52 protein-coding genes and 1 tRNA gene (2 of these 53 running past the window's edge) are annotated in these 56438 nt (G+C 72.7%); 28 read left to right on the top strand and 25 right to left on the bottom strand.

The window, feature by feature from the left end; genetic code table 11:
- On the bottom strand, positions 1-415 hold the 5' portion of the coding sequence (locus QSK26_RS33445; RefSeq protein WP_285779317.1) for a non-ribosomal peptide synthetase/type I polyketide synthase. Its footprint begins 12455 nt before the window's first position; only the first 415 of its 12870 coding nucleotides appear in the window; its start codon is at positions 413-415; its stop codon lies off the left edge, out of view.
- Between the two features lie 160 nt (positions 416-575).
- Between QSK26_RS33445 and QSK26_RS33450 the strand changes: the two genes are divergently transcribed.
- Positions 576-1547: an aminoglycoside phosphotransferase family protein gene (locus QSK26_RS33450; RefSeq protein ID WP_285779318.1), complete on the top strand. Its 972-nt coding sequence runs from the start codon at positions 576-578 to the stop codon at positions 1545-1547.
- Positions 1548-1658: 111 nt separating this feature from the next.
- Here the strand turns inward: QSK26_RS33450 and QSK26_RS33455 are convergent, their stop codons facing one another.
- Positions 1659-2747: a flavin-containing monooxygenase gene (locus QSK26_RS33455; protein WP_285779319.1), complete on the bottom strand. Its 1089-nt coding sequence runs from the start codon at positions 2745-2747 to the stop codon at positions 1659-1661.
- A gap of 368 nt (positions 2748-3115) precedes the next feature.
- Here QSK26_RS33455 and QSK26_RS33460 point away from each other — a divergent pair, with 368 nt between their 5' ends.
- The 3 genes from QSK26_RS33460 (at position 3116) to QSK26_RS33470 (ending at position 5246) form a co-directional block, all read left to right on the top strand.
- Positions 3116-4099 carry a GlxA family transcriptional regulator gene (locus QSK26_RS33460; RefSeq protein WP_285779320.1) on the top strand — a complete coding sequence of 328 codons (984 nt, stop codon included), beginning with the start codon at positions 3116-3118 and terminating at the stop codon, positions 4097-4099.
- A 28-nt stretch (positions 4100-4127) separates the two neighbouring features.
- The gene (locus QSK26_RS33465; protein WP_285779321.1) at positions 4128-4874 is read left to right on the top strand and encodes an HD domain-containing protein; all 747 of its coding nucleotides are present in this window, start codon (positions 4128-4130) and stop codon (positions 4872-4874) included.
- Between the two features lie 105 nt (positions 4875-4979).
- On the top strand, positions 4980-5246 hold the full coding sequence (locus QSK26_RS33470; RefSeq protein WP_285779322.1) for a DUF1876 domain-containing protein: 267 nt from the start codon (positions 4980-4982) through the stop codon (positions 5244-5246).
- A gap of 133 nt (positions 5247-5379) precedes the next feature.
- Here QSK26_RS33470 and selB read toward each other — a convergent pair whose 3' ends face one another.
- From selB to QSK26_RS33485, 3 genes are all read right to left on the bottom strand, one after another.
- Complete coding sequence (gene selB, locus QSK26_RS33475) at positions 5380-7113, bottom strand: selenocysteine-specific translation elongation factor (RefSeq protein WP_285779323.1); 1734 nt, start codon at positions 7111-7113, stop codon at positions 5380-5382.
- Positions 7104-8366: an L-seryl-tRNA(Sec) selenium transferase gene (selA, locus tag QSK26_RS33480; protein WP_285779324.1), complete on the bottom strand. Its 1263-nt coding sequence runs from the start codon at positions 8364-8366 to the stop codon at positions 7104-7106. Before selA ends, selB begins: the two co-directional genes overlap by 10 nt.
- A gap of 46 nt (positions 8367-8412) precedes the next feature.
- Positions 8413-8506, bottom strand: a tRNA-Sec gene (locus QSK26_RS33485).
- Positions 8507-8739: 233 nt separating this feature from the next.
- Between QSK26_RS33485 and QSK26_RS33490 the strand changes: the two genes are divergently transcribed.
- A complete protein-coding gene (locus tag QSK26_RS33490) occupies positions 8740-9174 on the top strand; it encodes a CBS domain-containing protein (protein WP_285779325.1) in 435 nt (144 codons plus the stop codon).
- Positions 9175-9551: 377 nt separating this feature from the next.
- Here QSK26_RS33490 and msrA read toward each other — a convergent pair whose 3' ends face one another.
- From msrA to QSK26_RS33505, 3 genes are read right to left on the bottom strand one after another with little or no spacing between them, the layout of a single operon-like run.
- Entirely contained in the window at positions 9552-10073 is a 522-nt protein-coding gene (gene msrA, locus QSK26_RS33495) for a peptide-methionine (S)-S-oxide reductase MsrA (RefSeq protein WP_285779326.1), read from the bottom strand.
- Positions 10070-10444 carry a peptide-methionine (R)-S-oxide reductase gene (locus QSK26_RS33500; RefSeq protein WP_285779327.1) on the bottom strand — a complete coding sequence of 125 codons (375 nt, stop codon included), beginning with the start codon at positions 10442-10444 and terminating at the stop codon, positions 10070-10072. Before QSK26_RS33500 ends, msrA begins: the two co-directional genes overlap by 4 nt.
- A gap of 49 nt (positions 10445-10493) precedes the next feature.
- On the bottom strand, positions 10494-10631 hold the full coding sequence (locus QSK26_RS33505) for an alpha/beta fold hydrolase (RefSeq protein ID WP_285779328.1): 138 nt from the start codon (positions 10629-10631) through the stop codon (positions 10494-10496).
- Positions 10632-10714: 83 nt separating this feature from the next.
- On the opposite strand from QSK26_RS33505, the gene QSK26_RS33510 reads away from it, so the two are divergent.
- Positions 10715-11236, top strand: coding sequence for a CGNR zinc finger domain-containing protein (locus QSK26_RS33510; protein WP_285779329.1), 522 nt, complete (start codon positions 10715-10717; stop codon positions 11234-11236).
- Between the two features lie 341 nt (positions 11237-11577).
- Positions 11578-13278 (top strand): MOSC and FAD-binding oxidoreductase domain-containing protein, encoded by a 1701-nt coding sequence (locus QSK26_RS33515; RefSeq protein WP_285779408.1) that lies wholly within the window; start codon positions 11578-11580, stop codon positions 13276-13278.
- A gap of 80 nt (positions 13279-13358) precedes the next feature.
- Here QSK26_RS33515 and QSK26_RS33520 read toward each other — a convergent pair whose 3' ends face one another.
- Positions 13359-13703, bottom strand: coding sequence for an ArsR/SmtB family transcription factor (locus tag QSK26_RS33520; RefSeq protein WP_285779330.1), 345 nt, complete (start codon positions 13701-13703; stop codon positions 13359-13361).
- A gap of 83 nt (positions 13704-13786) precedes the next feature.
- On the bottom strand, positions 13787-14398 hold the full coding sequence (locus tag QSK26_RS33525; RefSeq protein ID WP_285779331.1) for a GNAT family N-acetyltransferase: 612 nt from the start codon (positions 14396-14398) through the stop codon (positions 13787-13789).
- A 99-nt stretch (positions 14399-14497) separates the two neighbouring features.
- Between QSK26_RS33525 and QSK26_RS33530 the strand changes: the two genes are divergently transcribed.
- Complete coding sequence (locus QSK26_RS33530; protein WP_285779332.1) at positions 14498-15457, top strand: GntR family transcriptional regulator; 960 nt, start codon at positions 14498-14500, stop codon at positions 15455-15457.
- A gap of 46 nt (positions 15458-15503) precedes the next feature.
- Here the strand turns inward: QSK26_RS33530 and QSK26_RS33535 are convergent, their stop codons facing one another.
- Entirely contained in the window at positions 15504-15863 is a 360-nt protein-coding gene (locus tag QSK26_RS33535; RefSeq protein WP_285779409.1) for a nuclear transport factor 2 family protein, read from the bottom strand.
- 133 nt (positions 15864-15996) lie between these two features.
- Here QSK26_RS33535 and QSK26_RS33540 point away from each other — a divergent pair, with 133 nt between their 5' ends.
- The gene (locus QSK26_RS33540; protein ID WP_285779333.1) at positions 15997-18666 is read left to right on the top strand and encodes a helix-turn-helix transcriptional regulator; all 2670 of its coding nucleotides are present in this window, start codon (positions 15997-15999) and stop codon (positions 18664-18666) included.
- 123 nt (positions 18667-18789) lie between these two features.
- Here the strand turns inward: QSK26_RS33540 and QSK26_RS33545 are convergent, their stop codons facing one another.
- From QSK26_RS33545 to QSK26_RS33565, 5 genes are all read right to left on the bottom strand, one after another.
- Positions 18790-19776: an NAD-dependent epimerase/dehydratase family protein gene (locus QSK26_RS33545; RefSeq protein WP_285779334.1), complete on the bottom strand. Its 987-nt coding sequence runs from the start codon at positions 19774-19776 to the stop codon at positions 18790-18792.
- A gap of 127 nt (positions 19777-19903) precedes the next feature.
- A complete protein-coding gene (locus QSK26_RS33550) occupies positions 19904-20992 on the bottom strand; it encodes a winged helix DNA-binding domain-containing protein (protein WP_285779335.1) in 1089 nt (362 codons plus the stop codon).
- A gap of 19 nt (positions 20993-21011) precedes the next feature.
- The gene (locus QSK26_RS33555) at positions 21012-21962 is read right to left on the bottom strand and encodes a helix-turn-helix transcriptional regulator (RefSeq protein ID WP_285779336.1); all 951 of its coding nucleotides are present in this window, start codon (positions 21960-21962) and stop codon (positions 21012-21014) included.
- A 55-nt stretch (positions 21963-22017) separates the two neighbouring features.
- Positions 22018-23118 (bottom strand): epoxide hydrolase family protein, encoded by a 1101-nt coding sequence (locus tag QSK26_RS33560; RefSeq protein ID WP_285779337.1) that lies wholly within the window; start codon positions 23116-23118, stop codon positions 22018-22020.
- A gap of 69 nt (positions 23119-23187) precedes the next feature.
- The gene (locus tag QSK26_RS33565) at positions 23188-23583 is read right to left on the bottom strand and encodes a cupin domain-containing protein (protein WP_285779338.1); all 396 of its coding nucleotides are present in this window, start codon (positions 23581-23583) and stop codon (positions 23188-23190) included.
- A gap of 52 nt (positions 23584-23635) precedes the next feature.
- On the opposite strand from QSK26_RS33565, the gene QSK26_RS33570 reads away from it, so the two are divergent.
- Together QSK26_RS33570 and QSK26_RS33575 are read left to right on the top strand one after the other, a co-directional pair.
- Positions 23636-24628, top strand: coding sequence for a helix-turn-helix domain-containing protein (locus tag QSK26_RS33570; RefSeq protein ID WP_285779339.1), 993 nt, complete (start codon positions 23636-23638; stop codon positions 24626-24628).
- Positions 24629-24942: 314 nt separating this feature from the next.
- Positions 24943-26163: an aminotransferase-like domain-containing protein gene (locus tag QSK26_RS33575; RefSeq protein ID WP_285779340.1), complete on the top strand. Its 1221-nt coding sequence runs from the start codon at positions 24943-24945 to the stop codon at positions 26161-26163.
- A 140-nt stretch (positions 26164-26303) separates the two neighbouring features.
- Here the strand turns inward: QSK26_RS33575 and QSK26_RS33580 are convergent, their stop codons facing one another.
- On the bottom strand, positions 26304-27506 hold the full coding sequence (locus QSK26_RS33580) for an epoxide hydrolase family protein (protein ID WP_352244447.1): 1203 nt from the start codon (positions 27504-27506) through the stop codon (positions 26304-26306).
- 91 nt (positions 27507-27597) lie between these two features.
- The gene (locus QSK26_RS33585; RefSeq protein WP_285779341.1) at positions 27598-28200 is read right to left on the bottom strand and encodes a TetR/AcrR family transcriptional regulator; all 603 of its coding nucleotides are present in this window, start codon (positions 28198-28200) and stop codon (positions 27598-27600) included.
- A gap of 175 nt (positions 28201-28375) precedes the next feature.
- On the opposite strand from QSK26_RS33585, the gene QSK26_RS33590 reads away from it, so the two are divergent.
- Positions 28376-29821 carry an MFS transporter gene (locus QSK26_RS33590; RefSeq protein WP_285779342.1) on the top strand — a complete coding sequence of 482 codons (1446 nt, stop codon included), beginning with the start codon at positions 28376-28378 and terminating at the stop codon, positions 29819-29821.
- A 176-nt stretch (positions 29822-29997) separates the two neighbouring features.
- Here QSK26_RS33590 and QSK26_RS33595 read toward each other — a convergent pair whose 3' ends face one another.
- The 5 genes from QSK26_RS33595 to QSK26_RS33615 all read right to left on the bottom strand — a co-directional run bounded on the left by QSK26_RS33595 (position 29998) and on the right by QSK26_RS33615 (position 34890).
- Positions 29998-31425 carry an MFS transporter gene (locus QSK26_RS33595; protein WP_285779343.1) on the bottom strand — a complete coding sequence of 476 codons (1428 nt, stop codon included), beginning with the start codon at positions 31423-31425 and terminating at the stop codon, positions 29998-30000.
- 71 nt (positions 31426-31496) lie between these two features.
- Positions 31497-31856 carry a nuclear transport factor 2 family protein gene (locus QSK26_RS33600; protein ID WP_285779411.1) on the bottom strand — a complete coding sequence of 120 codons (360 nt, stop codon included), beginning with the start codon at positions 31854-31856 and terminating at the stop codon, positions 31497-31499.
- Positions 31857-32034: 178 nt separating this feature from the next.
- On the bottom strand, positions 32035-33219 hold the full coding sequence (locus QSK26_RS33605) for an MFS transporter (protein WP_285779344.1): 1185 nt from the start codon (positions 33217-33219) through the stop codon (positions 32035-32037).
- Positions 33220-33283: 64 nt separating this feature from the next.
- Positions 33284-34063 (bottom strand): GntR family transcriptional regulator, encoded by a 780-nt coding sequence (locus QSK26_RS33610; RefSeq protein WP_285779345.1) that lies wholly within the window; start codon positions 34061-34063, stop codon positions 33284-33286.
- Between the two features lie 287 nt (positions 34064-34350).
- Positions 34351-34890, bottom strand: a complete 540-nt coding sequence (locus QSK26_RS33615) for a hypothetical protein (RefSeq protein ID WP_285779346.1) — start codon at positions 34888-34890, stop codon at positions 34351-34353.
- A gap of 116 nt (positions 34891-35006) precedes the next feature.
- On the opposite strand from QSK26_RS33615, the gene QSK26_RS33620 reads away from it, so the two are divergent.
- The 6 genes from QSK26_RS33620 (at position 35007) to QSK26_RS33645 (ending at position 42230) form a co-directional block, all read left to right on the top strand.
- Positions 35007-36206: a cysteine--tRNA ligase gene (locus QSK26_RS33620; protein WP_285779347.1), complete on the top strand. Its 1200-nt coding sequence runs from the start codon at positions 35007-35009 to the stop codon at positions 36204-36206.
- 276 nt (positions 36207-36482) lie between these two features.
- Positions 36483-37538: a sugar ABC transporter substrate-binding protein gene (locus QSK26_RS33625; RefSeq protein ID WP_285779348.1), complete on the top strand. Its 1056-nt coding sequence runs from the start codon at positions 36483-36485 to the stop codon at positions 37536-37538.
- Positions 37539-37565: 27 nt separating this feature from the next.
- Entirely contained in the window at positions 37566-38651 is a 1086-nt protein-coding gene (locus QSK26_RS33630) for a mandelate racemase/muconate lactonizing enzyme family protein (protein ID WP_285779349.1), read from the top strand.
- On the top strand, positions 38648-39715 hold the full coding sequence (locus tag QSK26_RS33635) for an ABC transporter permease (RefSeq protein ID WP_285779350.1): 1068 nt from the start codon (positions 38648-38650) through the stop codon (positions 39713-39715). Before QSK26_RS33630 ends, QSK26_RS33635 begins: the two co-directional genes overlap by 4 nt.
- On the top strand, positions 39712-40710 hold the full coding sequence (locus QSK26_RS33640) for an ABC transporter permease (protein WP_285779351.1): 999 nt from the start codon (positions 39712-39714) through the stop codon (positions 40708-40710). Before QSK26_RS33635 ends, QSK26_RS33640 begins: the two co-directional genes overlap by 4 nt.
- Entirely contained in the window at positions 40707-42230 is a 1524-nt protein-coding gene (locus tag QSK26_RS33645) for a sugar ABC transporter ATP-binding protein (RefSeq protein ID WP_285779352.1), read from the top strand. The genes QSK26_RS33640 and QSK26_RS33645 overlap by 4 nt, the downstream gene beginning before the upstream one ends.
- Before the next feature lie 92 nt (positions 42231-42322).
- Here the strand turns inward: QSK26_RS33645 and QSK26_RS33650 are convergent, their stop codons facing one another.
- Positions 42323-44566 (bottom strand): MMPL family transporter, encoded by a 2244-nt coding sequence (locus QSK26_RS33650; protein ID WP_285779353.1) that lies wholly within the window; start codon positions 44564-44566, stop codon positions 42323-42325.
- 141 nt (positions 44567-44707) lie between these two features.
- On the opposite strand from QSK26_RS33650, the gene QSK26_RS33655 reads away from it, so the two are divergent.
- Positions 44708-44929 carry a hypothetical protein gene (locus tag QSK26_RS33655; protein ID WP_285779354.1) on the top strand — a complete coding sequence of 74 codons (222 nt, stop codon included), beginning with the start codon at positions 44708-44710 and terminating at the stop codon, positions 44927-44929.
- 195 nt (positions 44930-45124) lie between these two features.
- On the top strand, positions 45125-45817 hold the full coding sequence (locus tag QSK26_RS33660; RefSeq protein WP_285779355.1) for a hypothetical protein: 693 nt from the start codon (positions 45125-45127) through the stop codon (positions 45815-45817).
- A 299-nt stretch (positions 45818-46116) separates the two neighbouring features.
- Here the strand turns inward: QSK26_RS33660 and QSK26_RS33665 are convergent, their stop codons facing one another.
- Positions 46117-46389, bottom strand: a complete 273-nt coding sequence (locus QSK26_RS33665; protein ID WP_285779356.1) for a hypothetical protein — start codon at positions 46387-46389, stop codon at positions 46117-46119.
- 387 nt (positions 46390-46776) lie between these two features.
- On the opposite strand from QSK26_RS33665, the gene QSK26_RS33670 reads away from it, so the two are divergent.
- The 8 genes in view from QSK26_RS33670 to QSK26_RS33705 are tightly spaced (at most 10 nt apart) and all read left to right on the top strand, a layout consistent with a single transcriptional unit that may run on beyond the window.
- Entirely contained in the window at positions 46777-47832 is a 1056-nt protein-coding gene (locus tag QSK26_RS33670; RefSeq protein ID WP_285779357.1) for a LacI family DNA-binding transcriptional regulator, read from the top strand.
- A complete protein-coding gene (locus tag QSK26_RS33675) occupies positions 47826-48755 on the top strand; it encodes an ABC transporter permease (protein WP_285779358.1) in 930 nt (309 codons plus the stop codon). Before QSK26_RS33670 ends, QSK26_RS33675 begins: the two co-directional genes overlap by 7 nt.
- A complete protein-coding gene (locus tag QSK26_RS33680) occupies positions 48752-49579 on the top strand; it encodes an ABC transporter permease (RefSeq protein WP_285779359.1) in 828 nt (275 codons plus the stop codon). Before QSK26_RS33675 ends, QSK26_RS33680 begins: the two co-directional genes overlap by 4 nt.
- Positions 49580-49589: 10 nt before the next feature.
- Positions 49590-51101: an ABC transporter substrate-binding protein gene (locus tag QSK26_RS33685; protein ID WP_285779360.1), complete on the top strand. Its 1512-nt coding sequence runs from the start codon at positions 49590-49592 to the stop codon at positions 51099-51101.
- Positions 51098-52078 carry an ABC transporter ATP-binding protein gene (locus QSK26_RS33690; protein WP_285779361.1) on the top strand — a complete coding sequence of 327 codons (981 nt, stop codon included), beginning with the start codon at positions 51098-51100 and terminating at the stop codon, positions 52076-52078. The genes QSK26_RS33685 and QSK26_RS33690 overlap by 4 nt, the downstream gene beginning before the upstream one ends.
- Positions 52075-52872, top strand: a complete 798-nt coding sequence (locus QSK26_RS33695; protein WP_285779362.1) for an ATP-binding cassette domain-containing protein — start codon at positions 52075-52077, stop codon at positions 52870-52872. The genes QSK26_RS33690 and QSK26_RS33695 overlap by 4 nt, the downstream gene beginning before the upstream one ends.
- Entirely contained in the window at positions 52869-55031 is a 2163-nt protein-coding gene (locus QSK26_RS33700; RefSeq protein WP_285779363.1) for an amylo-alpha-1,6-glucosidase, read from the top strand. The genes QSK26_RS33695 and QSK26_RS33700 overlap by 4 nt, the downstream gene beginning before the upstream one ends.
- Positions 55028-56438: the 5' portion of an FAD-dependent oxidoreductase gene (locus QSK26_RS33705; protein ID WP_285779364.1), read on the top strand. It continues 194 nt past the right edge of the window; 1411 of the gene's 1605 nt are visible here — the first part of the coding sequence; its start codon is at positions 55028-55030; the stop codon falls past the right edge of the window. The genes QSK26_RS33700 and QSK26_RS33705 overlap by 4 nt, the downstream gene beginning before the upstream one ends.

Below are 56438 nucleotides of genomic sequence, written 5' to 3' on the forward strand. Positions count from 1 at the left end.
CGCTCCCGGCCGGGAGGCCCGCGTCGAGCAGGCCCCCGGCGACCCGCAGCGACGCGTCGCGTAACTCGCGGTAGGTGACGGTTCGTTCGCCGCCGTCACCGCGCACGTGCACGATGACCTGTTCCGGCGCGTCCTCGGCCGCCCCCAGCAGCACATCCGGCAACACCGTCTCGTCGCCCGGTCCGGTCATCGCCGCCCCGCCTTCCCCGCCGGCCCCGCTGTGCGCCCCGGCCGCGTCCCCGGTGCACCCGCGTACGGCTCCGGCGGCCGGCACTTCCCGGGTCGAACGCGCACCGGCCGACCGTACCGCGCCCGCCGGTCCCCCGGACACGTCGCCGGGCGGCCCGCGGGTCCGCCGCATCTTCCCGGGGTCGTCGTCGTTGATCGTCACCCCGCGCCGGTGACCTGCCGCCACTGCTCCTGGACGCCCCGGAGCCCGGCGGCGATCTTTGGTCCAGAGCGGGCGATCTGCACGGTCGCCCTGATGGATGGGAGGGTGATCGTCAGCGCCCGGGGGACGCCGGACGCGAAGTCGGTTCCGATCTGCGACCATACCTTTCGGGACTGATCGCCCCATGACCCCCGGCCTGCCGCACGCGGCCGGAAACGCGTTGCGGCGGAACGCGGTGGCGCGGAACGATCCCGGCATGAAGATGCACCCCGGCGAACTGACGGTGTCACCCGAGACGGTGCGCACGCTGGTGGCCGAGCAGTACCCCGAGTGGCGGGGCATGCCCGTGAGCCGCGTCGCCGCCCACGGGACGGTCAACGCCGTCTTCCGGATCGGCGACCGCCTCACGGCGCGGTTCCCGCTCCAGCCCGGGGACGCCGGCTCGGTGCGGCGCCGGCTGGCGTCCGAGGCGGAGGCGGCCCGCGAGCTGGCGGGCCGCACCCGGTTCCGCACGCCGGAGCCGGTCGCGCTCGGCGAGCCGGGGGCGGGATACCCCCTTCCGTGGTCGGTGCAGACCTGGCTGCCCGGCGCGGTGTCCACCGGCGAGGATCCCGGCGAATCGGTCGCGTTCGCCCACGACATCGCCGATCTCATCCACGATCTGCGCGCCGTGGACACGCGTGGCCGTACGTTCGCCGGGCAGGGCCGGGGAGGCGACCTTCGATCCCACGACGCGTGGATGGAGACCTGTTTCCGGCACAGCGCACACCTTCTGGACGTTCGCCGACTTCGCCGGACATGGGAGGACATGCGGAGCCTGCCCCGTGAAGCGGCCGACATGATGACCCACGGCGATCTCATCCCCGGCAACGTGCTCGTGTCCGCCGGGCGGCTGGCCGGGATCCTCGACGTCGGCGGCTTCGGACCGGCCGATCCCGCGCTGGATCTCGTCGGCGCCTGGCATCTGTTCGAGGCCGGGCCGCGGCAGGCGCTCCGCAGGGACCTCGGGTGCGACGACCTGGAATGGGCACGCGGCAGAGCGTGGGCCTTCGAGCAGGCGATGGGGCTCGTCTGGTACTACCGCGAGACCAACCCGGCCATGAGCCGGCTGGGCCGGCGCACCCTGGAACGCGTCCTGGACGCGTCGCCGACCTGAGCATCGCCCCTGGTTCGAGCGACCGGTCAGGCGACGCGCCCGGCGTCGAGGGGCCCACCTCCATCACCAGTTGAAAGGCCATGTCGTGGCACCCGGGAAAGGCGACTCAGCTCACGGTTTTCCCGACTTCGCGTCCTTGATGATCCCGATTGCCTGCCGTCGTAACTGACGCGCGATGTGATAGGCGTCCGCGGCGGTGCCGGCCAATGATCCGGACAGCAGGGAATACTGCCCCTGTAAACCGATGAACGCGAGTCCCGGGTGCGTGGTGGACATCCCGCACCGCTGTTTCGGCACGCCGGCCCGGTCAAGGGCGCCGAGCGGCCGGAGGTAGTCCATCGCCCACCGGTATCCGGTGGCCAGGATGACGGTGTCGACGTGCTCCGCCTGGCCGTCCGCCCAGTGCAGCCGGGTGCCTTCCGCACCGACGAACATCGGCCGGCGGTCCGGGCGCCCACTTTCGATCGCAGCCCGGTAACCGCCTACCTCGACCACCCCACCCACCCCGTTGGAGGTGCTGTGCACCGGAAACACACGGCTGGTCGGCAGCCGCCCGAGCCCGCCGAACACGGACCAGATGAAAGAGTCACCTGTGTTCGGCTTTTTGTTGAAGAAATTCAGCGGCTTACGGGTGGCCAAAGTGACCTGCGAATCCCGGGCGAGTTCGATGGCGATCTGCACCGCCGAGTTGGCCGCGCCCACCACGACGACCCGTTGCCCGGCGAAAGGCGCGGGATTGCGATAGTCGGCGGCGTGCAGAACCGTGCCGGTGTATTCCCCCAGCCCGGGGATATCAGGCTTGTACGGCTTGTCGAAACAGCCGCTCGCCGCGACCACGAAAGGGGCTGAATAACTCCGCCCGTCCTCGGTTTCGACCTGGTATCCGTCCTCCGTGGCCAGCACCGAGCCCACTCTCCTGCCGGTGAGGATCTCGCAGTCCAGCCGGCCGGCGTATTTCCTCAGATAGTCGACGACTTCGTCTCGGACGGGGAAATGGCTCGGGTCGCCGGGGAACGCCATCCCCGGCAGCGAGTTGATGCGGGCCGGGCTGAAGAGCGCCAGGCTGTCGTAGTACCGCGGCCAGGACCCGACCGCCTCCTTCCCCGCCTCCAGGATCACCGGCTTGAACCCCGACCGGCGCAGCGCGTACGCCGCCGCCAGCCCGGCCTGCCCGCCGCCGATCACCAGGACCGCGGTCAACCGCCGAAGTCGTCCACCAGGTCCGGGAGGCGTCGTTCCGGCGTGCTGGCCGCCGGTCGGTGATCTCTTCTCCGCGTTGATCGGGCGCGGCTCCTGCACGGCGTTTCCCCTCAGTTGGCGTGCGTGAACGGACATGGCACCCGGTGGGCGTCCTCCGCAGGGCGGAGGCGTGCCCCGCACGCGGCCCTCCCGGAAGGTCACGCCCGACCCGGTTCTCCAAGTCTGCAACCCCGGACTCGTTTCGCGGCGCCGGAAACCCATTGGGTCCGGTGACCGGTGTAACCCGGGCAGGCACGCGCCAGGGGAGGTCCGGATCTGTGGGTTCCCCGTCATTGCGGTCCGGCGGGCCGTACCGGAGGCTCGTTGTCGTGTCGGAGAATGGAGCCGACCGGCGCGACGTGGTGGTGCTGGTCGAAGACGGACTGGTGATGACGGACGCCGCGGGGCCGCTCGACGCGTTCACCGCGGCGAACGCGATGGGCGGCCGTTACGAGACGCGGACGGCGTCGCCCGGCGGCCGGGCGGTGCGCGCCACCAACGGTCTGCGGATGATCCCGGACCTCGCGGTCGAGGACCTCGGTCCCCCGGTGGACACGCTCCTCGTCGCCGGCGGGCCCGCACCCGGGCGGGGAGAGGGCTCGGCACTGGCCGGGACGGTCGCGCGGATGGCCCCCCGGGCCCGCCGCGTGGTGTCGGTGTGCGTCGGGGCGTTCGTCCTGGGCGAGGCCGGGCTCCTGGACGGCCGGCGGGCCACGACGCACTGGCAATGGTGTGACCTGCTCGCCGAACGTCACCCGGCGACCCGGGTCGTCCCGGACGCGATCTTCGTGCGGGACGGGCCGCTGGCGACCTCGGCCGGCATCACCGCGGGCATCGATCTCGCCCTGTCACTGGTGGAGGAGGACCACGGGGCGCGGCTCGCGCGCGACGTCGCCAGGTTCCTGGTGACGTTCCTCCAGCGCCCGGGCGGCCAGTCGCAGTTCAGCGTGTGGTCCCGGCTGCCGCCACCCGGCCGGGGCCCGCTGCGCATCGTCGTGGACGCGGTGTCGCTGGATCCGGCCGCCGACCACTCCGTACCCGCCATGGCCGCGCGGGCCCGGGTCAGCGAGCGGCACATCAGGCGCCTCTTCGTCGCCCAGCTCGGCGTCACACCGGCCGCCTATGTGGAACGCGTCCGGGTCCAGGCGGCGCAGATGCTGCTCGAATCCGGCGACCACGGCATGGACAGCGTCGCCCGCCGGTGCGGATTCGGCTCCGCCGAGTCCCTGCGGCGCGGCTTCCTGCGGCTGCTCGGGATCACGCCCGGCGCGTACCGGGCCAGGTTCACCACCACCCCGCACACGAGCACCTGAGACGTCTTCCTGTCCGAAGGAGAATTCCATGACATCTCCCCTGTCCCGTCGTGTCCTGCTGGGCGCCGGGCTCACCGGCGCGGCCGGCGCGGCGGTCGGCATGACCGGCGCCTCCGCGGCGACGCAGGACCTGTCCTTTCCCGGCACCCGTCTGGCGCGCCGGGCCCGGGAGGTGGTGACCGAGTCACAGCAGCCCTGTCTGCGCAACCACAGCCTCCGCAGCTTCCTGTTCGGGCGCGCCGCGGCGGCCCAGGCGGAAAGGCGGCCGGACGAGGATTACGACGCCGAGGTGATGTTCCTCATCTGCGTCCTGCACGACATGGGGCTCACCGAGCGGGCGGCCACCCACCAGCGGTTCGAGGTGGACGGAGCGGACTTCGCGGCGAGGTTCATGGAGGAGAACGGGGTGTCCGACCGCCGCGTGGACACCGTCTGGGACGGCATCGCGTTGCACACCTCCCTCGGCATCCACCAGTCCCCGGTGTTCTCCCGCCGTCGCGCCCCGGAGATCGTGATCGCCCAGACGGGCATCGGCATCGACCTGACCGGAAGTCCCGCCGACGTCCCGGCCGGGTACGCCGGGCGGGTGCACGCCGCCTATCCGCGGCACGGTGGCGCGCGCGCACTGACCGCGGCCATCGAGGCGCAGGGGCTCGCCGACCCGCGTAAGGCGCCGCCGATGACGCTGCCCGGCGAGATCCTGCACCAGCGGCACCCTTCCCTGCCGTACACGACCTGGGACATGTTCCTCGCCGAGGGCGGCTGGGGCGACTGAGGACGACGCGGCCGGGTCCGCCGCCGGTGCGGCCGTCGGAGGTCCGTGCTCCGCCGCGGGATCATGGCTCGGGTGGGTAGGGGGAACCTGGGGGGAGGGAAGGCCATGGAAGCCAAGGAATGGACCGTTCACATCTTCATCGCGGAAGGCGACGGCGACGACCGCACGTCCGCGCGCGCCGTCCTGTACGCCGGCGGTGACAAGCGGCACGAAAGCACCGGCTACGCGCGCCGCAACCCGACCGACCGCCCGGTGCCCGAGATCGGCGACGAGCTCGCGGCCGGGCGGGCGCTGATGGATCTCGCCGACAAGCTGATGGGTGACGCCGCGGAGGACGTCGCCCATGCCGGTGGGCCGGCGGCGAGCCGGTGACGCCGCCGAACATTCCGGTCGGTACCGGATCTGGGCCCGCTCTCCCCGGGGAGGGCGGGTCCGCTTTTCGCGTTCTCGCCGCGGTGAGCGCCGGTTCGGTCCTTCCGGGCGGCGGCCTGACAGCCGGTCGGCGTCAGCGGCGCGGGCGGCACACCCGCCGGTCGTCGGCGGTGCGCCGGGTGATGCCGTGGGCGTCGAGGCACTCCAGGAGCGGGATGGCGACGCGGCGGCTGGTGGCCAGGGCGGACCGCGCGTCGGAGGCGGTGAAGGGCGCGGGCAGCCGGGCCAGGATGTCCGCCGCCCTGTCCAGCGCGTCGGGCAGGAGGACCACGTGCTTCCCGACCGAGATCACCGCGCCGGAGCGGAGCGCGGCCGCCAGTGCCCTGCCCGTGAGGCCGAGCTCGGCCAGCCGGTCGGCGGTGGGGGCGTCGAAGGGACGCTCGGCGAGGTCGGCGGCCAGCCGCGTGACCGCCGTGACGACCGCGGGAGGCAGCGCCCCGCCGGCGGGCAGGATCCGCCCGCCCTCGACCACCAGGGGCGCCTCGACCAGCGCCTCGGCGAGCCGGCGATCGGGCAGTCCGAGCAGCTGGGCGGCGGCGTCCACGGTGATCCCGGGGTCGAGCGGGGGCCGTCGCGAGAGGTGGCCGGTGAGCCGGCGGCCAAGCTCGGACCAGTGCCCGGGGTCGGCGTACCAGTCCCCGGCCACGGGCGAGCCGCCGGGCGGGCATCCCATCATCGTCAGCTCGCGCCCCGTCAGCAGGCCGTGCCAGCGCAGCAGGGCCGCGAAGTCGGGCAGCTCCATCTCGTCGAGCGCGGCTGCCCGTCCCGCCGCGGCACCCCGGCGCCGCAGCGGGACGGGCCGCACGTCCAGCACCCGGAGCCCGGCGACGATCTCCCGCCTGCCGGGGTCGCGGACCAGTCCCCGGTCACCCGTCCGGAGCGGCAGGGGGCGGCTGAGAGTGAGCCTGGCGGTGTCCGCGCCCAGGAAACGCAGCCCGGCGGGGACGGCGGCGGACCCGATGTGCAGGACCGCCTCTCCCCGGCGGTTCAGGCCGGAACTCAGCCGTACGTCGATGACCTGGGCCGGCATCCAGGCGTCCGGCGTCGTCAACGCCATGCCGCGGGACAGGTCGGCCCGGTCGGCCCCCCGGAGGTTGACGGCGACGCGGGCGGTCGCGGCGACCCGGTCCGCCTTCTCGCCCAGTGTCTGCAGCCCGCGGATCCTGACCCGGCGACCGCCCGCGTCCAGTTCGTCGCCGATACGCAGGGTGCCGCCGGTCAGCGTTCCGGTGACGACGGTCCCGGCGCCGGTGACGGTGAAGACCCGGTCGATCCACAGCCGGATGTCCTCCCGCGGGTCCGCGTCGGGAAGCGCGGCGGCGAGCCGGGCCAGCGCGGCCTTCAGCTCGGGGAACCCCTGCCGGGTCCGGCCGCTGACGACGACGCTCTCGGCGCCCGCCAGGCCGGTCCCTTCCAGGTGACCGCGCACCTGGCTCAGGGCGTCCTCCGGATCCGCCAGGTCCGCTCGGGTGATCACCGCGAGGCCGTGCCGTACGCCCAGGGCGTCGAGTGCGGCCAGGTGCTCGGCCGACTGGGCCCGCCAGCCCTCGTCGGCGGCGACGACGAACATCACCGCCGGGCACGGCCCCACCCCGGCCAGCATGTTGGTGACAAACCGCTCGTGCCCGGGGACGTCCACGAACGCGATCCGCTCACCCGACGGGAGCGTGGTCCAGGCGAACCCGAGGTCGATGGTCATGCCGCGGCGGCGTTCCTCGGCCCAGCGGTCGGGTTCCATCCCGGTCAGCGCCCGGACCAGCGTGGACTTGCCGTGGTCCACATGCCCGGCGGTGGCGATCACCCGCACGCGTGCTCCACCGCCGCGGCGATGACCTCGTCCTGACCGGGCTCCACCGCGCGCAGGTCGAGCACCAGGCGCCCGTCGGTGATCCGGCCGATCACCGGAGGATCGTAGGAGCGCAGCAGCGGGGCCAGGTGCTCGTCCACGGCGATGCCCGCGCTGGGCAGTTCGACGCCCGGTGCGCCCCCGCCGCCGACCCTGGCGACGGTCGGCACCGCCTCCGCGTGGCCGTCCAGCCGTCGCGCGAGACGTTCCGCGCGTTCCCTGAGCTCGGCGACACTCGCATGGAGCGACCGGTGGATCGGCGGTCGCGGGCCGCGCAGGGTCGCTTCGAGCGCGGCCAGGGTGAGCTTGTCCACCCGCAGCGCGCGGGCGAGCGGGTGGCGGCGCAGCCGTTCCACGAGGTCTTCTTTGCCGAGCAGGAGTCCCGCCTGCGGGCCGCCGAGAAGTTTGTCGCCGCTGGCGGTGACCAGGGCAGCTCCCTGGCGCAGCGCGCCGGCCGCGTCCGGTTCGCCGGGGAGCAGCGGTTCCGAGCGCAGCAGCCCCGAGCCGATGTCGGCCACCACCGGCGGGCCGATCGTGGCGAGTTCCCCGACGGAGACCTCGGCGGTGAACCCTTCGATCCGGTAGTTGGACGGGTGCACCTTGAGGATGAAGCCGGTCTCCGGGCCACAGGCGTCCTGGTAGTCGCGCAGGGCGGTCCGGTTCGTGGTGCCGACCTCGCGGAGCCGGGAGCCGGCCGACTCCAGCAGCTCCGGCAGGCGGAACCCGTCCCCGATCTCCACCAGTTCGCCGCGGCTGACGACGATCTCCCTGCCCGGCGCGAGCACCGTGGCGGCGAGCACGAGCGCGGCCGCGTTGTTGTTGACGACGTGCACGGCCTGCGCCTCGGGGACCGCCTGCGCGAGCGCGGCGAGAGCCGTACGGCCCCGGCGGGCGCGCTGTCCGCCGGCGAGGTCGAACTCGACGTCGGTGTAGCCCGCGGCAGCCGTGACCGCGGTGACGGCGGCGGGTGAGAGCGGAGCCCGGCCCAGATTGGTGTGCGCGAGCACACCGGTGGCGTTGACGACGTGCCGCAGGCCGCCGGCGGTCGCCGGCAGGAAGGCGAGCGCCGCGTCCACGGCGCCGCCGGGCTCGGCGACGCCTTCACGGACGCGCTGCTGGGCGCTCGCCACCGCGGCCTTGACGATGGCGGGGCCGAGCGTCTCCCGGGCGGCGGCCAGCCGGGGGTCGGCCAGCATGACATCGGTCCGCGGCACGGAACTCCGTCGATCCACTCGCGACCACCCCCGGACTCGCCGATCAGCGGAGGCGGACGGGAATCGAACCCGCCGCGCCGAGATGCTCGGCGCCACTGGTTTTGAAGACCAGGAGGGCCACCAGGCGCCTGAACGCCTCCGAAACGGATCGTAGCCAGCGGGTTCCCGGCAAAAGGCAACGAAGGTACCTGCGACCGCAAAATTCCTCCGGGCGAGCCGATCCCACCCGCGGCGACGATCCCACCGCTTGACCACATGTATGCCTGAGGCCAGGTTTCGGGGCATACGGGTGGATAGGTGATGAATGGAGAGATCCGCTCGGCGCCGGGACCGCTCAGGGACCGGGCCGAGCTGATCGCGGAGGTGACGGAGGATGAGTACCGAAGGGATCGGTAAAACGGTCAGAGACGTGATGCACGAAGGGGCGCAGTGCGTCGGCGAGCATGAGAGCCTCACCGCGGCCGCACGGATGATGCGCGACCTCGGCGTCGGGTCGCTGCCGATCTGCGGGGACGACGACCGGCTCAAGGGGATCATCACCGACCGGGACATCGTGATCAGGTGTTGCGCCGAGGGCAAGGACCTCGATCGCTGCACGGCCGGGGAACTCGCCCAGGGCGTGGTGTGGACGGAGGCCGGCAGCAGCATCGAAGAGGCGCTGAACCAGATGGAGGAGCACCAGATCAAGCGCCTGCCGGTGCTGGAGAGCCGCCGGCTGGTCGGCATGATCAGCGAGGCCGACCTCGCCAAGGAACTACCCGACGGCAAGCTCGCCGAGTTCGTCCACCGCGTCTACGCCCACGCCTGAGCCGGCGACGCCACCGGCCGCCGGTGTCCCCGCGTCGTTCGGGTGCGCCATGCGCTGGACTCCGACGACTTTCAGGAGTTGAAGGGTCCCCGTCGCGGCCGTCCTGACCCGCTCCGCACCGCTGGACCCCTCCCGGGCCCGGCGGCTGTTCGGCTGGCAGGCCACCGCGCCCGGCCTGCTGGACGAACTGCGGTCCGGCTCCTACGCGAGCCCCACGGCGGAGGACGCGGCCTGACGGCGGCGTGCGCCTGGCATCCCGGCGTGAGACGCGGTCCGCTGGAATCCCGGTATGAGACGCGGTCCGCCTGGAATCCCGGCATGAGACGCGGGGAGCCCGCCGCACGCGCACGTCATCGTGCGCGTGCGGCGGGTGCCGGTCAGCTGGCGGTGGCGGCGTCCCGGCGGGGAAGCTTCCATCCGGGGCGGACGAAGTGGCAGGTGTAGCCGTTGGGGTAGTGCACCAGGTAGTCCTGGTGCTCGGGCTCGGCCTCCCAGAAGGGGCCGGCCGGCGTCACCTCGGTGACCACCTTGCCGGGCCACAGGCCCGAGGCGTCCACGTCGGCGATCGTGTCCTCGGCGACCTTGCGCTGCCCTTCGTCGAGGTAGAAGATCGCCGACCGGTAGCTGGTGCCGATGTCGTTGCCCTGGCGGTTCTTGGTCGTCGGGTCGTGGACCTGGAAGAAGAACTCCAGCAGGTCCCGGTAGGAGGTCTGCTCCGGGTCGAAGACGACCTCGATCGCCTCGGCGTGCGTGCCATGGTTGCGATAGGTCGCGTTCGGCACGTCACCGCCGCTGTATCCGACCCGGGTGGAGACCACACCGGGGATCTTGCGGATCAGGTCCTGCATCCCCCAGAAGCAGCCTCCGGCGAGGATCGCCTTCTCCGTCGTTCCGGTCATCTTCGCGCTCCTTCATCGGCGTTCTCGAAGTCGGTGCCGCCGGGCTCGGTGGTCTCGATGTTCTCGATGGTCTCGGCGCGGGACTCGGACAGCTCGCGGTAGACCCCGTAGCCCTGGCGCTCCAGCTCGTCGAGCGCGACGGAGCGCAGGGCCGCGGAGTCGATGCAGTGTCGCAGCCCGCGTGCCTCCTCCGGACCATCGTCGAAACCGTGACCGAGATGGCTGTCACCGTGCTTCGACCGCACCTCGATGCGGATCATGCCATGGCTGGTGTCGCTGTTCTCCACTAGATTGCCAGATGCGACGGGCGCGGTGAATCCGTATGCCGCGCATCCTTTCGCTCTGTCAACAGGACCCCACGGATCACTCAACCACCCCCGCCCGCGCTCTATTCCGGGTTGCCTCCCCGGTGGGCTGACTTCAGCCGTGGAGCGCGACCTGGCCGAGGAAGTCCCGGATCAGCCGGGCCACTTCGTCGAGTGCGCTCTCCAGGAGGAAGTGACCGCCTTCGAGCAGGTGGATCCGGGCGTCGGGAAGATCGTCGGCGAATGGCACCATGACTAACCCCCTAGCTCGCTTTCGATGGTTAGACTGAACCAGCAGGGGTTCTAACCTGTCAAGCACGCCAAAGGGGTTAGGTAATGTTCGAGACGACGACACGGGCGGACGAGGACGTGCTGCTCGACCTGCTCAACAGCACCCCGCTCGTCGACGGCGCCGCCCAGGACCACCTGGCCGGCACGGCCGAGGCTCGCGCCTGGCTGCGGCAACGCGGCGGCGCCGGGTCATCCCCGGAGCGCGACGCCGTACGGCGGATCAGGGACGCGTTGCAGGGAGTGCTCCGCGGCGACCTGCCCGCGGACGCCCTCGCGCCGTTCCTCGACGGCGTCGCCTGCCACCCGGCCGTGTCGGAGCGCGGCGTGGAGTGGTCGCTGGACGTGCCGGCCGAGCGGGTGCTGGGCGTGAAGGCCATCCTGACCTGGGATGCGCTGGCGAAGACGAAGCCCGGCCGGCTGAGGCCGTGCGAGAACGACGAGTGCCGGCTGTTCCTCCTCGACCGGAGCAAGACCAACAGGGCCCGCTGGTGCTCCATGGCGTTGTGCGGGAACAGGATGAAGGCGCGACGGCACTACCAGCGGACGCACCGGCCCCCGGCCGACTGACCCGGAGGCGGGCCACGCGCCACCTCTGTCGCCGCCAGGATCCCCAAGCCCCGGAGTTCGCAAAAACTAGCCGATTCCTTCATTACCTTCACAATCCGCCGGAAGGCAGGTCAACCGGCCAGTCGCTAGGGTTGAACCGGGCTGAGGAAGACGACGCCACGTCTTCGGCGCGTACCCGGCCGGCACCGCTTCCGTCCCGCGATGACCGGTCCGTTCCTCACCGGCGTGACACCGGGCTCGACGGCGGAGAATCCCGGGTCCGGGCGTCGCTCCGCCGCTTCCGAGCAGAGATCAGATACCGGCCACCGGGGGCGAGGATCACCATGGCGAGGTTGCTGTCAGTGAATGTCGGGATGCCGAAGGACGTGTCCTGGCAGGGGAAGACGGTGCACACCGGCGTGTGGAAGCACGCGGTCACCGGCCCGCGGATGGTCCGGCGGCTCAACATCGACGGCGACGGCCAGGGCGACCTTCGAGGTCACGGCGGCGAGCAGCGGGCCGTGCTCGTCTACCAGATCCAGTCCTACGACCACTGGCAGCGGCACTTCGGCCGGACCGACTTCGAGTACGGCCAGTTCGGCGAGAACTTCACCGTCGACGGCCTGCCCGACGACGAGGTGTGCATCGGCGACCGCTACCGGATCGGCGAGGCCGAGTTCGAGGTCACCCAGCCCCGCGTCACCTGTTACCGGGTCGGACTGCGCCTCGGCGAACCCGAGCTCCCCGCCCTCCTCGTCTCCCACCGTCGTCCCGGCTTCTATCTCCGCGTCCTCACCGAGGGCAGGGTGGCGGCGGGCGACGACATCGTCAGAACGAGGACCGGCCCCGAGGCGCTCAGCGTCGCCGACATCGACGCGCTGCTGTACCTCCCAGGCCACGACCCGGACAAGCTGCGCAAAGCCCTCGCCATCCCCGCCCTGAGCCCGGGATGGCGGCAGTCCTTCCGGGAGATGGCCGACGCCGCCGGCCGTACGGCCGCGCCCAGTCCGGAGGGCTGGCCCGGCTTCCGGCCGGTGCGGGTGACCCGGGTCGTCCGGGAGACCCCCTCGGTGCTGTCCGTCCACCTCGAAGCCGCCGACGGGAGCGCGCTGCCCGCCGCCCTGCCGGGCCAGTACCTGACCCTCCGGGTCGCCGGAGCGGGCGACCCTCCCCCGGTGCGGAGCTACTCCCTGTCCTCGCCGCCCGGCGCCGCCGCCTACCGCCTGAGCGTGAAACGCGAAGAAGCCGGACTCGTCAGCCGCTACCTGCACGCCACCCTGAAGGCCGGCTCCCGGCTGGAGGCCGCCGCTCCCCGGGGGGACTTCGTGCTCACTCCGGGCGCCGGCCCGGTGCTCCTCCTGTCGGCGGGCATCGGCGTCACCCCGGTCATGGCCATGCTGCACCGGCTCGCCGCCGAACGCACCGCACGGCCCGTCTGGTGGATCCACGTCGCGCGCAGCGGAAAGGAACACCCCTTCGCCCGCGAGGCGCACACCCTCCTGACCTCACTCCCCCACGCGCACGAGCACGTCTTCTACACGGCAGACACCGGGGACGCGGGCCACGGGGTCCACCACGGCCGGCCGACCGCCGAGGCGCTGGCCGCACTCGGCCTCCCCGCCGACGCCACGACCTATCTGTGCGGACCCGCGTCCTTCATGGCCGCCATGCGCGAGGCCCTCGTGCGCGCCGGGCTCTCCGGCGAACGCGTCCACACCGAGTTGTTCGGCGCGCTCGGCCCGGTCAATCCGGGGGTCACCGGCCGCCCCGCCGTGCCGCCGCACCCGCCCGCCGGTGAGCCGGGCACCGGACCGCTGATCACCTTCGCCCGCAGCGGCCTGTCGGTCCGCTGGTCGCCCCGGCACGGCTCCGTGCTGGACCTCGCCGACGCCTGCGACGTGCCGACCCGCTGGTCCTGCCGCACCGGCGTCTGCCACACGTGCGTCACGCCGCTCCTCGCCGGAGACGTGGACTATTCCCCGGTCCCGCTCGAACCCGCCGGGTCCGGCGAGGTCCTGATCTGCTGCGCCCGACCGCGCGAGGACCTGGTGCTCGACCTCTGACGCCGGAGGACGCCAGGCGTGCCGTCGTCATCGACAGCGGGCGAAGCCGGCCCGGCGTGGGGCGCCACCCGGCACGACGGCTAACCGGGTTCGCCTTCTGCGACGCGTTTGACGTGCGCCAGCCGCCGGTCCCAGTCGGCCGCGAGGGCGCCCATCCACCGGGCCGTCGCGTCCAGCGCCGCCGGCCGTACCGCGTATCGCACCTCGCGTCCGATCCGGTTGCCGGAGACCAGTCCGGCGGCGTCGAGGACGGCCAGGTGCTTGACCACCGCCTGCCGCGACACGGGGAGGCGCTCGGCGAGGGTGGTCGCGGTGGCCTCACCGTGGGCGGCGAGCAGATCGAGCAGCCGTCGTCGTGTCGGGTCGGCCAGCGCGACCAGCACGCTGTCGACCGCCTCGGCGTCGCCGCCGCGTTCGTCCGTCACGCGGATGATTATTCGGCGCGGGTCCGGAGCGCGTCGAACTGTCGCCCGTCCGCTCCGGGGATCGCCGGCACCCGCGTCACCCCCTACGCCTGCCGGGGGCGCCACATCGGCCACAGGAGCGGGCTGTCCGCCGCGCTGACCGGTGCGCCGAGGTCATCGAATCCGTGCCGCAGGTAGAGGGCGCGGCTGCGGAGCGAACTCGCCTCCAGATACGCGGGGAGGCCGTCCGCGTCCGCGCGCGCCAGCCGGTGCCGCAACATCGCCGAGCCGAGCCCGGCGCCCCTCCCGCCGCGGAGCACCCCCATGCACGGGAGGTATAGGTGGGTCTCGTGAACGGGGTGCCGCTCCGCCAGCACCCGCCCCAGCGCCCGCAGCCGCGCGCCGCTCTCACCGAAGACCGGGTCCACGCCCTCCCCGGCCCCGTCCGGACGCTCCCCGTAGGGCGCCTGCCCGGCGGCCGGCGTCAGCCACACCGACGCGCCCTCCCGCCGGCCGGCCAGGTACGCCTCGCCGGCGGGATGGCTGAGCAGGGGACGGTAGAAGTGCCGCTGGAGACGGCCTCGTTCGCCCGGGTCGGGGAAGAGCCAGCAGATGACGGGATCGTCCATGAACGCCTCGGTGAGGACGTCCGCCACCGCCTGCCGCTCCGCGTCGGCTGCCTGCCGTACGGATGCGTACGGTGTATCTTCTGCCATGCGCACATGGTATCCAAGCGCCGTTCATTCACGGGATACGGCGCACTGAACTAGTACACTGCCGTGGGCAACGACCTCACCGGCGGATCGGGGGCTCCCATGTCGTCGTCAGATCGGCGGCCGGATCCGCCGTATCAGCGGATCGTCGCGGAGATCCGTGCCCGGATCCTGTCCGGCGAGCTGCGGCCCGGCGACCGGGTGCCGTCCATCCGGCAGATCGCCCAGCGGTGGGGCGTCGCGGTCGCGACCGCGACCAGGGCGGTGGCCACTCTCCGCGACGACGGGCTGGTCGAGTCGAGGGTCGGTTCCGGCACGGTGGTCAGCGCGCACCAGGCCGGGAAGCCGCCGGTCGGCCCGGCCCCCGCGCCGCGGGCCCGCCGGGCGGACGTCCCCAGGCGGGCGCTGAGCCGCGGGCGGGTTCTCCGCACCGCCATCGCGATCGCGGATGTCGAGGGGCTCGACGCCGTGTCCATGCGGCGGCTCGCGGCCGAGCTCGGCGTCGGGCCGATGTCGCTGTACCGGCACGTGGCGAACAAGGACGAGCTCGTGACGCAGATGGTCGACGAAGCCTTCGGCGAACCCGACCTGCCCGTCCCGGGGCCGGAGGGGTGGCGGGCCAAGCTCGAACTGATCTCCCGCGAGCAGTGGGAGCTGTGCCGGAGGCACCTGTGGCTGCCCAGGGCCATCTCCTTCACCCGCCCGTTGCTCGCGCCCAACATGGTGGCGCACACCGAGTGGACCCTGCGCGCGCTCGACGGGCTCGGACTGCCCATGACGACCCGGCTCAGGGAGGCGCTGACGCTGCACGCGCTGGTCGCCACCGTCGCCCTGTCCATGGCGGACGAGGCCGAGGCGGAGCAGGAGACCGGCGTGACGCTCGACCGGTGGTGGCTGGCCCGGCGCAGGCACGCCGGCGAACTCCTCGACGGCGAGCGGTTCCCGCTGCTGGCCACGGTTCCCGAGGAGACGGTGTCGGACCTGGACGGACTGTTCGAGTACGGCCTCGCCCGCCATCTGGACGGTTTCGCCGCCCTGCTGGCAGGCCAGTCCGGCCCATGAGGGCGGACGCGGCCCGCGGGGAGGTCCCGCGGGCCGCGCAGAGGGCTCAGACCCCGGCCGGGACCTTGTCCAGGAAGCCGTGGACCCTGCCGATGCGGCCGTCCTCGGCGAGCACCGCGACGTCGAAGCCGACCACGAGCGCCTCACCGCCGGCCGGGCCGAGTCCCCAGGTGAAACGGGCGATGTCGTGGTGGGCGTCCACCGGCCCCGCCAGAGTGAAGACGAAGCCGGGGAACTGGCCCTGCACCGCCGCGATCGTGGCGTCGATCGCGTCCCGGCCCTCGGCGACCGCCATCGGATCGGTGTACACACCGCCCTCGGCCCAGATCTCCTCGATCGCCGCCCGGCGGGCGACCGGGTCGGTCTCGTTCCAGGTGGCGAGGTAGGAAGCGACAAGCTGGTCCATGCTGTTCACAGGAAGTTCCTCCGTGTCGTGTTCTTGCTGGTCACGAAGGTACGCGGATCCGCAGGAGGGGGAATCCGTCATGCTTAGGCAATCCGGTTGGCGATGATCGGCGCCCGATAGGTACCGTTCGTGCATGCTGCACGGACGGGAAGCGGAGATATCGGTCATCGACGAACTCCTTGCCAAGGTCCGTTCCGGCGGCAGCGGCGCCCTGGTGGTGAGCGGGGAGCCGGGCATCGGCAAGACGGCGCTGCTCGATCACGCGGCGAAGAGCGCGGAGGGCGTCCAGGTCATCCGGCGGATCGGGATCAGGTCCGAGAGCGACCTGGCGTTCGCCGGGCTCCACCTCCTGCTGCGTCCGGTGCTGGACCGGATGGACGCGCTGCCCGGTCCGCAGCGCCGCGCGCTGGAAGGGGCGTTCGGGCTGGCCCCGGCGGAGGGGGCGGACCGGCTGCTCGTCGGACTCGCCGTGCTCTCCCTCCTGGCGGAGGTGGCCGAGGACGGCCCGGTGCTGTGCCTCATCGACGACGCGCACTGGCTGGACCGTTCCTCGCGCGAGGCGCTGGTCTTCGCCGCCCGGCGGCTGGACAGCGAAGGCGTCGCGCTGATCATGGCCACCCGCGAGGACCACCTGCCCGGCCTGCCGGAGCTCAGGTTGCGCGGCCTGAGCGCCGCGGCCTCGGCCGCCGTGCTCGACTCCGTACGGCCGGCGCCGGAACTCCGGTACCGCGTGCTGGCCGAGGCGCAGGGCAACCCGCTCGCGCTGATCGAACTGCCCGCCACGCTGCGGGGCGACGGTTACCGGCCCGGCGCCCTGCCCCTGAGCAGCCGCCTTCGGGCGGCGTTCCACGAACAGGTGGACCACCTGCCCGAGGCCACCCGGACCCTGCTCCTGGTCGCCGCCGCGGGCGAGAACCTCGACGAGGTGCTGGCCGCCGGCGTCCGGTTCCACGCGGACGCGGCCGACCTGCTGCCCGCCGAGAAGGCCGGCCTGGTGTCGGTCGGCGAGCGGGCGCTGACCTTCCGCCACCCGCTGGTCCGCGAGGCCGTCTACCAGCACGCGCCGCTCAGCCTGCGCCTCGCCGTGCACCGCGCGTTCGCCGAGACCCTGTCCGGGGCGCACAACGCCGACCGGCGGGCGTGGCATCTCGCCACCGCGACCATCGGCCCCGACGAGGAGGTGGCCGCCGAACTGGAGCACACCGCCGTACGCGCCGCCGCCCGCCGCGGCCACGCCGCCGCGGCCACCGCCTACGAACGCGCCGCGGAGCTCTCCGGCGACGGCGACGCGCGGGCCAGGCGGCTCACCCTGGCCGCCGAGGCCGCCACGGAGGCGGGTGAGCTCGACCGGGCCAGGAAGCTCGCCGAGGACGCGGAGCGCCAGGTCACCGACCCGCTTCTACGCTCAAGGCTCGCCCACGTGCAGGCCACGGCGCACTTCTGGCGGGGCGCGTACACGGAGGCGCACCGGCTGATGGTCCTGGCCGCCGACCTCGCCCGCGAGGGCGCCCCGGACCAGGCGGCCCGCATGCTCGTCCAGGCGTTCCAGACCGCCTGGTACATCGGCGAACCCCAGCTGAGAGAACTCGCCGGACGCCTGGCCGCCGTGGCGCCCGGCACGCCGGTCGCCGCGCTCGCCCATCTGGAGTCCGGCGTGTTCGCCCGGCTGCTCGGCGAGGACGTGGCGGGGCTCCCCCCGCTCGACGAGGCCATGGCCGGGGCCAGGACGGCGCTGGCGGGCCAGACCCGGGAACTCGTCCTGGCCAGCGGCATTCCCCTCGTCGTCGGCGCGGACGCGCACACCCTGCGGGCGGCCACCCTGCTGGCGGCCGAGTGCCGCGCGGAGGGGAGCATCGGCGTCCTGCCGATGGTGCTGTTCTTCCTGGCCCAGGCCGAACTCCTGCACCTCGGACGCCACCACGACGCGACGGCGACCGCCGGCACGGCGCTGCGGATCGCCGAGGACACCGGCCAGCACCAGTGGGTCATCCATCTGAAGAGCTTCCTCTGCTACCTCGCGGCACTCCAGGGCGACGAGGAGCGCTTCCGGCGGCTCAGCGCCGACGCGTTGTCCGGCGCCGCGGTGCCCATGCCCGGGGCCCTCTGGGTCGACTGGGCCCACGGGACGCTCGACCTGGGGGCGGGCCGGGTGGAGGCCGCCCTGACCCGGCTGGAGACCCTCACCCGGGGGCCCGGCTGGTACCACATCTCGGCGATGCGCTGCGTGCCCGACCTGGTGGAAGCCGCCGTGCGCAGCGGTGAACCGGACCGCGCCCGGCCGGCCTTCGCCCGGTACGACCGGTGGGCGCGGCAGCCCTACACGAGGGCCCTCGCGGAACGCTGCCGGGCGCTGCTGTGCCCCGGAGCCGAGGCCGAGGAGCACTATCTGGCCGCCCTGAAGGTCGGCGGCCAGCCCTTCCAGCACGCCCGCACCTCCCTGCTGTACGGGGAGTGGCTGCGCCGCTCCCGGCGCAGAGGGGCCGCCGTCGCGCATCTGCAGGCCGCGCTGGAGACGTTCGAACGGCTGGAGGCGGCCCCCTGGGCGGAGCGCGCCCGCGGCGAGCTGGAGGCGACCGGCGCGAAGGCGCCGCACGCGGCGGCCCGCGGGATCCTGCCCGAGCTCACCCCGCAGGAGCTGCAGATCGTCCGGCTGGCCGGGCAGGGCCTGTCGAACAAGGACATCGCCGCGCAGTTGTTCCTCAGCCCCCGCACCATCGGCTACCACCTCTACAAGGCCTACCCCAAGCTCGGCGTCACCTCCCGCGGCGAACTCGCCGCACTCGACCTGACCGATCCGGCCTGACCTCCGCGCTCCGGCTCGCGGAAGCCGTTCACCGGCGCGCCTTCACCCTCGACCTGTCCGGCCGCGGCCGAAGACTGGCCGAAGACTGCCTGTCCTGCCTCGGCCGAGGCTGCCTGTCCGGCGTCAGCCGAGGGCGGCGAGCAGGTCGCGCTCGCGCTGGGCGCTGAGGCCCGCGCGTCGTTCCCGGTCCAGCCCCTGCTCGCGTTCCCAGGCCAGCGTGTCCGCCAGCAGCTCCGCCCGGGGCCGGTGCCGGAGCCCGGCGGCGCGCGCCGCGGCGCCGGTCCGGGCCGACCAGCCTTCCCAGCCCGGCTCGACCAGCCACATCGGCAGCGACTCCGGCCCCATGTACTCGGCGACACCGTTCGCGAGCAGCCAGGCCGAGTCGGCGGTGACCAGCGGGCCGGTGTGCCCGCCGGCGGCGCGGGACAGCTCGATCCACTCGCCGAACGGGACAACCGGACCGACAGCGTCGTACGTGCCGACGGTCCCCTTCTCCGCGGCGTCGAGCAGCCAGGCGGCGAGGTCCCGTACGTCCACCACCTGGGTCGGCATGGCGGGTGTGCCGGGTACCAGCATCGGCCCGTGCGGATCGCGGGCGGCACGGGCCACCCAGTAGCCGGACCGTCCGCTGTGATCGCCCGGGCCGCCGATGAGGCCGGCGCGTGCGATGAGGAGGCGGTCGCCCACGACGTCCGCCGACGCCTGCTCGCAGGCGACCTTCGCCTCGCCGTACAGCGCGCGGTCGACCTCGCTGCGGCCGGTCGGGGCGAGGATGGGCGTGGACTCGTCCGCGCCCGGCGTGGCGTGGGAGGCGTAGGCGTTGAGGGAGGAGACGTAGACCCAGTGCCCGGCCCTGCCGCCCAGGGCGTCGAGCGCCCCCCGTACGAAGCCCGGCTGCCAGGACACCTCCATGACCGCGTCCCACGCGCGGCCGAGCAGGGGGTCGTACGCCGAGGGGTCTCGCCGGTCGGCGGCCACCAGCATCGCCCCGGCCGCGGCTTCTCCGCTTTCGCCGCGAGCCAGGCACGTCACCCGATGACCGCGCTCGATCGCCTGCCGCGACAGCTCGCGGCCCACCCATGCCGTACCGCCCAGAACCAGGATCTCCATCCCGTCACCCAAGCACCGCGAACCACCGGCCTCCCAGGCGGGTTCACTCACAGCGGACCCGGTTCGCTGACAGCGGACCCCGGGATCCCGCCCGGCCGAGCCCCGCAGCGGCCCGGCGCCGGGAGACTCAGGCGACGGGCTGGAAGCGGATGTCGTGGCGGTCGGCGCCGGCGGCCGCGAAGCGCAGCAGGCGGAGGCCCTCCTCGGTCACGGCGGCCCGGTCCGGCCCGCCCAGGGGGTCGAAGAGCTTGACGACCAGCGTGGCCGTACCCGTCTTGTCGCGTTTGACGGCCCAGAGTCCGCGGACGAAGCCGTCCACGGTCAGCGCCGCCTCGACGATGGTGTGCCTGCGCCGTTCGTCGGACACCACGCGGGTCCGGTCGGCGTGGGCGAGCACGACGTTGTCGAGTGCGGCCAGGAACCGGACCGGCGCGGGGACGTCCGGTCCAGGACGCGGCGCGTCGGGCAGGTCGAACAGCTCTCCTCCCGCCTCGTCGCGGAAGACGCGCAGCCGCGGCCGGAGCGGTTCGACCACCTCGCGCAGCCGGGTCATCCCGCTCCACGCCTGGACGTCCTTGACCGACGCCGGGCCGAACGCCGCGAGGTAGCGCAGGATCAGCTCCCGCGCCGAAGGTTCGCCGACCGGCGGCCGGTCCAGCCACCGGTCGGCGAGCACGAAGGGGGTCGTGCCGCGCCGGCCCCAGGTGCCGTCGGGCGGCGGATGCACGATCGGCAGCAGGCCCTGCGCCGACCTTGCCAGCGCGACCGGATCGCGGCCCGGCCAGCGTTCGGCCAGCATCCTGCCGAGTTCGGGCCTGCTCACCGTGCCCCGGCCGAGGATCGCCCGCGTCGCGGCGGCCAGCTCGGCGAGGTCCAGCCCGGCGGTCGCCCCGCCGAAGGCGCCCCGCTGCCAGCGGGCCAGCATCGGCTGCAGCAGCGGTCGCATCCACAGGTAGTCGTCGGCGGTGACCAGGTGCTGGGTCCCCCGGTACAGCGTCGCCCGCACCACCTCGCGCCGGTGCAGCAGCCGGGTCAGGTCGTCGAGCCGGAAGGCGTCGACACGGTTCCACAACCCCACGTACGGCGGGTCGGGGTCCTGTGCCTGCAGACCGGCCAGATGCTCGATCACCTGGAGAGGGGAGGCGTCCGTCCGGCGCAGCAGGAGTTGCCGCGCCAGCGTCGCCCGGTTGAGGTCGCGGCGGTTCAGGGTTTCCACGGGTGCGGGGTGTTCCTCTCTACGGCCGGGCGGCCCGTTGCAGGCGTGCGGTCAGCGTGCGAAGGTGTTCGACCAGCTCGGGCGGCTCGCGGATGTCGAACTCGAAGCCGAACGCGGCCACCCACACCGCGAGATGGTCCAGGTTGTCCGAGCCGATGCGCAGGGTGCAGGTGCGGTCGTCGAGGGGTTCGACCACGCCGAGCGTGGGCGGCACCTCCTCGGCCACCTCCGCGGCGGAGGCGTGCATGGTGAGCACCGCACGGTAGCGGTGACCGTTCGAGGCCGTGCCGAAATGATCATCCGTGTCCCCGCCGGGCAGCGGTCTCGGGCCGAACCGGGGTCCGGCGGGGACACGCAACGACAGCCTGTCGACCCGGAATTTCCGCCAGTCCGCCGCGCCGGTGTCCCAGGCGAAGAGGTACCAGCGCCGCCCGTTCTGGACCAGCCGGTACGGCTCCACATCCCGTACGGAGGCGGAGCCGTCGTGTGAGACGTAGTCGAAGCGCAGCCGTCTGCGGTCGCGCACCGCCGAGGCGATCGCGGTCAGCGTCGGCGGATCGATCGTCGCGCCGGGCATCGGCATGATGACCATGGCCGAACTGAGCGTGTCGATCTGGTACCGCAGCCGCGAGGGCAGCACCTGGTCCAGCTTGACCAGCGCCCGCATCGAGGTCTCGGCGATGCCCGTGATCGCGCCACCGGCCGCCGTGCGCAGCCCGACCGCCACCGCGACCGCCTCCTCGTCGTCGAGCAGCAAGGGGGGCAGCGAGGCGCCGGCCCCCAGTTGGTAGCCGCCTCCGACACCGCCGATCGCGTTGATCGGGTAGCCCAGGGCGCGCAGCTTGTCGACGTCGCGGCGGACGGTTCGCGGGCTCACCTCGAGACGGTCGGCCAGCTCCGTCCCCGACCAGTCGCGGTGGACCTGGAGCAACGTGAGCAGGCGGAGCAGCCGGGCCGAGGTTTTCAGCACACGACGAGGATGGCATCGATAGCGGACATCCCCTGTCCGCTATCGGCGCCGCCCTCTATACGAGCCTGCCGAAGAACTCCCGCACGTCCTCGGCGAACGCGTCGGGCTTCTCCATGGCGAAGAAGTGCCCGCCGTCGTCCTTCTGCGACCAGTGCACGATGTTGTGGTCGCGTTCCGCGTAGGGCCGGATGCCGTACTCGTGCGACCCGGCGAGCAGCACGCCGGTGGGCACCGTACCGCGCGGCTTGGGCACCCAGGCCATCGGGTCGTTGACCTGCTCGTAGTAGATCTGCGCCGAGGAGCCCGCGGTGCCGGTCAGCCAGTAGAGGGTGACGTTGGTCAGGAACCGGTCCCGGTCGACGGGGGTCCCTGCCCACCGGTGGAAGATCTCGGCGATCCAGGCCAGTTGCCCGGCGGGCGAGTCGGTCAGGCCGAACGCGAGCGTCTGCGGCGACCGCGACTGGATGGGGACGTAGCCTGCGGTGGCCTCTTCCATCTCGGCCGAGCGCTGCCGTTCCGTCTCGGACAGCCGGGCGTCCTCCTCCTCGTCGCCCGCCGGGAACGACAGGATGCCGTTGAGGTGGACGCCGACGACGCGCTCGGGGGCGAGGCGGCCCATCTCCGGGGCGACGAACGCGCCGGTGTCGCCGCCCTGGACCCCGTACCGCTCGTAGCCGAGCACGGCCATGAGTTCGACGAGCGCCTCCGCCATGCGGGCGGCCGTCCAGCCGGCCCCGGCCAGCGGCGCCGAGAACGCGAACCCGGGAAGCGACGGGATCACCAGGTGGAACTCCTTGCGCAACGGCTCGACCACGTCGAGGAACTCGACGAACGAGCCGGGCCACCCGTGCAGGAGCAGCAGCGGCAGCGCTTCGGGGGCGTCCGAACGGATGTGCGCGAAGTGGATGGTCTGCCCGCCGAGGACGGTGGTGAACTGCGGCAGCTCGTTCAGCCTCCGCTCCTGGGCCCGCCAGTCGAAGCCCGTGCGCCAGTACTCGGCCAGCTCCCTGGCGTGCGCCACCGGCGTGCCCCTGCTCCAGTCGGCATCGGGCAGTTCGGCGGGCCAGCGCGTCCGGCCCAGGCGGTCTCGCAGGTCGTCGAGCTCGGCCTGCGGCACATCGATATGGAAGGGGACGATGGAGGTGTTCCGTGTCATGGAAGGGACCGTAGGAGCAATCGCGGTCAGGCGATGTCCGCCGGGGACGCCGGTGGGCCTTCGGTATGGTCAGCCGCCGAGGGCGTGTCCCGTCGTCACGTCGAGGTGGTCCGGGATCTCCTCGTGCCGGTCGCCGACGGTCAGCGTCCCGGCCGGTTCGAACATGAGGATCGCGGCGCCCGACGGCGCGGACGGCTTGTGCTCGACGCCCCGCGCCACGGTGAAGACCGCCCCGCGGGGGAGCACGACCTCGCGCTCCCCCGCGGGCTCGCGCAACGCGATGCGCAGTGTCCCGTCGAGGACGAGGAAGAACTCGTCGGTGTCCTCGTGGACGTGCCAGACGTGCTCCCCCTCGACCTTGGCCACGCGTACGTCGTAGTCGTTGACGCGGGTGACGACGCGGGGGCTCCACAGGGCGTCGAAGGAGGCCAGGGCGTGGGCGAGCGGGATGGGCTGGTTGCTCATGGGCTCATCCTGGGTCTCGCGGCGGGGACGGCGGAAGTGCTAGGAATCGCACATGACGCAAGGATCCTCGCACCCGGTTCCCCATCGGATCGTGGCGATCGTGGACGAGAGCTCCAACCCCTTCGAGCTGGGCTGCGCGACCGAGATCTTCGGCCTGCGCAGACCCGAGCTCGGCCGTGACCTGTACGACTTCGGGCTCTGCTCGCCGCAGCCGCACACCGTGATGCGGCAGGGGTTCTTCACCCTCACCGGCGTCGCCGGTCTGGAGGCGGCCGAGACGGCGGACACGGTGATCGTGCCCAACAGGCGCGACGTCCACGTGCCCCGCCCGCCGGCCCTGCTCGACGCCGTCCGGCGGGCGCACGCGCGCGGGGCCCGCCTGATCGGCTTCTGCAGCGGCGCCTTCACCCTGGCCGAGGCCGGGGTTCTCGACGGCCGCCGGGCCGCCACCCACTGGCAGCTGGCGGCCTCCTTCCTGGCTCGTTTCCCGTCCGTCCGGCTGGAGTCCGACGTGCTCTTCGTGGACGACGGCGACATCCTCACCTCGGCGGGCAGCGCGGCCGCGCTCGACCTCGGGCTGCACGTGGTCCGCCGCGACCACGGAGCCGAGATCGCCAACCTGGTGAGCCGGCGACTGGTCTTCGCGGGGCACCGGGACGGCGGGCAGCGGCAGTTCGTGGAACGACCGGTGCCCGACCCGCCGGACGAGTCTCTCGCCCCCGTCCTCGCCTGGGCGCAGGAGCAGCTTGACGCGCCGCTCACCGTGTCCGACCTCGCCGCCCGCGCCGCGGTCAGCCCGGCCACGTTGCACCGCCGCTTCCGTACGCAACTGGGCACGACGCCGCTGACCTGGCTCACCGGGGAACGGCTGGCCCTGGCCTGCCGGTTGATCGAACGGGGTGAATCCCGGCTGGACGTCGTCGCGCGGCGCAGCGGGCTGGGCACCGCGGCCAACCTCCGCGCGCTGATGCGGCGCGAGATCGGGATCACACCGTCGGCGTACCGGCACCGGTTCGGATCGGACCCGCGGGACAGACGGGGTTGACGCTTTTCCTTACGTCGGACGTCATCGAATCACGACAATCGGTTAATTTGTGGACACCTCAAAGGACAGGCCCTTACCATGCGAGTCGTCCGACCGGAATAGGGTGAGGAATTCTTCGGGTCGCTACGCGGAGAATTCTCTCTGTCGCGATTCTCCGTCATACCGGCGGAGGCGGCGGCCTTTCCGCGCCTGACATCGGTTCAGCGTGGCTTTTCGACGCCCGATCGGCGAAGCCCTGCCCCCGTGCCTGGGTCGCGCAGTACAAGTGCGCGGTCACTCGCATCGTCAACGCCGTCGTGCCTTGGAGACGCCCCGTGTCCCGTAAGAATGCTCCCGCTCCGAAGAGTGCCACGGCCGGCCGGCTGGGCGGGATCGACAGCTCGCCCGTCCGGGATCTGCTCGCCCTCATCGACCGGCCCGAGGTGATCTCCTTCGCCGGGGGGCTGCCCTCCCCCGAGCTCTTCGATCTGGACGGGCTGCGCGCCGCCTACGACCACGTCCTGTCCCCGGCCGGCGGCCGGCGCGCCCTGCAGTACTCCTCGACCGAGGGGGATCCCGCCCTCCGGGAGGCGCTGGCGCGGCGGTTGAGCGACCGCGGTCTCCCGACGTCGGCCGGCGACCTCCTGGTGACCACCGGCTCCCAGCAGGGCCTTTCCCTGGTGGCCATGGCGCTGCTCGACCCGGGCGACGTCGTCCTGGTCGAGGAGCCCACCTATCTGGCGGCGCTGCAGTGCTTCCGGCTGGCCGGCGCCAGGGTGATCCCGGTCCGCGGCGACGAGGACGGGCTCGACCCGGAGGCCCTGCGGGAGATCGTCGAGCGGGAGCGGCCGACGATGCTCTACCTGGTCCCGACCTTCGCCAACCCGACCGGGCGGACCCTGACGGGGCCGCGTCGCCGTGCGGTGGCCGAGCTCGCCGCCGCCCGGGGCTTCTGGATCCTTGAGGACGACCCCTACGGCGAGCTGCGCTACCGGGGTGAGCCGCTGCCGCCGCTGAGCTCCTACCCGGGCGGCGAGGGCAACTCGATCTACCTCGGCAGCTTCTCCAAGATCGGAGCCCCGGGGCTGCGTCTCGGCTGGCTGCGGGCCCCGGAGGCACTCCGGCGCGGCCTGACCGTCGCCAAGCAGGCGACCGATCTGCACACCTCCACCCTCGACCAGGCCGCGGCGGCCCGCTATCTGGCCGTGACCGATCTCGACGACCGGGTCCGCCTCCTTCGGGACGCCTACCTGCCCCGCCGCGACGCCATGCTGGACGGGCTCGCCGGGATCACCCCTGCCGGCACCACCTGGAGCACGCCCGACGGCGGCATGTGCGTCTGGGTCCGGCTGCCCGACGAGACGGACACCGCCCACCTGCTCCGGCGGGCGCTGCGCCACGATGTGGCGTTCGTGCCGGGAGCGCCGTTCTACTGCGCGGAACCGGACCGAGCGACGCTGCGGCTGTCCTTCTGCGCCTACCCCCCGGAGAAGATCACGGAGGGGATGCGCCGCCTCGGCGAGGCCCTGAGCGAGGTGCCGGCCCTGCGCGCCTGAACCGCGCCGCGGAACGGGAACCGCCCGGCCGGGGGGGAACTCCGGTGCGACGCCCCCGGCTTCGCCGCCGCGTCCCCCGGAGGGCGCGTCCCCGGAGGGCGCCGCGTCATCAGGCGTCGCGTCATCCGGAGGGCGTCGCGTCATCCGGACGCGGGTTCGCGCATCTTCCGGAAGAATCTCCGGATGTCCTCGACCAGCAGGTCCGGCTGCTCCATCGCCGCGAAGTGCCCGCCCCGGTCGTACTGCGTCCACTGCACGATGTTGTTCGTGCGGTCCGCGATGTGGCGCAGCGGGATGAAGTTGTCCCGCGGGAAGTCGGCCAGCGCGGTCGGCGTCGCCGACGGCTCGGGCGGGGCGCCCCAGTAGTCGGCGTGCGCGCGCTCGTAGTAGATGCGGGCGGAGGAGCCGGCCGTGCCGGTCAGCCAGTACAGCATCACGTTGGTGAGCATCTGGTCGCGTCCGACGGCGTCCTCCGGGCGGTCCCGGGAGTCGGTCCACTCCTTGAACTTCTCCGCGATCCACGCCAGCTGGCCCACCGGCGAGTCGGTCAGGCCGTACGCCAGCGTCTGCGGCCGGGTCGACTGGATGTCGGCGTACCCCTGCCGTTCCCGGGTCCACTCCCGCATGCGCCGCCAGGAGGCCAGCGTGCGCTCGCGTTCCTCCGGGCTCAGCGCGTCCAGTTCGTCCGCGCCGGGTTCGTGCGTCGCGGCCGAGTTCGGCAGCAGGTTCAGGTGGACGCCGATGACCCGGTCGGGACGCGTCCGGCCCATCTCCCTGGAGATGACCGCCCCCCAGTCGCCGCCCTGCACGCCGTACCGGTGGTGGCCGAGACGCTCCATCAGTTCGGTGAACGCGCCGGCCACCCGCCGGAACTCCCAGCCCGCCGACCTCGTCGGCCCGGACAGGCCGAACCCCGGGATGCTCGGCAGCACCAGGTGGAACGCGTCGGAGGGGTCACCGCCGTGCGCTCGCGGGGCGGTGAGAGGGCCGACGACCTTGGCGAACTCCACGATCGAGCCGGGCCAGCCGTGCGTCATGATCAACGGGGTCGCGTCCGGTTCCGGCGACCGGATGTGGGCGAAGTGGATGTTCGCGCCGTCGATCGTCGTGGTGAACTGCGGCCACCGGTTCAGCTCGGCCTCCGCGGCACGCCAGTCGTACTCGTGCCGCCAGTACCGCACGAGCTCTTCGAGGTAGTCGCGCGGGATGCCGTACGCCCAGCCCACCCCGGGAAGCTCGTCCGGCCAGCGGGTGCGGTCGAGACGGGCGTGCAGATCGTCCAGGTCAGCCTGGGGGATGTCGATGCGGAACGGGTGAATGTTCTCGCCGGCCATCGTGGTCATGACGGCGATGGTATGTCCGGCAAGATCCGCAGGCGGTGACCGCGCCCTGCGGTCGCTCCGCGCGGCGCGCCGGTGAGGGCCGGGGCGGCCGTCAGAGGACCCCGGCGCGCGCCGCGGCCAGCGCCCCGGCCGCGGCACGGTCCGCGGCGGCGTCGTCCAGGGGCTCGCCGGTGTTGAGGAAGGCGTAGTACAGGGGCGCGGAGACGGCGGCGATCACCCGCCGCGGATCGGTGCCGGGAGGCAGTTCGCCCCGTTCGACGGCGTCGGTGACGCAGCCGGCCCATTCGTCGATCCGCACGGCGTAGAAGCGGTGCAACGCCCGGGCGGCCTGGTCGTTGCAGAGCGAGGCGGCGATCAGCGCCCTGAACAGCCGCCCCTGGCGTGGATCCGTGAGCGTCCTGACGACCAGGCGGGCGTTGTCCCGGAGGTCGTGGTCGACGCTGCCGGTGCGCGCGCGGGGCAGGGAGCTTTCCGCCATGTCGTCGAGGAGGTCGGCGGCCAGCGCGCCGGGGGTGCCCCAGCGGCGGTAGACGGTGGTCTTCCCGACCTCCGCCACCCGGGCGATCTCGGCGAGGTCGAGGGCGTCGAAGCCCTTCTCGGCCAGGGTGTCGCCGGCGGCCCGGAGGACGGCTTCGCGGACGCGCGCGGTGCGTCCACCAGGGCGGACGGCACCGGGCTGAGGTGCGACGGCCATGACGTACTCCTTCTCCCCGGGACTCCGCCGGGAACTCTTATCGGAACCCGGGTTCCTTTATGGCGTCACCGGGTGCTACGGTTCTCCTATCTTAACGGAACCTTAGACCCGTTTGCTTTCCCTCTCCCCCGGCGCCGGCGCGCCGCACGCCGGAATGCTCGAAAGGAAGTCCGTCATGTCCATGACGAAGCCCGCGTCCCGGGCCGTGGCCGCGCACCAGGCGCCTCCACCACGGCTGACCGGCCGCCTGAAAATCGTCCTCGTGGTGCTGCTGGTCGCCCAGTTCATGCTGGCCGTCGACTTCTCCATCCTGAACGTGGCACTGCCCGCGATCGGCGACGACCTCGGCTTCACCCTGGCCAACCTGCAATGGGTCGGCACCGCCTTCGCCCTGTGCGCAGCCGGCTTCACCCTCTTCTTCGGCCGCATCGGCGACCTGATCGGCCGCAAACGCATCTTCCTCGCCAGCCTCGCACTCCTCGCCCTGGCCTCGCTCGCCGGCGGACTCGCCCCCACCCCCGACATCCTCATCATCGCCCGCGTCGCCCAAGGACTCGCCACCGCCGCCGCCACCCCCGCCGGACTCGCCCTCCTCACCACCTCCTTCCCCGAAGGCCCACTACGCCAAAAAGCCCTCGGCCTCAACGGCGCCCTCATGTCCGCCGGATTCACCACCGGCGCCATCCTCGGCGGCGTCCTCACCGACCTGCTCACCTGGCGCTGGGCCTTCTTCATCAACATCCCCGTCGCCCTCGCCGTACTCCTCACCGCCCCCACCGTCATCACCGAATCCCGCCCCACCCAACGCCCCAGAATCGACCTCCCCGGCGCAATCACCGCCACCCTCGCACTCCTCACCATCGTCTACGGCCTCACCCAAGCCGGCGAACACGGCTGGACCCACCCCCTCACCCTCACCCCCCTCACAGCCGGCGCAGCCCTACTGACCGCCTTCCACCACATCGAACGCAAAACCACCCAACCCCTCGTCCCCCTCCACATCCTCCGCAAGCCCACCATCGCCTGGGGCAACACCCTCGGACTCCTCGCCTTCGCCACCGAAACCTCCCTGGTGTACCTCCTCACCCTCTACATGCAGAAAACCCTCGGCTTCACAGCCCTCACCGCCGGACTCTCCTTCGCCATCCTCGGACTCGGCACCGCAACCGGCGGCATACTCGCCCCCAAGATCATCGCCCGCACCTCCACCACCACCACCCTGATCAGCGGCGGACTACTCCAAGCAGCCTTCACCACCACGCTGCTCCTCCTCAGCGACACCCCCGCCTCCATGGCACTACTCCTCCCCGCCACCTTCCTCGGCGGCATCGGCAACATGCTCGTCATCGTCGGCTTCATGGTCACCGCCACCACCGGCCTCCCCGACCACGAACAAGGACTGGCCACCGGCCTCGCCTCCATGTCCCAGCAGGTCGGCATCACCATGGGAACCCCCATCATGTCCGCGATCGTCACCGCCACCACCGCCGGCGCCACCACCGCCGGACCCATCCTGCACGGCGTCACCACCGCCATCGCCGCCAACGCCGCCCTCGTCCTACTCGGCGTCCTCATCGCCGCCGTCTTCCTCCGCGCACGACGTGACCGCGCGCACGCGTGACCGGCACGCCGCCGCCGTCAACCGGTGGAGCCGCACCCCCGCGCCGTCGTCGACCTCGACCGGGGCACGGCCGCCCCCCGGTGGCCCCGACGTGACCCGGACCGCACCCACCGCTCGCGGGGCCGCCGGGAACCCGGCGACCCCGTTCCGCCGCGGACGGCGCGGGCGCGCCGCTCTCAGTTGGCCGCGGTCCTCGGCAGGATCTGGACGGTGGCGGCCACGACGGCGCAGAGGCCCGCCAGGAGACTGAGACCGAGGGCGAAGGCGTGCGCGTACGGGCTCGGGACGGACTGGCCGGCGAGGGCGCCGTAGAAGACGGCCCCGATGACGGCCACGCCGATCGCGTTGCCGGCCTGCCCGGCGGTGTTGAGGACGCCGGAGGCGGCGGCGGCGTGCCTGGGGTCGGTGCCGGCCAGCACGAGCGCGGGCAGTGGCGCCATCACCAGCCCCATCCCCGCCCCGGCGACGAACAGGCCGGGGATGACCCAGGCGACGGTGTTCGAAGCGCCGAGGAGCGAGGTGGCGGCGAGGACGGCGTAGCCGGCGGCTGCCACCACCGTGCCCACGGTGATGACCTGCCGCCCGAGCCGCGCCGCGATCCGGCCCGACCAGGCCGCGAAGGCGAAGTAGCCGACCCCCAGCGGCAGGAAGACCAGCCCGGACTCCAGGGCGGAAAGGCCGCGACCGTCCTGCAGGTAGAGCGCCAGGATGAGGAAGAACGACGCGGTCGTCATGGAGTAGAGCAGGTTGGTGGCCATCCCTGCCGAGAACGCCCGCCGGCGGAACAGGCTCAGGTCGATCAGCGGCGAGCCGCCGCGCACGGCGAGCCGGTGCTGGTAGAGGACGAAGGCGGCGAGGAGCGGTACGGAGGCGGCCAGGCACAGCCAGGTCCATTCCGGCCAGCCCTGCTGCGGCCCCTGGATGAGGGGGAGCACGATGGCGACCAGGCCGAGCGAGACCAGCACGGTGCCGAGCAGGTCGAGCCGGGCGCCGGCGGCGCGTGATTCGGGGATCGAACGCCGGGTGAGGGCCAGGGCGACGACGCCGACCGGGATGTTGATCAGGAAGATGCTCCGCCAGCCCAGCCCCGCGACGTCCATCTTGATCAGCACGCCGCCGATGAGCTGTCCGAACACGCCGCCCAGGCCGAGGGCCATGCCGTAGGCGCTGAACGCCTTCGTGCGGCGTTCACCGGTGTAGACGGTGTTCATGATGGCGAGCACCTGGGGCATCAGCAGCGCCGCGCCCAGCCCCTGGACGACGCGCGCCCCGACCAGGATCGCGGCGCTGGGGGCCACGCCGCACGCCGCCGAGGCGACGGTGAACACGACCAGGCCGGTGGCGAACAGGCGACGCCGGCCGTACAGGTCGCCGAGCCGGCCGCCGGTGATGAGCCCCGCGGCCAGGGCGATCCCGAATCCGGCGACGATGAACTGGATCGCCGACGGGCTCGCGTGCAGGTCGTGCTGGAGGGCGGGAATCGCGACGTTGACGATGAAGAAGTCGAGAGTGGTGATGAAGGTGCCCGCGAGGAGCACGGGCAGCCCTCCTGACATGGTCACGGGGGCCGGGGCGACCGGCGCCGGGGCCTTGAGGGTTGTCATCGTTCGGTGTCCTGTTCCGGTGCGGATGGCCGCGGCCCGCCGGTGGAGCCCCCGCGGGCCGCGGCGGGGGTTCAGACCTGGGCGGGGATCTTGTCGAGGAAGCCGTGCACCCTGCCGATGCGGCCGTCGGCGGTGAGAACGGCGACGTCGAAGCCGACCACCAGCGCCTCACCGCCCGCCGGGCCCAGCTCCCAGGTGAAACGGGCGATGTCGTGATGGGCGTCCACCGGCCCGGCCAGCGAGAAGACGAAGCCGGGGAACTGCCCCTGCACCGCCGCGATCGTCGCGTCGATCGCGTCCCGGCCCTCGGCGACCGCCATCGGATCGGTGTACACCCCATCCTCGGCCCAGATCTCCCCGATCACCGCCCGACGGACGACCACGTCGGTCTCGTTCCAGGTGTCGAGATAACGAGCGACAAGCTGGTCCATGCTGTTCACAGGAAATTCCTCCGTGTCGTGTTCCTACTGGTCACGAAGGTACGGAGATCCGCAAGACGGGGAATCTGTCGCTCTTAGGCAATTCGTCCAGTAATGATCGACGTCCGATAGGTCATGTTTCGGGCATGCCGTACGGGCCGGGTGCGGGGATATCGGTCATCAGCGCTTTTCAGGACGGTGCCGGGCGGGCGGTGAGCATCCGGCGGCCGGCGAGCAGCAGGGCCGCGCCCGCCGTGACGCCGCACGCGCCCGCCACCGCGGCCACGGCCGGTCCGCCGTGGAGCAGCAGCGATCCGCCGGCCGCCGAGCCGCCCGCGATACCGGCGCCGACCAGGGTCACCAGCCAGGAGAACGCCTCGGTGACGGTGCCCTCCGGGGCGAGGTCGCCCACCATGCCGAAGGAGACCGAGAGCAGCGGCGCGAAGAAGACCCCGGTGAGGACGGCGACCACCGCCATGCCGATCGGCCCGGGCACGAGGGCGACCAGCCAATACGAGGCCGCCATGCCGGATGCCAGCAGCGTCGCCTTCAGCTCGGGCGCGGCCCGCCAGTGCCGGACCCCGTAGGTCCCGTAGCAGAGCGCCCCGGCGAGGGCGCCCGTGGCGGACAGGGCCAACAGGGTCCCGGCTCCGCCCGGGACGTGGTGGGAGTCGGCGTAGGCCACGCTGAAGACGTTGAACGACCCCACCGCCCAGCCCGCTCCGCACAGAGCCACGATGAGCAGCAGCAGGGCGGGGCTGCGCAGGGCGCCGAGCCAGTGCGGTGTCCGCGCGGCCGGTGTCCATGATCGCGAGGGCTTCGAGGTGCTCATCACGAGGGCGCCCACGAGGCCCAGGGCCGCCGACACCCACAGGGCCGTCCGGGGAGACCCGGCCGCCGCGATGCCGGTGACCGCCAGGGGGCCCGCGATGAAGAGGAGTTCCTGCGCGCCGGCGTCCAGGGAGTAGGCGGACTCCAGTTCGCGGGGCTCCACCAGTCGCGGCCACAGGGCGCGCAGGCACGGTTCGAGGGGCGGCGTCGCGGCTCCGGCGACAACCGCTCCGAGCAGGGCGTGGGCGGTGCTGTGCGGCGCCAGCGCCAGCACCGTGTACCCGCCCGCGGCGACGATCGCCGAGACGGTGAGGACCCTCGGTTGCCCGAGCCGGTCCACGCAGCGTCCCAGCAGCGGCCCGGCGACGGCCTGCGCCACGGCGAAGGTCCCGGTGACCAGGCCCACGATCGCGTAGTCGGCGCCCGCCTGGCGGAGGGTCAGCGCGATGGCCAGGGCGGCCATGGCGGCGGGCAGGCGGCCGACCAGGGAGGCGCCCAGCAGCCGGCCGACATAGGGACGGCGCAGGACAACGGTGTACGACATGGGGATCCTCGCGACGGGGTGGATGGGGGCCGCCGTCCGGCGGCGGTGTCGGCGCCGGGCGCCGTCATCCGGTCTGCAGGACGGACAGGTGGCCTGCCCGGCCGAGGACCAGATGCTTGGCGAGATAGCACGGCGCGCCGTTCAGCGCGGCCGTCTGCGTCATGATCAGGACCGGCTCGTTCGCCGGGGTTCCGAGGAGCGCCGCGCGTGACTCGCCCGGTACGCCCGGCGTGATCCGGACGGCTCCCGGGCCGAGCCGCGGCCCGTACCGCGCCAGGAGGATCGACAGCAGGCTGCCGCCGCCGGGTGCCCGCATGGCCGCGGCGATCGCGTCGCCGTGCTCGGCGCCGATCGCCCCGGCGGCGGGGAAGTGCTCCTGGCTGAGCGCGACCACCTCGCCGTCGCGTGACAGGACGGTCTCGAAGAACCAGGTCGAATCGCTCGCCCGCATGCCGAGTCCCTCGCTGACGAAGGTGGCCGGAGGATGCTGGAGTGTCACCTCGCTGCGGCGGAGCGCGACCGGGGACGTCGCCGTGCTCAGCAGTTCCTCAAGGGGCCTGATGCGTTCGAGCCCTCGCTGCGGGAGGGTGTCGGCCACGAAGCGCCCGACCCCGCGCCGGGAGAACAGGAAACCGTCCTCGTCCAGCAGCATCAGGGCCTCCCGGACGACGGTGCGGCTGACCCCCATGAGCTGCCCGAGCTCCGTCTCCGTCGGGATCATGGACCCGGGCGGCAGCGCCCCGGAGCGGATGGCGTCGAGGATGCGGCTGTGGACCCACACCCGCAGCGGGACACCGGGGTCCCGCGGGATCTCCTGGGCCGGAAAGGAGCGGCGGTCGATCACGTGGCATCGTCTTCCGTGAGTTGTTATACAAGCTCATCATACAAGCGCCCACAAACTGACCAAATGGCGAATCCGGTCACACCGTGGACATGAACAGCACGCGCCACGCGCGCTCGTCGTCGAAGCCGGTCGGCTGAGGGAAGCCGGCATCGCCGCGGCGTGACGGCCACGTCGCCCGCCTCGCGGAGGACCCCGGCCACGTGCCGCCCCGCCGGCTGAGCCCCTTCATGCCTGGCGCACCCGTTCGGCGGCACGCCGAAGTCGGAGGGATCCCGGAGCGGCGGGTCCTACGGCTGCGCGTCACCCCGTTCCACGAAGGCGCCCCGCCGCCGACCGCCCCCTGGCCCCGGTGAGGCGGGCGTCAGGTCCGCCAGTGCCGTCCTGATCTCCGGGCAGCCGGCCAGCGCCCGGCGTACGACGGGATCGGTGACCGTGAGCGACGCGAGGTGCCGTACGGCGTGCGCGGCGACGTCGGCGACGCGCACCCGCGGTGGCGCAGGCTCGGCCGGCTTCACGCCCCTGGCGATCTCCAGCGTGGCCAGCCGGATCCCCGGAAGCCGGGGGGCCGGATCGGGACAGACGGCGTAGGTCAGCACGATCCGGCCTTCGGGCAGGTAGCGCCAGCTCGTGGAGTGCACAACGGTGGCCGCCGCGTCCGCGTCGACGCCGCAGGCGCGGCGCGCGGCCTGGTCCGGTGTCTCACCCGGCACCGGAACGGTGACCGTCCGCCGGTAGGACCAGCCGCCGGCATCCGCCCGCAGCATCAGCGTCTCGACCGACACCGGCAGCAGCCCGGCGACCGGTGCGTCCGCGTTTCTCCCCGTCATCGCCGCCATCTTATTGCGACTCAGTTGCAGAAGCAGCGGCGTCGCAGAGGGACCTATTGCCGTGGAGAGCCATCCGTGTGTCGCTGGAGGGGGACATGAGAGGGAGGCGGACCGTCATGCCGGATCGGCCCGGATTGCTGGTGTTGATGGGATCGGGTGAGACGAGCCCGACCATGGTCGAGATCCATCGTTCCGTCGTGCGGGAGCTGGGCCCCGCGCCCAGGGCCGTGCTGCTCGACACCCCCTACGCCTTCCAGGAGAACGCCGCCGACATCTCCGCGCGCGCCTGCGGCTACTTCGCCCGCAGCGTCGGCCTGCGCGTCGAAGTCGGCACGGAGGTGGACGAGGCCGACTGGGTGTTCTCCGGGCCGGGCAGCCCGACCTTCGCGCTGGACCGGTGGACGGAGTCCCCGACGGCGGGCGGCCTGCGGGCGCGCGTCCGGCGCGGGCGGGGCGTGACCGTGCTCGCCTCCGCCGCCGCCTGCACGGCCGGCCTGGCCACGGTGCCGGTGTACGAGATCTACAAGGTGGGCGCGGAACCACACTGGCGGGACGGGCTGGACCTGCTGGCGGCACTCGGCCTGCGGGTGGCGGTGATCCCGCACTACGACAACGCCGAGGGCGGCACGCACGACACCCGCTACTGCTACCTCGGCGAACGAAGGCTCGCCCGGATGGAACGCGAACTTCCGCCGGGCGCGGCCGTACTCGGCATCGACGAGCACACCGCCGTCCTCATCGACCTGCGGACAGAGCGGGTCACGGTCGCCGGCCGGGGCGGGCTGACCGTCCGGCTCGGGGGCGGGGGCACGACGCTGCCCGCGGGCACGGGCACGGACCTCGCGGAGATCCGGCGTCTCGCCCGGGGCGGCACGCCCGCTCCCGCGCCACCCGCGGCGGCGACGGCGGCGCGGACCGGCCAGGCCACGCTGGAGGAGACGGTCCGCTCCCGCGAGCACGACCTGCGCGCGGCCCTGGCGGCACACGACACCGGCGCAGCCCTTCAGGCCGTCCTGGATTTGGAGGAGGAGATCGCCGCCTGGGCCGCCGACACCGAGGAGGACGCCGGCGGCGTACGGGAGGCGCGGCGGGCACTGCGCTCGCTCATCGTCACCCTGGGCCGGCTGGCCGACCCGCGGGAGCCGCGCGACCGGGTGGCCGCGCCGGTCCGCCCGCTGGTGGCGCTGCGCGACGAACTGCGGCGGGCACACCGGTACGACCTGGCGGACGCGCTCCGCGTGGCACTCCTGCACGGCGGAGTGCTCGTCGAGGACACCCCGGACGGCCCGCGCTGGGATCTCACGCCCCCACCGTGAACCCGGCGACCAGCTCCCCGGCCCCGGCACGCCCCGGCGCGGCCCGGCACGCGCGGCAGAGCCCGGCGCAGCGCAGCCCGGCATGCGCGGCGGCGTCCTCGGCGCTGACCCGTGCGCGCGCGGGCCCACCTGGCGGGCGAGCCGCACCACCTGCCACGGCGAGACGACCCCCTCTGCCACGAAACCGGATGTCAAGCCTTGACGCCGTCATGACGGCAGGCTATACATCCAGGAAATATCCTATAGGATCGATGATCCTTCCGAGAGGGCGCGGGCATGCATCAAGGACCCCTGATTCGGCTCGGCGGACTGGCTGCCGCTCTGGTGCTCGCCGCCACCGCCACCGCCGGTTGCGCGAGGAAGAGCGACGACACGGCGACGGCCGGCACCACCCGGACGCCCGCCGAGGTCAAGATCGCCCTGGTCTCGGGCGGGGCACACCCCTACTTCCAACCCTGGAAGACCGAGGCCGCCAAGGTGCGGACCGACCTGGGCGTCGGCGACGTCACGTTCAACGAGACCGCCGCCTGGGACCAGACCAAGCAGAACGACGTGCTGAAGTCCCTCGCCGCGCAGGGCTACAACGCCTTCGGCGTCTTCGGCGTCTCCCCCGAGAACGTCAACGCCACCTTCGACGACCTCAAGCGGCAGGGATTCCCGGTCGCCTCGCTCGGATCCTGCCCGGCCGGCGACGTCGACAAGGCGGACTTCTGCCTCTCCACCGACGTCGGACTGGCCGCGTACAAGGCGGCGCAGGCCGCGATCCAGGCCATGGGCGGCCGGGGGAACCTCGTGCACCTGACCGGCAACAAGGTGGACTCCAACACCCAGCGTCGCATCGCGGGCGTGCAGAAGGCGGTCGACGAGACCGGCGGGAAGGTCAAGCTCCTGCAGACCGTGACCGATGTGGACAAGGACCTGCAGACGGCACAGAAGGCCGTCGCCGACCTCCTCGCCGCGAAGGGCGACCGGATCCAGGGCATCGTCAACACCGCCTACAACCCCGCGGTCGCCGCCGCGGAGGGCGTCAAGCAGTCCAAGCTGCCCATCAAGGTCGTCGCGATCGACGACGACAAGGCCATCCTCGCCGACATCAAGGACGGATCGGTCGCCGCGACCGTGCTGCAGAACCCGGTCGGCCAGGCGTCCGTCGGCTCGTACGCGCTGACGAAGCTCGCGGGCGGCTGCGCGATGACGACGCCGGGCGTGGTCGTCGACTCCGGATCCTTCGTCGTCACCGCGGACGACATCGGCGCCTACGACACGGACCGGCAGGCGAAGACGGACGAGCTGAGGAAGGCGTTCGACACCCGGTACCTGACCTGCAAGTAGTCCAGCACGCCCAGGAGGAGCCTCCCCTTGCCCGCGATCACCCACGCAGAGGCGTATCTCGTCGACCTGGAGGTCGAGACCGTACGCACGGACGCCGTCCAGTCATTCGTCAAGCAGGAGACCGTCTTCGTCGAGATCCAGACCGGCGACGGCGGTACCGGCACCGGCTACTCGTACACGATCGGCACCGGTGGTTCGGCCGTGCTCGCCCTGCTGCGCGACTACCTGCTGCCGAGGCTGGTGGGCGCGGACGCCCGCCGGGTGGAGGCCGTGTGGTACGACCTGTTCGCCGCGACCCGGGCGACCACGGTCGGTGCGATCACCTCGCTCGCCCTCGCCGCGGTGGACACGGCCCTGTGGGACCTGCGGTGCCGCGACGCGGGCCGGCCGCTGTGGCTGCTCGCCGGGGGCGCGAAGGACCGCATCCCGCTGTACGACACCGAGGGCGGCTGGCTGCACCTCACCACCGAGGAACTGATCACCGGCGCGAAGGCCAGCCAGGCCGCGGGCTGGCCGGGGGTCAAGCTCAAGATCGGCCGCTCTCCGGTGGAGGACGCGGAACGGCTGGCCGCCGTCCGCGCGGCCGTCGGGCCGGACTTCGACCTGATGCTCGACGCCAACCAGTCGCTCACCGCCGCCGAGGCCGTCAGGCGGGCCCGGCTCCTCGAACCGTCCGACCCCTACTGGCTGGAGGAGCCGCTGCCGGGAGACGACGTCGCCGGGCACCAGGCGCTGGCCTCGGCCGCCTCGATCCCCGTCGCGGTCGGCGAGTCGCTCTACTCCGTGGCGCAGTTCCGCGAATACCTGCACCGGCAGGCGGCCGGCATCGTGCAGGTGGACGTGGCGCGGATCGGCGGCATCACGCCGTGGCTCAAGGTCGCGCACCTGGCCGAGGCGTACAACGTACCGGTCTGCCCGCACTTCCTCATGGAGTTGCACGTCAGCCTCTGCTGCGCGGTGCCGAACAGCCGCTACCTGGAGCACATCCCGCAGCTCCGGGCGATCACCCGGCGGGAGATCGAGGTGGTGGACGGGCACGCCCTGCCGCCGTCGTCCCCCGGGCTCGGCATCGAGTGGGACCGCGACGCGATCGACGACCGGAGAGTCCGGTGAGCACCACCGCCACGCCGTCGAGGACTCCCGCGGCGGGCCCGCCGGAGCCGCGCAGGCCGTCGAGGATGCCGCTGTGGGCGAACCCGCGGCTCGGGCTGCTGATCCTGCTGGTCGCGCTCATCGCGCTGTTCACCGCGCTGAGGCCGGCGTTCATGGACGTCACGCTCACGCTCGTGCCGCTGCAGTCGGATGTCAGCGTGTACGCGGTGGTCGGCCTCGCCCAGCTCGCCGTGCTCTCCCTGGGGCACATGAACATGGCCGTCGGCCGGATGGCGGCGATGAGCGCGTTCGCCATGGGGCTCGCCTACGACCGGCTCGGCGTGTCACTGGTGACCGGCCTGCTGATCGGGCTGCTCGTGGGCACGCTGCTCGGCGCGCTCGCCGGACTGGTCATCTCGCGCACCGGCGTCAACTCGTTCGTGGTCACGCTGGCGATGGACTTCGCCCTGGTGGGACTCATCACGATCCTGTACACCAGGTTCACCGACGGCGTCGCCTTCGGCGGTCTGCCCGCCGGCATGGACGCGCTGCGCAACGACACGTTCGCCGACTACTGCACGGGCGACGTGTGCGGCCCCGAGATATCCCTCGTCGTGCCGCTCGCCCTGGTCGCAGTGCTGGCCGTGGGAGTGCTGTTCCGCTTCAGCCGGCTGGGCCGGGAGATCCTGATGACCGGCGCGAACGGCAGGGCGGCCGAACTGTCCGGCATCCCGGTCCGCAGCCGGGTGGTGCAGGCGCATGCGCTCAGCGGGCTGCTCGCCGGGTTCGCCGGATTCCTGCTCGCCGCGAACAACGGCGCGTTCTCGGCGAGCATCGGCGACGCGTTCCTGCTGCCGTCGTTCCTCGGCCCGGTGCTCGGCGGCACGTTGCTGGCCGGCGGCGCCGTCAGCGTGCTCGGCACGGTGCTCGGCGCGGGACTCACCCAGGTCATCTACAAGGGGCTGAACCTGCTGCAGTTCCAGCTCGACCAGCTCAACCTGTACATCGGGCTGGTGCTGCTGGCCGCGCTGTCGCTCGACCGGGTCCGCCACGTCGTCGCTGACCGGAAGGGAGCACGGGTATGAGCACCGGCACCACGACGGCCGGCCGTACCGGCTCCGGCGGGAGGTTCGGGCGCGTCACCGTCCGGCCGGAGTTCACCCTCGCCGTGCTCGCCGTCGCCGGTTTCGTCGCGCTGGCCGTCGCGACGGATGGCAACCTGCTCACGCGCGGCACGCTGGACGCGTTCTTCCGCTTCCTCGCCGTCCCGATCGTCATCGGGCTCGCCCAGATGGTGGTGCTGGCCATCGGCCAGATGAACCTGTCGGTCGGCACGCTCACGGGCCTGTGCGCCATGGTCGCGGCGTGGCTCATGCTCGAAGCCGGCCTGCCCGCCCCGCTGGCCGTGCTGGCCGCGCTCGGGGTCGGCCTCGCCGCCGGCCTCGTCAACGGGCTTCTCGTCGTGATCACCCGGATCAACGGCTTCGTCGTGACCCTCGCCACCATGACCATCATCGAAGGTCTGCGGTACGGGGTGAACGGCCCGGACACGTTCCAGGGGTACTCGCAGGGGTTGCGCGACCTCGGCACCGCCTCGGTGCTCGGGCTGCCGGTCGTGTTCGTCTTCGCGCTGGCGGTGGCCGCGCTGGTGGCGCTGTTCTTCGGCCGCACGGTCGCCGGGCGGCAGTTGCTCGCGACCGGGGGCAGCCCGTTCGCCGCGCGTCTGTCCGGCGTCTCCAACGACCGGTCGATCGTCATCGCGCACGGGCTCAGCGGCCTGCTCGCCGGGGTCGCCGCCGTCATCACGGTCGCCGCCTCCGGCTCGGTCAACTCCAGCATCGGCGACGACCTGATGCTGCCGAGCTTCGCCGCGCCGATCATCGGCGGCGTGGCGCTCACCGGCGGCGTGGTCAGCGTCGCCGGCACCTGCCTCGCGGCGTTCCTGGTCCGGCTGGTGGACGTCATGCAGGCGCAGTTCGACATCAATCCGCGCTGGATCGACCTGATCGTCGGTGCGGTCGTCCTCGGTGCGGTGCTGCTCGGCACCGTACGGCAGAAGCTGTCGAAGGGGTCGCCATGACACTCGTCGCCGAGAACCTGGTGAAGACGTTCCCGGGGGTTCGCGCGCTGGACGGCGCCACCCTGCGACTCGCCGCGGGCAGCGTGCACGCCCTCCTGGGCGAGAACGGCGCGGGCAAGAGCACCCTCATCAAGATCCTCACCGGTGTGCACCGGCCGGACGGCGGGAAGATCGTGCTCGGCGGCGCCGAACTGCACCTGAACGGGCCGCTCGACGCCCAGCACGCCGGCATCGGCGTGGTCCACCAGGAACGCAACCTGATCCCCGGATTCTCCATCGCGGAGAACATCGTGCTGCACCACCTGCCGCGGCGCTTCGGGCTGGTCGACCGGGCGCGGATGCGCGCCGAGGCCCGCCGCTGCCTCGGCCTGCTCGACCTGGACCTCGACCCGGACACCCCGGTCTCCCGGCTGTCCGTGGCGCAGGCGCAGCTCGTCGAGATCGCCAAGGCGCTGAGCGTGGACAGCAAGGTGCTGCTGCTCGACGAGCCGACCGCGTCGCTCACCGGAGACGAGGCCGACCGGCTCTACGGCATCGTGCGCAGGCTGCGCGACGACGGCCAGGCCGTCGTGCTGGTGAGCCACAAGCTGGAGGAGGTGTTCGCGGTCGCGGACACGGTCACCGTGCTGCGTGACGGGCGCAGCGTGGCCGAGGCCAGGCCGCTCGCCGGCTACACGCAGGACCAGGTCGTCGATCTCATGGTCGGGCGGGCGTACTCCTCGGTCCGCCTCGCCGACCGGCATGTGGACCTGCGGGCGGCACCGGCCCTGCGGCTCGACGGGGTGAGCACGGCACGGGGCCACCGCGACATCTCCCTGTCGGTACGCCCCGGGGAGATCCTCGGGCTGTACGGCCTGGTCGGGGCCGGGCGCAGCGAGCTGGCCAAGGCGCTGCTCGGGCTCGACCGGATCACGGCGGGAACGGTGGAGGTGCGGGGCCGCCCGGTGCGCATCCGCGATGTCGGTGACGCGCTGCGCCGCCACCGCATCGGCTACGTGACCGAGAACCGCAAGGAGGAGGGCCTCTTCCTCGACCAGCCGATCACCCGCAACGTGGGCGTCACCGTGTGGCGGCGCATGGCCAGGGCCGGGCTGGTGACCGATCGGGCGGAACGCCGCCTGGTGGCCGGGTACACCGACCGCCTGGGCATCCGGATCTCCTCGCCGTCCCAGCTCGCGGGCCTGCTCTCCGGCGGCAACCAGCAGAAGGTCAGCCTCGCGAAGTGGCTCGCCGCCGACTGCGAGATCCTGATCGTGGACGAACCGACGGTCGGCATCGACGTGCGCACCAAGGCGGCGTTCCACGAGCTGATCGCCGAGCTGGCGGGTACCGGGCTGGCGCTGCTGCTGATCTCGTCCGACCTGCCGGAGATCGTCACCCTCGCCGACCGGATCGCGGTGATGAACGACTTCACCCTGCGCGGCGAACTGGTCAACGACCATGACTACGCCCGGATGAGCCAGGCGATCATCCGGTTGATCCACATGGGGTCCCGGCCGGCGGGTGACGAGACGGCGTGAGCCGTCGGGCGGGCCGCTCGGCGCCGGCCGTACGTGCCGGGTGAACGCCCAGCCGCGAGGGGGCGGCCGGAGCCGCGTGCGAAGCCGGGATTTCACCGGTGGTCGCCGGGCGATCCGTGTGGCACGGCGGCCGGGCGGCGCGGTGGAAGCGGCGGCGGGGCGGGCTCGTGGGAGAGCCCGATCCGGTCGTGCAGGCGGCGCAGCGGGCCGGGCAGCCACCAGTTGGCGCCGCCCAGCAGGCGCATGGTCGCCGGGACGAGGACCGCCCGCACGAGGGTGGCGTCCACCAGGATGGCCACCGTCAGGCCGACGCCGATGGTCATCAGCACCTGGGAACGCGCCGTGAAGCCCATCGTGGCGAGCACGATGATCAGCAGGAGGGCGGCGCTGGTGATGATGTGGCCGGTGCGCTGGAGGCCGACGGCGACGGAACGCCCGTTGTCGCCCGTCCGCAGATACTCCTCGCGCACCCGGCTGAGCAGGAACAGTTCGTAGTCGTTGGCCAGGCCGAAGACGATGACCAGGACCATGGCCAGGGTGCCGACGTCCACGGTGCCGACCGTGCCGAAGCCCAGGACCGGCGCGAGACCGCCTTCCTGGAACGCCCAGACGACCGCGCCGACCGTCGCGCCCAGCGAGACGAACGCGGCCAGGACCGCCTTGACCGGCAGCACGATCGAGCCGAACGCGAGGAACAGCAGGACGAGCGTCGCCACCACGACGAACAGCAGGGCGGCCGGCGCCGCGGCGGCCATGGACTCGATGTTGTCCAGGTTGAGGGCCGGGCTGCCGTTCCCGCCGACGAGCACCTCCCGCGCCCCGGCGGGCGGCTCCTCGGCCCGGATGTCCCGCACCAGGCGGCTGTTCCGCTCGTCATCCGGCGCTCCGGTGTATCCGACGGCGACGTGGGCGAGGCCGTCCCGGACCCGCCGGAGCTCCACCTCGCCGGCGCCGGGGAGACCGCCGAGGCGTCGCAGGTAACCGTCCAGCGCGCCGGGGGCGGTGTCCCCCACGACGGCGACGTCGATGGACGGCGAGGCGGGACCGCCCGCGGGGAACCGCTCGCGGATCGTCTCCAGGGACACCTGGCCCTCCGCGTCGGGCGGCAGGTAGCGGTGATCGGTCAGGCCCGGTTGCAGCGAGAGCAGCGGCGCGCCCATGACGAGAAGCACCGCCCCCGCCGCCACCAGCCACCGCACCGGCCTGCGCATGATCGCGGTGGCCAGGCGGGCCCAGCCCCCGCCCTCGCCCTCGCCCTGGCGGCGTGCCGTACGTCGCGGCCGGGGCAGGGCGAGCGCGTTGATCCGCCGCCCCAGCACGGCCAGCAGCGCGGGGAGCACGACGAGGGCGGCCACGATGTCGAAGATCACCACAGTGATGCCGCCGACGCCGATCGAACGGAACGCGGGCTGCGGGAAGAGCAGCAGCCCGCAGAACGCGATCACCACCGTCAGCCCGGAGAACGCGACGGTACGGCCGGCCGTGGCGAGCGTCGCCGCCAGCGCCGGGGCCACCGCCGCCCGTCCGTCCGGGTCGTCCGCGCCGTCTCCCCGCCTGGCCAGCTCGTCGCGGAACCGGGAGACCATGAACAACCCGTAGTCGATCGCCAGTCCCAGTCCGAGGATCGTGGCGATGTTGAAGGCGAAGACGGAGATGTCCGTGACGTAGGTCAGGGCCCGCATGAGCGCCATCGACCCCACGACGGCCAGCCCGCCGAGCAGGACCGGCAGCCCGCCGGCCACCACTCCCCTGAAGATGATCACCAGGAGCAGCAGCAGGACGGGCATCGCGACCAGTTCGGCGCTGACCAGGTCCTCGGCCGCGAGCGTCTGTAACTGGTTCAGGCTGGCCAGGCCGCCGCCCATGGCGGTGGACAGGCCGGGGATGTGCAGGTCGCCGAGCACGGCTTCGTAGGCGGCGAGCCGTTCCTGCTCGGTGTCGCCCGCCATGGTCAGCGTCACGTAGGTGGCGTGGCGGTCGGCGGAGACGAGGGCGTCGCGGACGTCCCGCGTCAGGCCGGGCGTCCAGCGGCTGGTGACCGCGCCGACCCGGTCGGCGGGCAGTGCGTCGAGGGTCGCGGTCACCTTGCCGGCGAAGCCGGGGTCGTCCACGGTGAGGGTCTCGTGGCGGTAGACGGCGATCGCGTCCACGCCGTCGTGCCCGAACTCGCGGGTGAGCAGTTCGGTGGCCCGCACGGCCTCGGTCCCCGCCGCCGAGTAGCCGCCGCTGCCCATCGCGGCGAACACCCCGGTACCCCACACGCCCGCCGCGGCGGCGAGGACGAGCGCGACCAGCAGCACGGCACGGCGCCGCCGGTAGATGAAAAGGCTGAGCATGGATGACGCTCCCCCGGCAGCACGACACGGGCAGGTTGACGCCGTCAACCTAGTAGGCCGTGGTTGACAACGTCAACCTGACCGCACCGCCACCACTCGCGATCGACGGTGACTCACCGCTCGTCTATACTCGCTGCGATCATGCTGAAGAAGGTGCCCTTGAACGAGCTGGGACGTTCTCAAGAGGATCGCGGGATGACCGGGCGCACGACCGGAATCACGATCGACGCGGACGGGCGTGACTCCTCCGGCAGGGCGATGAGCATATTGGCCGGCGAATACACGGCGTATGTCAATGGGCTCGGCTTCGCCGACGAGGCGCCGTTGCCGTACGAGGAATTCGCCGCCGGCGGGCACGCGTGACCGAGCAGGCCGTAGCGAGCGGGCTGGCGTTGCTGGGTGTCCCGCCGCTGCCCGACCTGGAGGCCATCGATCGGCACATCACCGAGCTGGACGGGGCCGCCGCACGTCACCGGGCACTTGCCACCGAGAGCAGGAACACCCTCCGGCTCGCCTCGGTGAACAGCGGTCCGGCCGCCCGACGCGGCGAACGCCCACGTGACCGGCCGCGGCGGAACCGCCGCCACCGCCGAAGACCTCGCCCACCGCCTGTCGGCCACCGCCGGCACCCTGCGGTCCGCCCGAGGCGCACTGGTCTGGGTCGGCGGAGTGCTGGCCGGACTGGGACTGCTTGCCCTCGCAGCCGCCGTACAGGCGCCTCAGCTCCTGCCCAGGCTGAGAACGCTGGCCGCCGAATTCTCATCCAGGTTGCGTGAGGTCATCGCCCGCATCGGCGCACTGATGCGAGGCATGTCCACCACCTTGACCAACCGCAGGGTCGACAGGGTCGCCGGCCGCTTCCACGACAAATGGCGGGCGGCACGCAGACTTTCCGACAACACCTACGAACCCAGGTTGAAGACCACCACGGACTCAGCCTGGATCAAGAAGCACAACACCGATCAGGTAGACATCGCCAACACCCGCTACCAATCTCTGCCCGCCGACTGGCAGCACGAGAACCGGGAGTCCGCGCGCATCGGGATCCAGCTCGTCGACGAGGCACGTGCGAGCGGCGTGAACGTCCGGAGCGAGCGGTTCATGGAGGAGGCGAGTTCGGTAGTGCACGACAGGTGGCTCGCCCGCAACGGTTCCTGGGCCAGCGAGGAACAGCGCCGCCCCTACGGACTGCTTTCCGAGGCGGAGAAGGAAAAGGATCGCGACGTCATCCGCACAGTCCTCGGAATCTAGGGCAGGGCTCAGAACCGTCTGTACTACCGCGCCTAATGCGTTTCCAGCCAGCCATTAGGCATAGCGGCGTCCAATATTCTTCGCACGCGGCATTGACATCTACGTCGATTTTCCGCTCACGGCCCGAGAGTGTGAGGCAGGCCGACGCCGGTTATCCAGAACCTCGACGACGCGATCGCCCGCGGCAGGCGTGCGCCGGTCAACGAGAGCGTCGGACCGCCCCGCTGTGACGAAGGGCCCGTACCGTGGCGAGGTCCGCGCTGACACCTCGCCACGGAGGGCGTCAACTCAACTCAACCTCACGCGGTGGGGGCGACGTCCCAGGCGATGTCGCCGGCGGGCGCGACATCCCAACCGATGTCACCGGCGGGCGCGACATCCCAGCTGATGTCACCAGCAGGGGCGGCGTCCCAACCGATGTCACCGGCGGGCGCGACATCCCAGCTGATGTCACCGGCAGGGGCGGCGTCCCAGCCGATGTCATCGGCGCCGGCGGCCGGTGCCATCGCCATGGCCGCGCCGAAGAATGCCGCGGACGCGGCCAGCGTCACAACAATTTTCTTGGGATTCAAAGGGCCCCCTTGACTCCTGATAAGGGAAGCACGTGGAACGCGCTCCCCGATTCGGCCTTACCCGGCAAAGGATATGGACATTCCTTAATGCGCGTCAACAGCGACCATCGGGAAATTCCACGGGACGAGAAAAGGTGTAGCAATTCTTAAAACGTATTAAGCGCTACTAACAGAATAATATTTGTCGCGATTCGATCTCGCACGGTAGCGGCGGCGGGACAAGCCCCAGGCGGCAGCCTGTCCCGCAGCCCCTCGCGCCACGCCCGGCAACCCCGGCGCGGACACCGCCGACCCACCCGGCGCCGGGGGCCGAACCCGGAGCATTGACACCGCACACGCTCACACATACGGTCCTCCTATCGTTACTGGTACGTATTAGGAAGCCACGTGAACGCGCAGAAGCGGCGCAAACCCACCCAGATCGACATCGCCCGCCTCGCCGGTGTCTCCCAGTCGACCGTCTCCCTCGTGCTCAACGAGGACCCCGCGCGGTCGCAGATCCCCGCCGCCACCCGGCAACGCGTCACGGACGCGATCCGCGAGCTGGGCTACACCGCCAACCCGGCGGCGCGCAGCCTCAAGGGCGGGCGGAACCACCTGCTCGGGCTCTACACCTTCGAGACCGTGTTCCCCCTCGACCAGCGCGACTTCTACTACCCGTTCCTGCTCGGCGTGGAGGAGGAGGCCGCGGAGCGGGGGTATGACCTGGTGCTCTTCACCTCGGCCGGCTCCGACGGCCGCAGCATCTACGCCGGGGGTGTCAACCGGCTGGGAGTGGCCGACGGCTGCGTGCTCCTCGGCAGGCACATCCGGCGTGACGACCTGGAACGCCTGGTGGGCGAGGACTTCCCGGTCGTGTTCATCGGCCGCAGGGGTGTCGAGGAGCTGTCCTTCGTGGCGGCCGACTACGCCGCGGCCACCAGGGAGGTCGTGCTCAAGCTGGCCGGACTCGGCCATCGCGACCTGCTCTACCTGGCCGCGCCCGAGGACTCCGAGCCCAGCCAGGACCGCGCCGAGGGCTACCGGCAGGGGCTGGCGGAGACGGGGCTCGCCCATGACGAGCGGGTCGTGGAGCCGGGAGAGATCACCGCGGACCGGCTCACGGAATGGCTGGCCGGTGGGGTGACCGCCATCGTGGTCGAGCCCACCGAGGACGACCGGGTCGCCGTCGCCCTCCAGGAGGCGGCGGGGAGGGCGCGGATCGACATCCCCGGGGACCTCTCGGTGGTGCTCCTGGGAGATCCGCCGTCGTGGTCGGCCTCGCCCAGGGACTGGACCGGGTTCTCGATCCCGCGGACCGAGATGGCCAGGGCCGCCGTGGAGATGCTGATCGACCTCCTTGAGGACAGGCCGGCGCGGCGGACGCTGTTCCTGCCGTGCCCGCCGGTGGAGGGCGACTCCGTGGCCCCGCCGCGGGCGACCGGGGGCGACCGGCCATGGTGAGGATCGTCGCCAGGCGGCTGCCGGTCGGGGCGTTCGTCATGTGGGGCGCCGTCACCCTCATCTTCCTGATCGTCCGCTGGGCGCCGGGCGACCCGGCGACGCTGCTGATCGGCTCGGACGCGAGCCCCGCCGAGATCGCCGGCCTGCGGGAGAGTCTCGGGCTGAACGAGCCGCTCTGGTCGCAGTACCTCCACTACCTCGGCCAGGTGCTCACCGGTGACTTCGGGAACTCCTACCGGCTGGACCAGCCCGCCATGGCCGTGGTGCTGGGACGCCTGCCCGCCACGCTGGAGTTGACCGTCGCCGCCACCGTCATCGCGGTCCTCGCCGGGCTGACGCTGGGCACGATCGCGGGCGGCCGGGCCGACCGGGTCGCGGACCGCCTGGTGTCGGCCATCACGCTCGGCTTCCAGTCCTTCCCCACGTTCTGGGTCGGCATCATGCTGATCCTGCTCCTCGCGCTGACCTTCCAGGCCCTGCCGAGCGCCGGGTCGGGGACCGCGGCCCACCTGGTGATGCCCGCCGTCACGCTGGCCCTGCCGTTCGTCGCCATCGTGGCGCGGCTCACCCGGAGCAGCGTCGCCGAGTCGATGCGGGAGCTGTACGTGCAGACCGCGCGGTCCAAGGGGCTCACCGAGCCGCAGGTGCTGGTCGGGCACGTGCTGCGGAACTCCCTGATCCCCGTCGTGACGGTGGTGGCGCTGCAGTTCGGCGCGCTGCTCGGCGGGGCGGTCGTGGTGGAGAACGTGTTCGCCTGGCCGGGGCTCGGCTCCCTCGTCGTGAACGCGGTCGCCAACCGCGACTACGCGGTGGTGCAGGCGGCGACCCTGCTGATCGCCGGGGTCATCGTCGTGCTCAACCTGGTCGCCGACCTGGCCTACTCCGCGCTGGACCCGCGGATCCGCCTGGCGGGACGCCCGTGAACCGGCCCCGGCGGATCCTCGCCGCGCTGCCGTACCTCGTCCTCGGCGGGTACGGCCTGGTGGCCGTGCTCGGCCCGGTGCTGATCGGCTACAACCCGCGGGCCACCGACGTCGTCTCGCGGCTGCTTCCCCCGGGATCGGCGACCGGCGCGGGCGAGGTCGCCTGGCTGGGGACCGACGCGCTGGGCAGGGACGTCCTGGCGCAGATCGTGTACGGCGCCCGGACGTCCGTGCTCATCGGGGTGGCCACCGTGCTCGCCTCCGCCGTGATCGGGCTCACGCTCGGCGTGATCGCCGGGTACGCCGGCGGCTGGGTGGACGCCGTGCTGACCCGTTGCTTCGACGTGCTGCTCGCCTTCCCCGGGATCCTGCTCGCGATCGTGATCGCGGGCGTGTTCGAGCGCAGCCCGGTGGTCGTCGTGGCCGCGCTGTCGGTGACGGCGTGGATCCCGTTCGCCCGCGTCGCCAGGGGATCGGCGCTGGCGACGCGGGAACGCGGCTGGGTCGACGCCGCCCGGGTCATGGGCGTGGGCCACGTCGCCACGCTCAGGCGACACATCCTCCCCTTCACCGCGGGCCCGGTCGTGGCACTGGCCACGCTGGAGTTCGGCCTGGTGGTGCTGGCGGAGGCCGGGCTCAGCTTCCTCGGCATCGGCCTGCCGCCGTCCACCGTCTCCTGGGGCCAGATCATCGCCGGCGGCAAGGACTACCTGCAGATCGCATGGTGGATCTCCACCCTGCCCGGCATCGCCCTGACCCTCCTCGTGATCAGCGTCGGGCTGTTCAGCGACCAGTTGACCAGACGCACCAAGCAGTCGCATTAAGGAGCATCCCATGACTGCTCGAAGAAGACTCGCCACCCTCACCGCCCTCGCCGTACTGGTCGCGGGCTGCGGGTGGGGCGGCGGCGGCACGGCGGGCGCCCCCTCGGCCGGCGGGAAGCCCGCGGGGCTGACCGCGGCCGGCACCTATTCGGTGGAGAGCCTGGACCCGCACGGCCCGGCGGGAGCGTCCGCCGGCACCCAGCTCGCGGCCCAGGCGATCTTCAGCCGCCTGGTACGGCCCGGCGCCGACGGCTCGGTGACCGGCGACCTCGCGACGAGGTGGACGTCCGGCGACGGCGCCACCACCTGGACCTTCACCCTGCGCGAGGGCGTCACCTTCTCCGACGGGAGCCCCCTGACCGCCCAGGACGTGGTGGCCTCCTTCGACCGGGTCAGGGAGCTGAAGGGTCCCGTCGCCGGCAACTTCCCCGACACCGAGGTGTCGGCCCCCTCCGACCGGGAGGTGGTGTTCACCTCCAGGACGCCGAACGCCGCGATCCTCGGCAAGCTCACGCAGTTCTACGTGGTCCCCGCCAAGGCGGGCGACGGCTTCTTCGGCGCGCCGGTCGGCTCGGGGCCGTTCACGGTCACGTCGTTCACGCCAGGCGAGAGCCTGGAGCTGGCCCCCAACCGGCGGCACTGGAACGGCGCGCCCACGCTCGGGCGGCTGACCGTCAAGAACATCCCGGAGCTCTCGGCCAGGCTGACGGCGCTGCGCACCGGCGAGGTGCAGGTGGTCTGGGGCATCCCGGACGACCAGTTGCCGCCGCTGAAGAGCGACCCGAGCGTGACGGTCCAGGCCGTGCCGGGGACGGCGGTCTTCACGATGTGGTTCAACTCCCGGACGCCCGCGCTCAAGGACGCGGCCGTGCGCCGCGCACTGTGGCAGGCGGTCGACTTCAAGAAGATCATCTCCTCGCTCTACCCGGAGACGGGCACCCCGGCGGACTCGGTGGTCGCCCCGACGGTCCTGGGCCACGCCCCGCAGCCTCCGGTGCCACACGACCCGGACGGCGCCCGCGCCGCGCTCGCCGCGGCGGGATTCGACTTCGCCAAGCCGCTGCGACTGCAGTTCTCCGGCGCGGAGTTCCGGCAGTTCGTCCAGGCGGTCGCCTCCGACCTGGACGCCATCGGGGTCAAAACGGACGTGCGGGAGAAGGAGCCCGCGGTGTTCCTGGAGGACCTGCTGGCCCTCAAGTGGGACGTCAACTTCCAGCAGCTCGCCACGCCGACCCGCGACGCGGCGACCAACCTGGGCCGGCTCTACCCGTGCGCGGCCGGGCGCAACGGCTACTGCAACGAGGACCTCGACGCCCTGCTGGCCAAGGCGGAGGCGACCGACGACACCGCCGAGCGCGAGCGCTTCTACGCCGGGGCCATCGCCATCACCTGGAACGACGCGGTCGGCATGTACCCGATGTTCGTGAAGGTCCCCTACGCGTGGCGGCAGGGGGTCAACGGACTCGTCCTCGACCCCAGCGGCCTGCCGGACTTCTCGAAGGTCACGGTGAACCCGTCGTGACACTGCTGGACGTGCGAGGGTTGTCCGTGCTGCTGCCCTCCGCCTCCGGCGCGGCCGTCCCGGTGGTGGACGAGGTGTCCTTCGCCGTGCACTCCGGCTCGGTCACCGGCCTGATCGGCGAGTCGGGAAGCGGCAAGACGATGACCGCGATGGCGGTGATCGGGTTGCTGCCCGAGGGGGCGTCGTGCTCGGGCGAGCTGTGGTGGGCGGGTGAGGACCTGCTCGCCGCCGATCCCGCCCGCCGCCGCCGGGCGCGCGGGCGGGAGATCGCGATGATCTTCCAGGACCCGCTGGCGGCGCTCAACCCGAGCCAGACCATCGGGCGCCAGGTGGGCGAGATCCTCCGCCGCGACGGGCTGCCGCGCGCCCGGGTGCGCGAGCGGGTGCTCGCCGCGCTGGAGCGGGTGGGCGTCCCCGACCCCGCCCGGCGGATCGGCCAGTACCCGCACCAGTTCTCCGGCGGCCTGCGGCAGCGGGCCATGATCGCCCTCGCGCTGGCCGGGGAACCCCGGCTGCTCCTGGCCGACGAGCCGACGACGGCGCTGGACGTGACGGTCCAGGCACGGGTGCTGGACCTGCTGCGCCGGCTGCGGGCCGAGACCGGGCAGGCGATGCTCTTCGTCAGCCACGACCTGCGCGTGATCGCCCACGTCGCGGACGAGGTGGTGGTGATGTACGCGGGACGCGTCGCCGAGCGCGGCCCGGTCCGCCAGGTGTTCCGCGCACCGCACCATCCCTACACCAGGGCGCTGGTGGAGAGCGTGCCCGCCGTACGGGCGAAAAGCGTCCCCGCGGAGCCGCTGCCCGGGGCGCCGGCCAGTCCCCTCGCCCGGCCGGCGGGCTGCGCGTTCCACCCCCGCTGCCCGCTCGCGCGGGACCGATGCCGCCGCGAACGACCGGAGGTCCGCGCGCTGGCCCCGGGACGGCACACCGCGTGCCACTTCGCGGAGGAACTCGCGGCGGGGGCACGCCCGTGAACGGCCTGGAGGTCACCGGCCTGCGGGTGCGGTACGGCCGGGGCCGCCGCGCGCACGAGGCGGTGCGCGGCGTCAGCCTGGAGGTCGGTCCGGGCGAGACGCTCGCCCTGGTCGGGGAGTCGGGATCGGGCAAGACGAGCGTCGCGCGGGTGGTGGCCGGCCTGGCCCGCCCGGCGGAGGGCACCGTCGCCTACGAGGGGACGCCCCTGGGGCCCGTCCGCTCCCGGCCCGCCCACGTGCAGCGCGGCATCCAGATGATCTTCCAGGACCCGCGGTCGTCGCTGAACCCGCGCATGCGGGTGGGCGCCATCGTCGCCGAGGCGTGGAGCGCGCACCCGGGGGTCGCGCCGCCGGGGGACCCGGCCGAGGCGGTCGCGGCGCTGCTGGGCGACGTCGGGCTGGACCCGGGCGTGGCCGGCCGCCGCCCCGGCGCGCTGTCCGGCGGCCAGTGCCAGCGGGTCGGCATCGCCCGCGCCCTCGCGCTGCGGCCCAGGCTGCTGGTGTGCGACGAGGCGGTCTCCGCGCTGGACGTGTCGGTCCAGGCGCAGATCCTGCGCCTGCTGATCGACCTGCGCGCCGCCCACGGCCTGGCCATGTTGTTCATCTCCCATGACCTCGGCGTCGTCAGGCAGATCGCGGACCGTACCGCGGTCATGCGAGACGGCGAACTGGTGGAACAGGGCGGCACCGAGGAGATCTTCACGGCGCCGCGCCACCCCTACACCCGCGAGCTGCTCGGCGCCGCGCTCGACCTCGGCGCCGCGCTCGATCTCGGAGAAGGAGTGACCGGATGACCCCCGAACCACGGGGCTGGAACACCTGGGACGTGCGGTTCCACACCGGCTGCGCGCACCTGCCCACCGGGCTGCGGATCCGCGCCGGCCTGCGGTCCGGCGACGGGCCGCCCACCGACGGCTTCACCTGGCGGGACGGGCTGGTCAGGCTCGGGCACCACACCGTGCACGGCGACTACGCCGAGGTCACGGTGCACGCCGGGGGGACCCGGCTGGAGCTGCGGTTCGCCGGAGGCACCGGGGACACGCTGCACGTCACCGCGGCCGTCGAAGCGGAGGAGGGCGTCCCCGCCGACCTGACGCTCGTCGTCGACCGGATGCCCGGCGTCCCCGGCCCGGCCGCGGACCCGGTGGAGTGGGTCCTCGGCGTCTCGCACGACGCGGACACCGAGCGCACCCCGGACGGCCTGCACCTGCGGGTGGCCGGCGACCGGCTCACCGCGGAGCCGCTCCGCGTCCGGCTGGCCCCGGCGACCGGCCCCACGGGCCGCGAGGTCACCGTCGAGTGGCTCGACCCCGGCCCGGTGGACGAGGAGGTCGGCGAACGCCGCCGGCACGCCCTGGCCGGGCGGATCAGGACCTCCGGCTGGCTGGGCGAGGCCGGTGACGCCTACCAGCGCTCGGTCACCTGGAACACCGTCTACGCGCCCGACCTCAAACGGGTCCTGACGCCCACCTCGCGGGACTTCGTCTGCGCGGACCGCGCCGGCTTCTACGGCCGCTGGGCCCTGCACACCTGGGACACCTTCCTCACCGGCCTGGTGGCGGCCTGGATCGACCGGGACTACGCCCGCGGGATCTTCGACCAGATCCTCGACCAGGCCGACGAACGCGGGATGCTGCCCAACCGGGTCTCCGACGACCGGGGGCGGACCGGGGACAGGTCCCAGCCGCCGGTGGGGGCGCTCGCCGTACTGTCGGCCTACCTGGGCGGCGGGCTCGGCGAGGAGACCCGGGACCGCGGCCTGCTGGAGCGCGCCTATCCCGTGCTGCGCGCGTGGCACGAGTGGTGGCCGGCCGCGCGGCGGGGGCCGCACGGGCTGCTGGCGTGGGGCTCTGACCCCGTCGAGGGCGACGAGGAGTCCGCCACGGCCGACCGCGCCCGGCGCGAGTCCGGGCTCGACGACTCGCCGATGTACGACGACGTCCGCTACGACCCGGCGACCCGCACGATGGACCTCGCCGACGTGGGCCTGTCCGCCCTGCACATCGCGGACGCCGACGCCCTGGCCGAGATCGCCGCCCGGCTGGGCCTCGCGGACGACGCCGCTCGGTTCCGCGCGGAGGCGGGCGAGGCCCGTTCCCGGGTGGACGCGCTGATGTGGCACGAGGACACCTACCGCAACGTGTGGGCGGACGGCCGCCACTCCGAGCACCTGGCGCCGACGATGCTCTACCCGCTCCTCGCCCGGATCCCCACGCCGGAACGCGCCCGGACGCTGGCCGAGCGGCTGCTGCGCCCGGAGGCCCTCGGCGGCGACCCGCCGCTGCCGAGCGTCTCACGCGAGGACACCGGGTTCACCGACCACTACTGGAGGGGCCGGATCTGGGCCCCGCTGGCCTTCCTCGCGGTGTCGGGCCTGCGCAGGTACGGCCTGCCGGCGCGGCCGATCGTGGACCGGCTGCTCACCCTGTACCTGGACGAGTGGGCCCGGCACAGCCACGTCAGGGAGAACTACCCGACCGTCCCCGGCGAGGACGTCCGGCCGCTCGCGGCACGCTCCGACGGACTGTTCGGGTGGGGGTCGCTCCTGGCCCACCTGGCCTTCCAGGAACTCGCGGACCCGCGCGAGGACGGGTGGCGGTTCGCCCATCCCGGCCGCCCGGCGGAGCTGGCCGGCCTGTGCCTCGGCGAAGGGCCGCTCACGATCACGGCCGGCGACCGGCTGAGGGTGCTGCTCGGCGACGCGACACTGCTGGACGCGCCGCCGGGGATGACCGTCACCGGCTATCACCGGACCGCGGCGTCCGTGTCCGCCGTGGTGTCCGGCGGCCCCGGCGAACTGCTGCTCGCGCCCCCCGCCGGGGTGGGTGGCGAGGCCGCGATCACCGTCGCGGGGGTGACGCGGCGCGAGGTCCTCACCGGAGGCCGGCCCGTCCCCCTCGTCATCCCCTCGCCGGACCCCACTCCGGTTCGCATAGAGAAAGGCACCTGGTGACCGACCGCAAGGTGGACATGCTGGTAGTGGGCGGCGGGCTGGGCGGCGTCGCCGCCGCGCTGGCGGCCCTGCGCAGGGGCCGGTCGGTGGTGATGACCGAGGAGACCGACTGGCTCGGCGGGCAGCTCACCAGCCAGGGGGTCCCGCCCGACGAGCACCCGTGGATCGAGCAGTTCGGCTGCACCCGGAGCTACCGGCTGCTGCGCGAGGAGATCCGGCGCTACTACCGCGCCTGGTACCCGCTGACCCAGGCGGCGCGCGAGCGGCCGGACCTCAACCCGGGCGAGGGCCGGGTCAGCCGGCTGTGCCACGAGCCGAGGGTGGCGGCCGAGGTCCTGTCCGCGATGGTCGCGCCGTACGTGGCCGCCGGGACGCTGCGGGTGCTGTACGGGCACCGCCCGGTGGCCGCCGACGTCGAGGGCGACGAGGTGCGGATGGTGGAGTTCGAGGGGCCGGACGGCGGGCGGGTCGAGGTGGCCGCCCGGTACGTGCTCGACGCGACCGAACTGGGCGACCTGCTGCCCCTCACCGGGACGGAGTACGTGACCGGGTTCGAGTCCGCGAACAGGACCGGCGAGCCGCACGCGCCGGCCGAGGCCCAGCCGCACAACATGCAGGCGTTCTCCTGGGTCTTCGCCGTGGACCACCGCGAAGGGGAGGACCACACGATCGACCGCCCGGCGCGCTACGCCGAATGGCGGGAGTACCGGCCGTCGTTCTGGCCGGACCGGCTGCTGAGCCTGACCGCCCCCGACCCGCGCACGCTGGAGAGCGTGCCGCGCAGGTTCGTGCCCAACGAGGTGACCGGACCGGTCGTCGCCGACCAGAGCAAGGATCCTGGCGACAAGGACCTGTGGGTGTTCCGGCGGATCCTCTCCCGTGGCGTGTTCCGTCCGGGATTCCTGGCGAGCGACGTGGTCGTGGTCAACTGGCCGATGATCGACTACCTGCCCGGCCCGCTGGTCGGCGTCTCCGGCGCCGAGCGCGCCGGGCACCTGGCCGGGGCCCGCGAGCTGAGCCTGAGCATGATGTACTGGCTGCAGACCGAGGCGCCCCGGCCCGACGGCGGCACCGGCTGGCCGGGCCTGCGGCTGCGCGGCGACGTCATGGGCACCGCGGACGGCCTGGCCAAGGCGCCCTACATCCGCGAGTCGCGCCGGATCGAGGCGCGGTACACCGTCGTGGAGCAGGACCTCGCCTACTCCGTGCGCGGCGAGCGCGGCGCGGTCCGCTACCCCGACACCGTCGGCATCGGCATGTACCGCATCGACCTGCACCCCTCGACCGGCGGCGACACCTACATCGACGTGTCGAGCTGCCCGTTCCAGATCCCGCTCGGCGCGCTGCTGCCGGTCAGGACGCGCAACCTGCTGGCGGCCGCCAAGAACATCGGAACCACGCACATCA

Origin of the sequence: Microtetraspora sp. NBRC 13810 (genome assembly GCF_030268685.1) — a bacterium.
Taxonomy (GTDB): Bacteria; Actinomycetota; Actinomycetes; order Streptosporangiales; family Streptosporangiaceae; genus BSRQ01.

What these genes read in the sequence shown, in the direction of transcription:
- QSK26_RS33615 (WP_285779346.1), bottom strand. Translation starts at nt 34,890, where the DNA reads ATGACGGGGAGAAACGCGGACGCACCGGTCGCCGGGCTGCTGCCGGTG.
- QSK26_RS33535 (WP_285779409.1), bottom strand. Translation starts at nt 15,863, where the DNA reads ATGGACCAGCTTGTCGCTTCCTACCTCGCCACCTGGAACGAGACCGAC.
- QSK26_RS33700 (WP_285779363.1), top strand. Translation starts at nt 52,869, where the DNA reads ATGACCCCCGAACCACGGGGCTGGAACACCTGGGACGTGCGGTTCCAC.
- QSK26_RS33565 (WP_285779338.1), bottom strand. Translation starts at nt 23,583, where the DNA reads ATGAGCAACCAGCCCATCCCGCTCGCCCACGCCCTGGCCTCCTTCGAC.
- QSK26_RS33560 (WP_285779337.1), bottom strand. Translation starts at nt 23,118, where the DNA reads ATGACACGGAACACCTCCATCGTCCCCTTCCATATCGATGTGCCGCAG.
- QSK26_RS33570 (WP_285779339.1), top strand. Translation starts at nt 23,636, where the DNA reads ATGACGCAAGGATCCTCGCACCCGGTTCCCCATCGGATCGTGGCGATC.
- QSK26_RS33525 (WP_285779331.1), bottom strand. Translation starts at nt 14,398, where the DNA reads ATGGCAGAAGATACACCGTACGCATCCGTACGGCAGGCAGCCGACGCG.
- QSK26_RS33490 (WP_285779325.1), top strand. Translation starts at nt 8,740, where the DNA reads ATGAGTACCGAAGGGATCGGTAAAACGGTCAGAGACGTGATGCACGAA.
- QSK26_RS33600 (WP_285779411.1), bottom strand. Translation starts at nt 31,856, where the DNA reads ATGGACCAGCTTGTCGCTCGTTATCTCGACACCTGGAACGAGACCGAC.
- QSK26_RS33590 (WP_285779342.1), top strand. Translation starts at nt 28,376, where the DNA reads ATGTCCATGACGAAGCCCGCGTCCCGGGCCGTGGCCGCGCACCAGGCG.
- QSK26_RS33585 (WP_285779341.1), bottom strand. Translation starts at nt 28,200, where the DNA reads ATGGCCGTCGCACCTCAGCCCGGTGCCGTCCGCCCTGGTGGACGCACC.
- QSK26_RS33675 (WP_285779358.1), top strand. Translation starts at nt 47,826, where the DNA reads ATGGTGAGGATCGTCGCCAGGCGGCTGCCGGTCGGGGCGTTCGTCATG.
- QSK26_RS33620 (WP_285779347.1), top strand. Translation starts at nt 35,007, where the DNA reads ATGCCGGATCGGCCCGGATTGCTGGTGTTGATGGGATCGGGTGAGACG.
- QSK26_RS33505 (WP_285779328.1), bottom strand. Translation starts at nt 10,631, where the DNA reads ATGGTGCCATTCGCCGACGATCTTCCCGACGCCCGGATCCACCTGCTC.
- QSK26_RS33605 (WP_285779344.1), bottom strand. Translation starts at nt 33,219, where the DNA reads ATGTCGTACACCGTTGTCCTGCGCCGTCCCTATGTCGGCCGGCTGCTG.
- QSK26_RS33465 (WP_285779321.1), top strand. Translation starts at nt 4,128, where the DNA reads ATGACATCTCCCCTGTCCCGTCGTGTCCTGCTGGGCGCCGGGCTCACC.
- QSK26_RS33510 (WP_285779329.1), top strand. Translation starts at nt 10,715, where the DNA reads ATGTTCGAGACGACGACACGGGCGGACGAGGACGTGCTGCTCGACCTG.
- QSK26_RS33545 (WP_285779334.1), bottom strand. Translation starts at nt 19,776, where the DNA reads ATGGAGATCCTGGTTCTGGGCGGTACGGCATGGGTGGGCCGCGAGCTG.
- QSK26_RS33655 (WP_285779354.1), top strand. Translation starts at nt 44,708, where the DNA reads ATGCTGAAGAAGGTGCCCTTGAACGAGCTGGGACGTTCTCAAGAGGAT.
- QSK26_RS33595 (WP_285779343.1), bottom strand. Translation starts at nt 31,425, where the DNA reads ATGACAACCCTCAAGGCCCCGGCGCCGGTCGCCCCGGCCCCCGTGACC.
- QSK26_RS33470 (WP_285779322.1), top strand. Translation starts at nt 4,980, where the DNA reads ATGGAAGCCAAGGAATGGACCGTTCACATCTTCATCGCGGAAGGCGAC.
- QSK26_RS33540 (WP_285779333.1), top strand. Translation starts at nt 15,997, where the DNA reads ATGCTGCACGGACGGGAAGCGGAGATATCGGTCATCGACGAACTCCTT.
- QSK26_RS33640 (WP_285779351.1), top strand. Translation starts at nt 39,712, where the DNA reads ATGAGCACCGGCACCACGACGGCCGGCCGTACCGGCTCCGGCGGGAGG.
- QSK26_RS33530 (WP_285779332.1), top strand. Translation starts at nt 14,498, where the DNA reads ATGTCGTCGTCAGATCGGCGGCCGGATCCGCCGTATCAGCGGATCGTC.
- msrA (WP_285779326.1), bottom strand. Translation starts at nt 10,073, where the DNA reads ATGACCGGAACGACGGAGAAGGCGATCCTCGCCGGAGGCTGCTTCTGG.
- QSK26_RS33645 (WP_285779352.1), top strand. Translation starts at nt 40,707, where the DNA reads ATGACACTCGTCGCCGAGAACCTGGTGAAGACGTTCCCGGGGGTTCGC.
- QSK26_RS33450 (WP_285779318.1), top strand. Translation starts at nt 576, where the DNA reads ATGACCCCCGGCCTGCCGCACGCGGCCGGAAACGCGTTGCGGCGGAAC.
- QSK26_RS33580 (WP_352244447.1), bottom strand. Translation starts at nt 27,506, where the DNA reads ATGACCACGATGGCCGGCGAGAACATTCACCCGTTCCGCATCGACATC.
- QSK26_RS33625 (WP_285779348.1), top strand. Translation starts at nt 36,483, where the DNA reads ATGCATCAAGGACCCCTGATTCGGCTCGGCGGACTGGCTGCCGCTCTG.
- QSK26_RS33650 (WP_285779353.1), bottom strand. Translation starts at nt 44,566, where the DNA reads ATGCTCAGCCTTTTCATCTACCGGCGGCGCCGTGCCGTGCTGCTGGTC.
- QSK26_RS33685 (WP_285779360.1), top strand. Translation starts at nt 49,590, where the DNA reads ATGACTGCTCGAAGAAGACTCGCCACCCTCACCGCCCTCGCCGTACTG.